Origin of the sequence: Chryseobacterium sp. MYb328 (assembly GCF_037572595.1) — a bacterium.
GTDB lineage: Bacteria > Bacteroidota > Bacteroidia > Flavobacteriales > Weeksellaceae > Chryseobacterium > Chryseobacterium pennae.
The window spans coordinates 1-57671 of sequence record NZ_JBBGZQ010000008.1; the positions used below are offsets into that span (position 1 = coordinate 1).

Annotated in this window: 53 protein-coding genes and 3 tRNA genes (1 of these 56 running past the window's edge); 32 read left to right on the forward strand and 24 right to left on the reverse strand. The window is 35.7% G+C overall.

What is annotated here, in order from left to right; translation table 11 throughout:
- Nucleotides 1-194: 194 nt before the first annotated feature.
- The 4 genes from WH267_RS09800 (at nt 195) to WH267_RS09815 (ending at nt 4601) form a co-directional block, all read left to right on the forward strand.
- Nucleotides 195-1223, forward strand: a complete 1029-nt coding sequence (locus WH267_RS09800) for an aerolysin family beta-barrel pore-forming toxin (RefSeq protein WP_340007814.1) — start codon at nt 195-197, stop codon at nt 1221-1223.
- 396 nt (nt 1224-1619) lie between these two features.
- A complete protein-coding gene (locus WH267_RS09805; protein WP_115971599.1) occupies nt 1620-2171 on the forward strand; it encodes a ferritin in 552 nt (183 codons plus the stop codon).
- Between the two features lie 189 nt (nt 2172-2360).
- Nucleotides 2361-3452: a redox-regulated ATPase YchF gene (gene ychF, locus WH267_RS09810; protein WP_115971600.1), complete on the forward strand. Its 1092-nt coding sequence runs from the start codon at nt 2361-2363 to the stop codon at nt 3450-3452.
- A gap of 87 nt (nt 3453-3539) precedes the next feature.
- On the forward strand, nt 3540-4601 hold the full coding sequence (locus tag WH267_RS09815) for a hypothetical protein (protein WP_340007816.1): 1062 nt from the start codon (nt 3540-3542) through the stop codon (nt 4599-4601).
- A 299-nt stretch (nt 4602-4900) separates the two neighbouring features.
- Here WH267_RS09815 and WH267_RS09820 read toward each other — a convergent pair whose 3' ends face one another.
- Both WH267_RS09820 and WH267_RS09825 read right to left on the reverse strand, forming a co-directional pair.
- On the reverse strand, nt 4901-5062 hold the full coding sequence (locus WH267_RS09820) for a hypothetical protein (protein ID WP_165852235.1): 162 nt from the start codon (nt 5060-5062) through the stop codon (nt 4901-4903).
- A gap of 220 nt (nt 5063-5282) precedes the next feature.
- Entirely contained in the window at nt 5283-5489 is a 207-nt protein-coding gene (locus tag WH267_RS09825; protein WP_340007817.1) for a hypothetical protein, read from the reverse strand.
- Between the two features lie 231 nt (nt 5490-5720).
- Between WH267_RS09825 and WH267_RS09830 the strand changes: the two genes are divergently transcribed.
- The 6 genes from WH267_RS09830 (at nt 5721) to WH267_RS09855 (ending at nt 11194) form a co-directional block, all read left to right on the forward strand.
- The gene (locus WH267_RS09830; protein ID WP_340007819.1) at nt 5721-6707 is read left to right on the forward strand and encodes an SDR family oxidoreductase; all 987 of its coding nucleotides are present in this window, start codon (nt 5721-5723) and stop codon (nt 6705-6707) included.
- A 39-nt stretch (nt 6708-6746) separates the two neighbouring features.
- On the forward strand, nt 6747-7400 hold the full coding sequence (locus WH267_RS09835) for an NAD-dependent epimerase/dehydratase family protein (RefSeq protein ID WP_340007821.1): 654 nt from the start codon (nt 6747-6749) through the stop codon (nt 7398-7400).
- Nucleotides 7397-8527, forward strand: a complete 1131-nt coding sequence (locus tag WH267_RS09840; RefSeq protein ID WP_340007823.1) for an MBL fold metallo-hydrolase — start codon at nt 7397-7399, stop codon at nt 8525-8527. The genes WH267_RS09835 and WH267_RS09840 overlap by 4 nt, the downstream gene beginning before the upstream one ends.
- 6 nt (nt 8528-8533) lie before the next feature.
- The gene (locus WH267_RS09845; protein ID WP_340007825.1) at nt 8534-9313 is read left to right on the forward strand and encodes a helix-turn-helix domain-containing protein; all 780 of its coding nucleotides are present in this window, start codon (nt 8534-8536) and stop codon (nt 9311-9313) included.
- 90 nt (nt 9314-9403) lie between these two features.
- Nucleotides 9404-10342: a helix-turn-helix domain-containing protein gene (locus tag WH267_RS09850; RefSeq protein ID WP_115971606.1), complete on the forward strand. Its 939-nt coding sequence runs from the start codon at nt 9404-9406 to the stop codon at nt 10340-10342.
- Between the two features lie 87 nt (nt 10343-10429).
- Nucleotides 10430-11194, forward strand: coding sequence for an SDR family NAD(P)-dependent oxidoreductase (locus WH267_RS09855; RefSeq protein ID WP_340007829.1), 765 nt, complete (start codon nt 10430-10432; stop codon nt 11192-11194).
- Between the two features lie 37 nt (nt 11195-11231).
- Here WH267_RS09855 and WH267_RS09860 read toward each other — a convergent pair whose 3' ends face one another.
- The 5 genes from WH267_RS09860 to WH267_RS09880 all read right to left on the reverse strand — a co-directional run bounded on the left by WH267_RS09860 (nt 11232) and on the right by WH267_RS09880 (nt 13514).
- On the reverse strand, nt 11232-11423 hold the full coding sequence (locus tag WH267_RS09860) for a hypothetical protein (protein WP_340007831.1): 192 nt from the start codon (nt 11421-11423) through the stop codon (nt 11232-11234).
- A 198-nt stretch (nt 11424-11621) separates the two neighbouring features.
- Nucleotides 11622-11777 (reverse strand): hypothetical protein, encoded by a 156-nt coding sequence (locus tag WH267_RS09865; protein WP_340007833.1) that lies wholly within the window; start codon nt 11775-11777, stop codon nt 11622-11624.
- Nucleotides 11778-11804: 27 nt separating this feature from the next.
- The gene (locus WH267_RS09870; protein WP_340007834.1) at nt 11805-11993 is read right to left on the reverse strand and encodes a bacteriocin; all 189 of its coding nucleotides are present in this window, start codon (nt 11991-11993) and stop codon (nt 11805-11807) included.
- Between the two features lie 37 nt (nt 11994-12030).
- Nucleotides 12031-12201 carry a hypothetical protein gene (locus tag WH267_RS09875; RefSeq protein WP_165852237.1) on the reverse strand — a complete coding sequence of 57 codons (171 nt, stop codon included), beginning with the start codon at nt 12199-12201 and terminating at the stop codon, nt 12031-12033.
- Between the two features lie 164 nt (nt 12202-12365).
- Nucleotides 12366-13514: a methionine aminotransferase gene (locus WH267_RS09880; protein ID WP_340007837.1), complete on the reverse strand. Its 1149-nt coding sequence runs from the start codon at nt 13512-13514 to the stop codon at nt 12366-12368.
- 465 nt (nt 13515-13979) lie between these two features.
- Between WH267_RS09880 and WH267_RS09885 the strand changes: the two genes are divergently transcribed.
- From WH267_RS09885 to WH267_RS09920, 8 genes are all read left to right on the forward strand, one after another.
- Nucleotides 13980-14522 (forward strand): DUF2867 domain-containing protein, encoded by a 543-nt coding sequence (locus WH267_RS09885; protein WP_123319105.1) that lies wholly within the window; start codon nt 13980-13982, stop codon nt 14520-14522.
- 174 nt (nt 14523-14696) lie between these two features.
- A complete protein-coding gene (locus tag WH267_RS09890) occupies nt 14697-16583 on the forward strand; it encodes a DNA topoisomerase IV subunit B (RefSeq protein WP_115971612.1) in 1887 nt (628 codons plus the stop codon).
- 88 nt (nt 16584-16671) lie between these two features.
- Entirely contained in the window at nt 16672-17088 is a 417-nt protein-coding gene (locus WH267_RS09895; RefSeq protein WP_340007841.1) for a hypothetical protein, read from the forward strand.
- A gap of 8 nt (nt 17089-17096) precedes the next feature.
- A complete protein-coding gene (locus tag WH267_RS09900) occupies nt 17097-19688 on the forward strand; it encodes a DNA gyrase/topoisomerase IV subunit A (protein WP_115971614.1) in 2592 nt (863 codons plus the stop codon).
- Between the two features lie 42 nt (nt 19689-19730).
- A complete protein-coding gene (locus WH267_RS09905; RefSeq protein ID WP_340007845.1) occupies nt 19731-20372 on the forward strand; it encodes a rhomboid family intramembrane serine protease in 642 nt (213 codons plus the stop codon).
- Between the two features lie 32 nt (nt 20373-20404).
- On the forward strand, nt 20405-21499 hold the full coding sequence (locus WH267_RS09910) for a helix-turn-helix domain-containing protein (protein ID WP_340007847.1): 1095 nt from the start codon (nt 20405-20407) through the stop codon (nt 21497-21499).
- 153 nt (nt 21500-21652) lie between these two features.
- Complete coding sequence (locus WH267_RS09915; RefSeq protein ID WP_340007849.1) at nt 21653-22438, forward strand: SDR family NAD(P)-dependent oxidoreductase; 786 nt, start codon at nt 21653-21655, stop codon at nt 22436-22438.
- On the forward strand, nt 22435-23409 hold the full coding sequence (locus WH267_RS09920; protein WP_340007851.1) for an NAD-dependent epimerase/dehydratase family protein: 975 nt from the start codon (nt 22435-22437) through the stop codon (nt 23407-23409). The genes WH267_RS09915 and WH267_RS09920 overlap by 4 nt, the downstream gene beginning before the upstream one ends.
- A 122-nt stretch (nt 23410-23531) precedes the next feature.
- Here WH267_RS09920 and WH267_RS09925 read toward each other — a convergent pair whose 3' ends face one another.
- From WH267_RS09925 to WH267_RS09960, 8 genes are all read right to left on the reverse strand, one after another.
- Nucleotides 23532-25091: a hypothetical protein gene (locus tag WH267_RS09925; RefSeq protein WP_340007853.1), complete on the reverse strand. Its 1560-nt coding sequence runs from the start codon at nt 25089-25091 to the stop codon at nt 23532-23534.
- A gap of 7 nt (nt 25092-25098) precedes the next feature.
- Nucleotides 25099-25674 (reverse strand): hypothetical protein, encoded by a 576-nt coding sequence (locus WH267_RS09930; protein ID WP_340007855.1) that lies wholly within the window; start codon nt 25672-25674, stop codon nt 25099-25101.
- Between the two features lie 670 nt (nt 25675-26344).
- A complete protein-coding gene (locus tag WH267_RS09935; RefSeq protein WP_340007857.1) occupies nt 26345-26704 on the reverse strand; it encodes a DUF4180 domain-containing protein in 360 nt (119 codons plus the stop codon).
- 41 nt (nt 26705-26745) lie between these two features.
- Nucleotides 26746-27603 (reverse strand): peptide chain release factor N(5)-glutamine methyltransferase, encoded by an 858-nt coding sequence (gene prmC / locus WH267_RS09940; RefSeq protein ID WP_340007859.1) that lies wholly within the window; start codon nt 27601-27603, stop codon nt 26746-26748.
- 5 nt (nt 27604-27608) lie between these two features.
- Entirely contained in the window at nt 27609-29453 is a 1845-nt protein-coding gene (locus WH267_RS09945) for a hypothetical protein (protein WP_340007861.1), read from the reverse strand.
- Nucleotides 29454-30212, reverse strand: coding sequence for a peroxide stress protein YaaA (gene yaaA, locus WH267_RS09950; RefSeq protein WP_340007863.1), 759 nt, complete (start codon nt 30210-30212; stop codon nt 29454-29456).
- Nucleotides 30213-30216: 4 nt separating this feature from the next.
- Complete coding sequence (locus WH267_RS09955) at nt 30217-30873, reverse strand: CPBP family intramembrane glutamic endopeptidase (RefSeq protein WP_340007865.1); 657 nt, start codon at nt 30871-30873, stop codon at nt 30217-30219.
- A gap of 101 nt (nt 30874-30974) precedes the next feature.
- Nucleotides 30975-31586, reverse strand: a complete 612-nt coding sequence (locus tag WH267_RS09960; RefSeq protein ID WP_115971624.1) for an L-threonylcarbamoyladenylate synthase — start codon at nt 31584-31586, stop codon at nt 30975-30977.
- A 101-nt stretch (nt 31587-31687) separates the two neighbouring features.
- On the opposite strand from WH267_RS09960, the gene WH267_RS09965 reads away from it, so the two are divergent.
- From WH267_RS09965 to WH267_RS09975, 3 genes are all read left to right on the forward strand, one after another.
- Nucleotides 31688-31760, forward strand: a tRNA-Met gene (locus WH267_RS09965).
- Between the two features lie 771 nt (nt 31761-32531).
- Nucleotides 32532-32604, forward strand: a tRNA-Met gene (locus tag WH267_RS09970).
- 38 nt (nt 32605-32642) lie between these two features.
- A tRNA-Met gene (locus tag WH267_RS09975) sits at nt 32643-32715 on the forward strand.
- 79 nt (nt 32716-32794) lie between these two features.
- Here the strand turns inward: WH267_RS09975 and WH267_RS09980 are convergent.
- The 5 genes from WH267_RS09980 to WH267_RS10000 all read right to left on the reverse strand — a co-directional run bounded on the left by WH267_RS09980 (nt 32795) and on the right by WH267_RS10000 (nt 37733).
- Entirely contained in the window at nt 32795-33775 is a 981-nt protein-coding gene (locus WH267_RS09980; RefSeq protein WP_340007869.1) for a terpene synthase family protein, read from the reverse strand.
- A 39-nt stretch (nt 33776-33814) separates the two neighbouring features.
- Entirely contained in the window at nt 33815-34834 is a 1020-nt protein-coding gene (locus WH267_RS09985) for a terpene synthase family protein (protein ID WP_340007870.1), read from the reverse strand.
- Nucleotides 34835-35759: 925 nt separating this feature from the next.
- A complete protein-coding gene (locus WH267_RS09990) occupies nt 35760-36566 on the reverse strand; it encodes a class I SAM-dependent methyltransferase (protein WP_340007872.1) in 807 nt (268 codons plus the stop codon).
- A gap of 47 nt (nt 36567-36613) precedes the next feature.
- Nucleotides 36614-36871, reverse strand: coding sequence for an Ada metal-binding domain-containing protein (locus WH267_RS09995; protein ID WP_340007874.1), 258 nt, complete (start codon nt 36869-36871; stop codon nt 36614-36616).
- A gap of 148 nt (nt 36872-37019) precedes the next feature.
- Complete coding sequence (locus tag WH267_RS10000) at nt 37020-37733, reverse strand: 2OG-Fe(II) oxygenase (RefSeq protein WP_340007876.1); 714 nt, start codon at nt 37731-37733, stop codon at nt 37020-37022.
- A 195-nt stretch (nt 37734-37928) separates the two neighbouring features.
- Here WH267_RS10000 and WH267_RS10005 point away from each other — a divergent pair, with 195 nt between their 5' ends.
- On the forward strand, nt 37929-38375 hold the full coding sequence (locus WH267_RS10005; protein WP_115971631.1) for a GNAT family N-acetyltransferase: 447 nt from the start codon (nt 37929-37931) through the stop codon (nt 38373-38375).
- 339 nt (nt 38376-38714) lie between these two features.
- On the opposite strand, the gene WH267_RS10010 is transcribed toward WH267_RS10005, so the two are convergent.
- Entirely contained in the window at nt 38715-39296 is a 582-nt protein-coding gene (locus WH267_RS10010; protein ID WP_340007879.1) for a hypothetical protein, read from the reverse strand.
- A 467-nt stretch (nt 39297-39763) separates the two neighbouring features.
- Between WH267_RS10010 and WH267_RS10015 the strand changes: the two genes are divergently transcribed.
- The gene (locus WH267_RS10015) at nt 39764-40972 is read left to right on the forward strand and encodes a PepSY-associated TM helix domain-containing protein (RefSeq protein ID WP_340007881.1); all 1209 of its coding nucleotides are present in this window, start codon (nt 39764-39766) and stop codon (nt 40970-40972) included.
- Between the two features lie 11 nt (nt 40973-40983).
- A complete protein-coding gene (locus tag WH267_RS10020) occupies nt 40984-43107 on the forward strand; it encodes a TonB-dependent receptor domain-containing protein (protein WP_123318903.1) in 2124 nt (707 codons plus the stop codon).
- Nucleotides 43108-43281: 174 nt separating this feature from the next.
- On the opposite strand, the gene WH267_RS10025 is transcribed toward WH267_RS10020, so the two are convergent.
- Nucleotides 43282-44484: a hypothetical protein gene (locus WH267_RS10025; protein WP_340007883.1), complete on the reverse strand. Its 1203-nt coding sequence runs from the start codon at nt 44482-44484 to the stop codon at nt 43282-43284.
- Nucleotides 44485-44490: 6 nt separating this feature from the next.
- Nucleotides 44491-46851 carry a TonB-dependent receptor gene (locus tag WH267_RS10030; protein ID WP_340007885.1) on the reverse strand — a complete coding sequence of 787 codons (2361 nt, stop codon included), beginning with the start codon at nt 46849-46851 and terminating at the stop codon, nt 44491-44493.
- A 628-nt stretch (nt 46852-47479) separates the two neighbouring features.
- Here WH267_RS10030 and WH267_RS10035 point away from each other — a divergent pair.
- From WH267_RS10035 to WH267_RS10070, 8 genes are all read left to right on the forward strand, one after another.
- Nucleotides 47480-49576 (forward strand): type VI secretion system Vgr family protein, encoded by a 2097-nt coding sequence (locus tag WH267_RS10035; protein WP_445223269.1) that lies wholly within the window; start codon nt 47480-47482, stop codon nt 49574-49576.
- Nucleotides 49577-49624: 48 nt separating this feature from the next.
- Nucleotides 49625-50686: a LysM peptidoglycan-binding domain-containing protein gene (locus tag WH267_RS10040; protein WP_340007887.1), complete on the forward strand. Its 1062-nt coding sequence runs from the start codon at nt 49625-49627 to the stop codon at nt 50684-50686.
- 4 nt (nt 50687-50690) lie between these two features.
- Nucleotides 50691-51917, forward strand: a complete 1227-nt coding sequence (locus WH267_RS10045; RefSeq protein WP_115971639.1) for a PAAR-like protein — start codon at nt 50691-50693, stop codon at nt 51915-51917.
- A gap of 86 nt (nt 51918-52003) precedes the next feature.
- Nucleotides 52004-52873: an ankyrin repeat domain-containing protein gene (locus WH267_RS10050; protein WP_340007890.1), complete on the forward strand. Its 870-nt coding sequence runs from the start codon at nt 52004-52006 to the stop codon at nt 52871-52873.
- A 462-nt stretch (nt 52874-53335) separates the two neighbouring features.
- A complete protein-coding gene (locus WH267_RS10055) occupies nt 53336-53704 on the forward strand; it encodes a BlaI/MecI/CopY family transcriptional regulator (protein WP_115971641.1) in 369 nt (122 codons plus the stop codon).
- Nucleotides 53705-53706: 2 nt separating this feature from the next.
- Entirely contained in the window at nt 53707-55413 is a 1707-nt protein-coding gene (locus WH267_RS10060; RefSeq protein WP_340007892.1) for a M56 family metallopeptidase, read from the forward strand.
- A 56-nt stretch (nt 55414-55469) separates the two neighbouring features.
- A complete protein-coding gene (locus WH267_RS10065) occupies nt 55470-56375 on the forward strand; it encodes a GLPGLI family protein (RefSeq protein ID WP_340007894.1) in 906 nt (301 codons plus the stop codon).
- A gap of 108 nt (nt 56376-56483) precedes the next feature.
- Nucleotides 56484-57050 (forward strand): sugar O-acetyltransferase, encoded by a 567-nt coding sequence (locus WH267_RS10070; protein WP_340007896.1) that lies wholly within the window; start codon nt 56484-56486, stop codon nt 57048-57050.
- Between the two features lie 56 nt (nt 57051-57106).
- On the opposite strand, the gene fsa is transcribed toward WH267_RS10070, so the two are convergent.
- Nucleotides 57107-57671: the 3' portion of a fructose-6-phosphate aldolase gene (fsa, locus tag WH267_RS10075; protein ID WP_115971645.1), read on the reverse strand. 89 nt of this gene lie beyond the right edge of the window; only the last 565 of its 654 coding nucleotides appear in the window; its start codon lies off the right edge, out of view; the stop codon is at nt 57107-57109.

Consider the following 57671-nt stretch of genomic DNA (forward strand, 5'->3'; position numbering starts at 1 on the left):
TTATAAAAAAATGCAATACTATTATAAATAAATGATTTAAATTAATATTTAATCAAAATTATGTGAATTATATTGTATATTTGATATTGTAAAAATAATGACTGCAAAATTAAAAATCACTAATTAGAACACAATCAATATTTCTACACTTTTTTTTTAATTAAAAAGGGTTGCCACCTTATAGCTAAAATACAATGAAAAAAAAATATTTAAAATTCCTATATGTTGGGATTACAGTACTATCTATTGTTTCTTGTTCGCGAGCCGACAGCACGAGCATATTAGAAAATGAGAAATCAGCTACCCCCAACAACAGTATAACAGAAAAGGAATTATTAGCACAAGGTTGGACAATAGTAAAAGAAATCAACTTGATTCCAGAGCTAAAGAATAGAGCTAAAACATCTGCGAGATCAATGGAGCAATCGGATATCAAAGTTCCTTTTACGGAAAAATATTTATCTCAAATGGGATGGGATCTGAGTGATACTGACAATGGCAGAAAGGAGCAACAAGAGGTTATAAAACAGCTGAAATCTCTAACCCCAGGGGGTAGTTATCCTGATCCTAATGGAGTACTTTTTACTCGTGATTTTGCTTTAGGTCGTAAAAATATTAAAGAAGAGAAAAACTGGTGGAAAGCAGATACTTATGTTCTTTTGGGAAAACCAGAACTTGTAGCTAAACCCAATCAATTAGAATTACCTGATGAAGTGTTCTCAACAGAGGTGACTAATGCAAGTAATGAAGATAGTGAAATTACAGTAACCTATTCTTATAAAACAGGTTACAAATACACTTGGAATACGAAATATTCAGGTAGTCTGAAAATTAATTCAACCTTATCATTCGGTATTCCGCTCACTGTGGAAGGGAAAACGACTATAGAAATAATGGTAGGTGGGGAAAAATCTTGGGGAGAAGATACTACAAACGAAAAGACCTTAACTAGTTCTTATAAAACTAAGGTGCCTGCTAATAGTAAAAAAAGCATTAAAGTATTTACAAAAGTGCAAGGTTCAGAAGTGAATTATACCGTTCCAATAACTATAAATGGTACCTATGTTTTATGCACACCGGGCTATAGATACGAAATCAATAATATGGATATAACTAAAGGTTTACTAAGAGATAGTTCTATCCCTATGAATGAGCAAGGAGTCGTAAAATCTGTCGCCAGTTCAACTGTTAAAATACTTGAATCTCCTGCAGTAAAATTATAAATTAGAAATAAGTTTATTTCTAACCAATAATGTAAATATTTCTGAAATATAAAATCCCTGAGTGAAAATTTAGGGATTTTTCATGATTAATTATTCATTAAATTTGGGTAACTCCGGTGGATATACTTTGTAATTATTTAGACTTTTTCAAATTGCAGCCTTTCATTAAAAAAGAAATTCACTACGAAGATGTTTTTGTAACTCGTATGTAGTATAGTTTGTTGATTTTTAATGTATTGTGTTTTTATTGTGTATTGTGAATATTTATAAATTATTAATTTAAAATAATGAAAATCAAAATATTATAAATTGAATTTGTTTATTTTAATGTAAAGTCAAAGCCTTCTCGGAATCATTTTTGCATGAATAATCACATAATCACCAAAATATAACATTATGAATACTAACAGACTTTCCGCAAAGGTGGAAAAAGCACTTAGTGACCAAATGAACAAGGAGATTCATGCATCACACATTTTTCTGTCGTATGGAATTTGGGCCGATGATAAAGGTTATCAGGGAATTGCCAATTTTCTTTACCGTCATTCTCAGGAAGAAAGAAACCATTCGATCAAATTTATGGAGTATATTTTAAACAGAGGCGGAAAACCAAAAGTAAATGCCATACCGGCTCCTCCGGCAGATCCGGAAAGCCTTACAGCCTGTTTTGAAGGTGTTTTCAAACATGAAGTAGACAATACAACCGCCATCTACAAAATCGTAGATCTTTCTATGGCCGAAAAAGACTGGGCAACCTGGAATTTTATGCAGTGGTTTGTACAGGAACAGATTGAAGAAGAAACATTAGCTCAGAACCTTATCGATAAATTAAAAATTGCAGGCGGTGACAGAGCTACGGATGAATCTTTATTTACTTTAGATAAAACTTTACAGGAAGCCCCGAATGATGTTCCTCTGGCCCAGGAAGCCACAGGAAATAATCCCTAAAAATCACCGGTGAAGTAAAAACTGCTTGAAAATCTGTCAGAATGCTGGCAGATTTTTTTATTATGAAACTCCCTTAAAATTCACTATCTTTGCACGCTGAAAGTTCAGGAATCAATAATCAGAGTGAAAACTTTGAATCTGAAAACTTAGAACTTCCAACCTTAAACCTTAAACTTTGAATTTTACAATATGAAATGTGGAATCGTAGGCCTGCCGAATGTAGGTAAATCAACACTTTTTAACTGTCTGAGCAATGCAAAAGCTCAATCAGCAAACTATCCTTTCTGTACTATTGAACCGAACCTGGGAACAGTTTCAGTGCCGGATCAGAGATTGTTTGAATTGGAGAAAATCGTAAAACCTGAAAGAGTTTTACCGGCTGTTGTTGAAATCGTTGATATTGCAGGTCTTGTAAAAGGTGCCAGCAAAGGAGAAGGATTGGGGAATCAGTTCTTGGCAAATATCCGTGAGTGTGAAGCAATTATCCATGTTTTAAGATGTTTTGATAATGGAAATATCATTCACGTAGAAGGTTCAGTAGATCCGTTAAGAGATAAAGAAATTATTGATATTGAACTTCAACTGAAAGACCTTGAAACAGTAGGGAAAGCAGTTGAAAAAGCTAAAAAATTCATCAAATCCGGTAAGAAAGAAGATCTTCTTACTTACGAAACCCTTCAGAATTTACAGAAATTCTTAGAAGATGGGAAAAACGCAAGAGAATTTGCGATGGATGATTTTGCAAAGTCAATCATTGCTGAAGTTCAGCTTTTAACGAATAAGCCGGTACTTTACGTTTGTAACGTAGATGAAAATTCTATCAAAAACGGAAACGATTGGATTGCAAAGATCGAAGAGATGGCTAAAAATGAAGGGGCTGAAGTAGTTGTATTAGCTGCTCAGATTGAAGCTGACATCAATGAATTAGAGACTTTCGAAGAAAGAGAAATTTTCCTTGACGAGCTAGGTCTTACAGAACCGGGAGTAAACCGTTTGATCAGAAAAGCTTACGATCTTTTAAAACTTCAGACGTATTTCACTGCTGGAGTAAAAGAAGTAAGAGCATGGACTATCGGACAGGGATGGACGGCTCCTCAGGCAGCTGGAGTAATCCACACAGACTTTGAAAAAGGATTCATCCGTGCAGAAGTAATCAAATATAACGATTATATGACGTACGGTTCAGAAGTAAAGGTGAAAGAAGCCGGAAAACTTTCTGTAGAAGGTAAAGAATATATTGTACAGGATGGTGACATCATGCACTTTAGATTCAACGTATAAGAAAAATATTAAAGTTAGTTTATAAAAAAAACGCTTCCATAATATAATTTGGGAGCGTTTTTTGCATTGATGAGAAAAACTGTCCCCATGAAAGTATTCTATTTAACGATTTCTCTTTTTCTTTTTTCGTGTTCAAAACGTGTTGAAGATAAATGTTTTGTAGATAAGATGAATACTGAAGATGTTGTAATATGGGAGGATGTTCCCCAATCTTATACACTGAACCAAATTCTTGCAGAAAAACCCAATTACCTTGAAATTACCAATCTTACTGCATACCGGGACTTTGAGACAGATAAAGAGGAGTTTCTTCTTCGAAAAAGAGGTGGAATAACAGAAATTAGCTTTTCAGTGTTCGATGAAAAGTTTTCTGATCAGTTTGTATGTTTTGGCAAACAAAAGTCTGGAAATACCATATATGGACTCGGGATGAACAGACTTGGATACTGGTTGCTGAAAATTGAAAATAACAGGCCTTCTGCCCATTTTTTAGGGCTTAGTTCAAACCTGTATTATTTCAATAAAATTCAGCAGAATCCGATTGTTCAGGGAGATAAGATTCATATTGAAGGAAGCCTTGTGGAAATGGAGAATCCTATTGATCGTGGTGGATATAAAAACTATGCCGTAATTGAAGATGGCAAATTATTTACAGTTAAAATGGAAGACTTGGTGCAGGATTCCGATCACGATGGTTACAATGATATTTTTGAGAATAGTTTTGGGCTAAATCCCCATAAGAAAGATACAGACGGTGATGGAATCAATGATTTTGAGGATAAAAATCCTATGTTCAGATCATTAGACAACAAATTCACCCGTCTTTACGATCAACTGTTGTCTGATACTTTTGTAGGTGCTGAAAATTTGAATTATGAATTTCAGGTGTATAAAACCGACTGTGAATATTTTCATCAGGTTAATCCTTCTCAAAAGGTATTATTTGTATCTGAAGATAAAAAGAAGCAGACCTATTATACCAGAGTCTCAGATATTATTGAAGAAACTATTTCCCCGATACAGAAAAATAAAAAGAATCCGGACAGTTTTTATATTTATAAAGCAGGAACTTTCTATAAAAAAGATTATTCTGCGGATTATGAAAATGGCAAGTGGGTGCTTAAAGTGGTTGGTGGATACGTTATTTAAAGAATCTGAGATTTCATTGATAAAAGACAAAAGCACTTCCAAATTCATGGAAATGCTCAAATTATAAAAATTACATGAGGTTCCTGTTTAATCCAATGGTGGGTGGGTGATGATTTGACATCTTCTTTCGAAGCATTTTGGGCCAATAGTCGTACAGAAACCTGTTGCAGGATCAATGCATCGCAGTAGTCCTAAGTTCTTTTTTGTTCAGTTTTTTTCCGTTGCTTAGGTTTTGATTTTTCATAATTCTCTATTTTAAAAATGGATTTATAGTATTAATCAACTGGGGGTATATCTCTCTATGGTTCCAATACGGGTCTGCATTGTTCCTCAGCACATCCCCAACCGAAAACCCTGCATCTGCCAGTCGTAGGATCTATACACTGTCTTAATCCTCCGGTAATACTTCTTAGCTCTTTTTTATTTAATTTATTTCCGTTGTTCAGGTTTTTATTTTTCATGGTTTGAGTTTTAAAAATGTTTAAAATTTTATCTTTTAAAATGGAAATGGAGGCTCAGGTACATATCTGCACTCTCTTTCCGCGCATCGTATTCCAGTATCTATGCATCGTCTTGTTTCAGGATCAAGACACATCTGTAATCCACCTTTGATGGATTTTAATTCTTTTTTGTTCAATTTTTTGCCGTTATTCATAGTATTAATTTTAAGAGATTTGAGAATTATTCTATAGTGATGGGTGCTGGTCTGCACTCTTTTTGTCCGCAGACAGGTGAAATAATGGTACAGCCATTAGGATATGGAGATTCACATGGTTCATATGGAGTGGGGCAGAGTACCGATTCCATACAGTTCAGTAATCCTCCTCTAATCGTTGTAAGTTCTTTTTTATTAAGCTTTTTCCCGAATTGTAAAAATTGATTTTTCATTGATTTGATTTTTAGTGAGTTAGTTATAACGAATGTAATGAAAATAATTGAATATAAATCACTGTTTATAGATAAAATAATAATTATTTTAATAAAATGCATTTAAATTAGTAATTGAGGCTAAATTGATCTTCTTCAATATGATGAACCTTTCAACACATAAAAAAGAACTTTTCAACAAACTCTATTTGTGTTTTAATCAGGAAATTTGCTTTATAAATACGTGAGAAAATGGAAAAAAAAGAAACGGTTCTGGTAACTGGTGGTTCAGGATTTATTGCCTGTTATTGTATAATCACTTTGCTTAATAACGGGTATAAAGTGAAAGCTACACTCCGTTCCCTTAAAAAAGCAGAATTGGTAAAGGAAATGCTTAAAGAGGGTGGAATCACTTCTTTTGAAGATATATCTTTTACCGAAGCTGATTTACAAAATGAAGCTAGTTGGGATAAAGCTGCTGAAGGTTGTCAGTATGTTATGCATACAGCATCACCTACTCCCAATACAGATGCAAAAACAGAAGATGATTTTGTTATTCCTGCTAAGAATGGAGTTTTATTTGTATTGCGGGCAGCAAAGAAAGCGGGAGTGAAAAGAGTTGTATTGACATCTGCTTTTGGTGCAGTAAGCTACGGAACTCTGAAAGATACACCTTATACAGAAGAAGACTGGACAGTTCTTAATGATACAGTCTTTCCTTATCAGCGTTCTAAAACCATTTCTGAGAAAGCAGCCTGGGAATTTATACAAAGTGAAGGGGAGAGCATGGAATTATCTGTAGTTAATCCAACAACTGTTATGGGGCCTGTTTTATCAACTGACTATGCCCATTCTATCCAGATTATAAGACAAATGATGAACGGAGAAATGAAAGGTTGTCCTAAACTCATTACAGGATATGTGGATGTCCGGGATGTAGCAGATCTTCATTTTAGAGCCCTAACAATGCCTGAAGCAAACGGGCAGCGTTTCATAGCTGTTGCCGGGGAAGCACTGTCGATGCTGGAAGTTGCAAAAATCTTAAGAAGAAACCTAGGGGATGTTGCCCATAAAGTTCCAACAAAGGAGTTGCCAAGCTGGGTAATACGATTGCTGTCAGTTTTCAATCCGAAGATTAAAATGATTGTTCCACATTTAGGTCTGGTAAAAAAGCAAGTAATGAAAAAGCGAAAACATTGTTACATTGGAAACCCAGAAGTGCCGAAGAAGCCATTGTGACTGCTGCAGAAAGTTTAATTAAATTTAACCAGATTTAAAATGAAAGTAATCATCACAGGAGCAACAGGATTGGTGGGAGAAGGAGTTTTACTGGTGTGTCTTAATAATCCGGAAGTCACGGAAGTATTAACTGTCAGCAGAAAATCTTCAGAACGTAAGAATAATAAGCTTAAAGAGCTTATTATAAAAGATTTTTCTGAAATTAACAATTACAGTACAGAACTTAAGGAATATGATGCCTGCTTCTTTTGTGCAGGAGTAAGTTCTGTAGGAGAAACTGAAGAAAGTTTTACCCGGAAGACTTATGATTTTGTGTTACCTTTCGCAGAAATATTATCTCAAATAAACAAAACTATGACTTTTATTTATGTCTCCGGAAATCGTACAGACAGTACAGAGAAAGGAAAAGTAATGTGGGCAAGAGTAAAAGGACGGACAGAAAATGCCCTGCTGAAACTCCCTTTTAAAGCAGTTTATAACTTTCGCCCCGGATTTATGAAACCGGTAAAAGGACAGAAAAATGTTCGTTTTATTTATCGTTTTTTTGAGGCCTTGTCTCCCGTATGGTATTTCCTATTTCCTGATTGGATCTGTACTATGGAAGAAGTAGGGCTGTCAATGATTCATTGTGCTGAAAATGGATATAAAAGTGCTGTACTGGAAGTAAAGGATATAAAAGAAGCTACCCGATGAAAAAATTTTTAACAATAATCAAAACTGTAGGCGCTGTTTTACTGTGTCTCATTTTAATCGTGACGGTTACCGTTTATTTTTATATGAAACAGCCTCAGTTCGGAGCACTTCCTGAAGGTGAAAGACTGGCATCCATAAAAGAATCAGTTCACTACAAAAACGGAAAATTCAGGAATCTTGAAGAAAAGCCTGTTATTACTCCGGGATACAGTTTTATAGAAGAAATTTGGAAATCTCTGGTTGAAACTTATCCGAATACCGAACCTGAAGGCGTTTTACCCTCCGTGAAAACAAATTTAAAGGCAATTCCCTCTCATGAGAATATATTGGTTTGGTTTGGGCATTCATCTTTCTTTTTACAGGTAGATGGAATTAAAATTTTGGTGGATCCTGTTTTCAGTGGTAAAGCATCTCCTTTGCCATGGGGGGTAAAAGCTTATAAAGGAAGTGATGTATATACCGTAGCCGATATGCCTGAAATTGATTATATGCTACTTTCCCATGATCACTATGATCATCTGGATTATGAGACTGTAAAAGCACTACAATCTAAAGTGAAATTTGTGGTTTGTGGCTTGGGAGCAGGAGCACATTATGAAAAATGGGGGTATAAACCTAAGCAAATTATCGAAAATGATTGGGGAGATAAGCTGGAAGTAAAACAGGGCTTTACAATATATACCGAGAATACTCATCATGCAGGAGGTAGGGGATTTAAAGATTCACAGGCATTGTGGCTGTCTTTTTTCATTCAGTCTCCAGCGATGAATATTTATTATAGCGGGGATGGCGGATATAGTAACCGTTTTAAGAAAATAGCTGCAGATCATCCTGCTATAGACTGGGCAATCATGGAGTGTGGACAGTATAACAAAGCCTGGCAATCCGTACATGAACTGCCTGAAGAAGTGGCATTGGCAACTGCTGAATTAAAAGCGAAAAACCTATTGCCCGTTCATCACTCTAAGTTTACCCTGGCAAGGCATCCATGGAATGAACCTCTTAACCGAATTTATGCCTTGTCCCAATCAAAAAACTACCGTCTGGCTACTCCAATAATAGGTGAGGTGGTGAGATTGGATGATGGAGCTCAAACTTTTAAACAATGGTGGAAAAACGTAAAATAATGCAAAATGAAGATTACTGAAATAAAATCCTGCTTTGTGGGACCTCTTATTTCTCCTGAGCAGTTTATAACAGAACATTTCTTCCTTTTTCTGGCAAAGGGAACAATGAATGGTTATGATGGAAATAAACACTACACCCTTAAGCCGGGGAATAGCTGTATCGTAAGGAAAAATAGACTGGCACGTTATAATAAACAGAAAGACAATGATGAATTTGAAAAGGTGGTTTTTATCTTTGACGAATTGTTTTTGAAAGAATTTCTGAAAAAACATACCTTGTCTTTTCAGAAATTTAATTCAAAAGATGCATTTATTTCCATAAAAAAAGACAAACTAATAGATCATTTTTTAATTTCATTAGAACCCTATTATACAGATTCAGGGAATATCAGCAGTGCTTTTTCTGATGTAAAAAGAGAAGAGCTTTTACTCATTCTCCTGCAAATACATCCTGAATTAGCAGATGTCCTTTTTGATTTTGGAATTCCGGGGCGTTTGGATCTTGAGCAGTTTATGCAAAAAAACTATAAATTCAATGTGAATGTAGAGAGGTTGGCTTTTCTTACAGGACGAAGTTTATCAGCATTTAAAAGAGATTTTAAAAAGATCTTTAATGAAACACCCAATCGCTGGTTAGTAAAAAGACGATTACAGGAAGCTCGTTTTCTTATTGAAGAGAAAAAACTAAGACCTGGCGATATTTATCTTGATCTTGGTTTTGAAGATTTTTCACACTTTTCTTTTGCTTTCAAAAAAGAGTTTGGAATATCAGCCAAGAATCTTTAACAGGAATAAGCAGATTCTTAATATTGAAAAACAACAGATAAAAAAGAGACCTCATAACTTTGTATATTTGAATTTTACAAGTTATCTGTTATGGAAAAATTAGCCCATGCTTCACTAGAAGATTTTTACAGGGAAATGACTGCCAAGCTGGGAAAAAGCTTGGAAGATATTTTTCCTAAAGGCCTCCACAAAGATATTGGTCACTTTAATGTATTCGACATTGCTCAAACCCTTGAAAGAGTACGGAATACTTCAGAAATGCCCTATAACAGACGGAAATATTACAAAATAAGTTTGATCAGAGGGAAAAACAGAGCTGAGTATGCCGATAAGACCGTTTCCATAGAAAGAAATGCATTGCTGTTTGCCACTCCTAAGGTTCCTTACCATTGGATTCCGGAGAATGCTCAGCAATCAGGAAGTTTTTGTGTATTTACGGAAGACTTTTTTATGAAAGAAGCCTCTTACAATACCTTGGAAAATCTGCCTATTTTTCAGCCTGGGGCGGTTCCTATATTTGAAATTGATGATGACTGGGCAGATGAAATAGAACTTCTCTTTAAAAAAATAAAAAAAGAAATAGATTCGGATTATATATTTAAATATGATCTGATCAGAAATTACGTCTGGGAGCTTATTCATTATGGACAAAAACTGCAGCCTGCTACAAAAATTTCAGTTTCAAAAGATGCGTCCATAAGAGTAGTATCTCTATTTATAGAATTGTTGGAAAGGCAGTTTCCCATTGAATCAAGGGAGCAACGGTTACAGTTGAGAGCTGCCAATGACTACGCTGAAAGATTATCAGTGCATGTTAATTATCTCAATAAAAGATTAAAAGAAAGCACCGGGAAAACCACTACGGAATTTATTGGTGACCGCATTATCCAGGAAGCAAAGATCCTTTTGAGACAAACCCAATGGAATATATCTGAAATCTCTTATACTCTTGGCTTTGAAGAAATAGCCCACTTTTCAAACTTTTTCAAGAGAAAAACATCGTTTACTCCTTTAGAATTCCGTGCATGATTTGAATTTTGCAAATTTCGGATTGATTCGGGTAAATGCTTTTTGCTGTAAATATTTCAACTTTGTATCACTAAAACAACCCAAAATATGGAAACAAAGACAAAAATAGCATTGGTAACCGGAGGAAACAGAGGTTTAGGTAAAAACTCGGCACTTAAGATTGCGCAAAAAGGACTTGATGTGATCATTACATATAGAAACAATGAGGAAGAAGCAGAAGCTGTTGTGGATGAAATAAAAGCTATAGGAAGGAATGCAGCAGCATTTCAGCTAGATACAAAAGACCGTAAAAGCTTTGATAATTTTATTAAAAATGTTACCCGTCACCTAGAAGAAACCACCGGAAATTCTCATATTGATTACCTGGTTAATAATGCTGGAACAGCTTTATATTCACCTATTACAGAAGTTACGGAAGACCAGATGGATGATATGGTAGACATTCATTTCAAAGGAGTGTTCTTCTTAACTCAGAAACTACTGCCTTTCATCAATGATGGCGGAGGAATTATTAATATTTCTTCAGGGCTGGCAAGGTTTGCAACACCAGGCTCTTCTGTCTATGGTTCTATAAAAGCAGGAGTGGAAATGCTTACAAAATATATGGCCAAAGAATTGGGGGCCAGAAAAATAAAAGCAAATGTAATAGCTCCGGGAGCTATTGAAACGGATTTCGGTGGCGGAAGAGTAAGAGATAATAAAGAAATCAATGATATGGTAGCCGGTTCTACAGCTTTGGGTAGAGTAGGTCTTCCAGATGATATCGGTGGGGTAGTGGCTTTTCTATGTACAGATGACGCTGGCTGGATTAACGGACAAAGAATTGAAGTTTCAGGAGGAATGTTTCTTTAATAACAATAAGAACCGGTAAAGTATACCGGTTCTTATTTTATATAATTATTGGGTAATCGTCAATCGGATCAACAGGAACGGGTGGCTGACATTCTTTTTCCCTGCATCCCGGGCCATAATAATAACATCGGTCCCCATAGATTTTACATCTTACCTCTCCTCCTCCTGTAATCATTTCCAACTCTTTCTTGGCTAGTTTTTTTCCTCTGTTTAAATTTTGTTTGTTCATGGTTTGATATTTAGTAAGTTATGTATAACGAATATACGGAAAATACCAATTGTAAATCCCGTATGAGAGAAAAATAAGTTTTGTGATTGTATCAAATTAATAGAGGTGTTGTTGTATTGCCTGTAAATAGTAACATACAAAAACAAAAGTCTATCCCTATTGGAGATAGACTTTTTTATGATGTAGAGTCTTGTTGAACTATAAAGGAGCTTTACATTCCGGTTCACCACAGAATTTCCCATATTCTTTACATTCTGTAAAGCCTTCCGGTCTGCAGATTTTCAGCCCGCCTTTGATGGTGATCAGTTGTTTCTTGTTCAATTTTCTTCCGTTAAGTTGAATTTTGTTTTCCATAGCTTAGATTTTAATCAATGGTTGTTATTAAGGTCTGCATATTTTTTGTCCGCAATAAGGCGAAATCATGGCGCAGCCATTTTCATCAACATGCGACTGGCAGGGCTCCATATGTGGCAGGCAGATTTCCTGAGCAGGCATACAGTCCAGCATACCTCCTGCAATTGTTTTCAATTCTTTTTTACTAAGTCTCTTCAGTAGAATATGTGCTTTCATAATCGTGATATTTGAGATGTTACGTATTGTTCAGGAATTAATCCCAAGGCTGTTGTGGCTGTCCCGGCTTACATTGATCTTCTGCACACTTAGGATGATACTGTCTGCATCTTAATGAAGCATCAAGACACATTAAAAGTCCTCCATTGATCGTGCGCAGCTCTTTTTTATTCAAATGCTTTGCTTTTGCTAATGTTTTGTTTTTCATGATTCTGATTTTTAATAAGTTAGTTATTACGAATATATGAAAAGTTTTAACATTAAATCACCTGTTGAAGAAAAAATATAAATATCGTAATTTATTACTTACTTCTGATAATGAATAAGTTCCTTGATGCCGGGCTTACAATACTTCCGGTGAACCTTACATCATTATAGTTTTGAAAGATTTTCTAAAGCTCTTTCCAGTGTTTCCTGTTTCTTGGCAAAACATAGCCGGATTACATTTTCATTCAGCTTATTTTTATAAAAAGAAGAAAATGGAACAGTGGCCACTTTATGATTAATTGTCAGTTCGCTGGCAAAATCAAAATCATTTTTATCCGAAATTTTAGAATATTTTACAGCTTGGAAGTAAGTTCCCTCACAATCCAAAAGTTCAAAAGAAGTCCCGGAAAGCCCTTTTCTCAGAAAATCTCTTTTCTCCTGAAAGAACTGATTAAGATGGATATAATGCTCTTCATTTTTCATATACTCTGCCAAAGCAAGCTGAATAGGAGTGTTTACACAGAAAACATTGAACTGGTGTACCTTTCTGAATTCATCGGTTAAAGCTTTTGGAGCCGCACAGTATCCTACCTTCCATCCCGTAACGTGAAAAAGTTTTCCGAATGAAGCCACAAGAAGACTTCTTTCTTTTAATTCAGGATATTTACAGATACTTAAATGCTGTTTTCCATCAAAAACAATATTCTCATATACTTCATCGCTCAAAATAAGAATAGAAGTTCCCTTTACCAATTGAATTAGTGCTTTAATATCCTCTTCTTGTAAGATTTTTCCGGAAGGATTGTTAGGATTATTCAGGATGATCATTTTAGTTTTGTCGCTGATCAGGTTTTTTACAGCAATCCAGTCGATTTTATAATCCGGAGCTTTCATTTCGAATCTTTTTACAAGGCCTCCGAAAAGCTCAACGGTAGGTTCGTAACAATCATAAGCCGGTTCAAAAATAATCACTTCATCATCTTTCTTAATAAAAGTAGCAATAGCGGTAAATATAGCTTGAGTTCCCCCTGCAGTAACGGTAATTTCCGAATCCGGGTGATAAGCAGCCTGATGGCTGTTTTCTATTTTCCTTGCTATCTCTTCCTTTAAAGCAATCATTCCTCCCAATGGTGCATACTGGTTGAAGCCTTTTTTAATAAAGTGATCTACATTGTTCAGCAATTCAGGATCCGGCATGAAATCAGGAAACCCCTGAGAAAGGTTAATCGCTTCATTTTCATTGGCCAGCTGCGTCATCTGACTGAAAATGGTGGTTCCTACATTGGAAAGCTTAGATAAAGGAAGGTGTATCATAAAAAACAAATTTTGTTGATACCGAATTTAATGAATTATTTAAATAAGTCATTAAAATAGTTTTAGGTTGGGAAACCCAATGGTGCAAAGAATTTATAAGAGGAACCGTTTTTAAGGTGCAAGAGAATCAAAGATTCTCAGGTATACACTTTACTTTTGCCACGAATGCGCTAATGAACTGATTAGTGTATTCGTGGCTATTAAAAAATATTCATCTTTAAGATTCTGGTGTAACCTGTATAAGGTCTACCTGTAATCAATTTTATCGGAGATAAAATCATCGCATCTTACAACCGCATGAATCCAAAAAAATTGCGTCATCGCATTTTTCAACAAATTCCCTTAGAATTTTCAGCAGTAAAAAATAACTTTAAACAATTGTTTAAAAAATATAACTTTTTACTTTTAGATATGTTCGATGATGTTTACATTTGTTATGCTAAAAATAATTTTAAACCAATGATCATGAAAATTAAGAAGATTGAGTTTCCGGCAAAATCCATTTTGGCTCAAGGAAAAGATGAGTTTGATTATGCTGACAGTTTTGTAGGTGGGCTGGTTGGTAATGGGCAGAATTTTAATATTACACAAATTGGAAAAGCCTTTTTTACAAGTGGGCCTAAATGGGGAAAAAAGATGTTTGCCTTCAGAAACAAGGTGGTGAAATTATTCGGTCTCAAAACCGGAGCAGAGACTGTTCCGGTAAAAGATTCTGATTCCTTTACCTGTGAAGTAGGGGAACGGGTAGGGATTTTCAAGGTGTTCGATAAGACCAGTAATGAGATTATTCTTGGGGAAGATGATAAACATCTGGACTTCAGAGTCTCTCTTTTGTTCGATAAAAATCAAGGAGGACAGGATGAAAATTCTTTAACGATTTCCACTACCGTAAAATTTCATAACTGGCTGGGAGTGCTATATTTTCTGCCGGTTCGTCCATTTCATAAATTAATTGTTCCGGTTATGCTTAAAAATATAATTGGCCAGCTGGAGAGTACTAAACAATAATTGTAAAGGGTAATTGTCGGAATATAGACACTTGCCCTTTATTCTTTATCCCTTTAAGTCTACTTTTTATGATATGAATACTGATTTCAGGAAGAATGTTGATAAAAAAATGAAGACTAAAATTCGGATAATTTTGGACAATTTCGTATTTTTGTATGTTTGCTGAAATCATATATGTCACAAGAAATAAATCCAACCTACTCCGAAGAGAATATCAGAACCCTCGATTGGCAGGAACATATCCGTCTGCGCCCCGGCATGTACATCGGGAAGCTCGGTGACGGTTCATCTGCCGATGACGGTATTTACATTTTACTTAAAGAAATCCTGGATAACTCCATTGATGAGTTCAGGATGAGATCCGGTAAAAGAATTGAAATAAAGCTGGATGACGGCAAGGTTACCATTCGTGACTTTGGTCGTGGAATTCCGCTGGGAAAAATGGTAGATGCCGTTTCCAAAATGAATACCGGAGGTAAATACGACAGTAAAGCCTTCAAAAAATCGGTCGGGCTGAACGGAGTCGGAACGAAAGCGGTAAATGCCCTTTCAGAATATTTCAAAGTACGTTCTTTCCGTGACGGGAAAATGAAAATGGCGGAATTTTCCCGCGGAATAATCACGGAAAACTTTGATGAAAAAGAAACCTCAGACAGAAATGGAACTGAAATTTCATTTATTCCGGATGGGGATATTTTCCTGCATTTCAAATATAGAAAAGAGTATATCGAAAGAATGCTCCGCAATTATGCATATCTGAATCCCGGACTGAAAATATTATTCAACGGGGAAACTTATTTTTCTGAAAACGGTCTGAAGGATCTTTTGGAAGAAGAACTGGAAAGCGATACTTTATATCCGATCGTTCATTTAAAAGGGGACGATATTGAATTGGCGATTACCCATTCCGATAAATCACAAATGGAAACCTATTTTTCATTTGTTAACGGACAGAATACAACGCAAGGGGGAACTCACCTTAATGCTTTTCGTGAAGCCTATGTGAAAACGATCCGTGAATTCTTTAATAAAAACTTTGATGCTTCCGATATCAGAAAATCAATCATTGCAGCGATTTCTATCAATGTGGAAGAACCTGTTTTTGAATCTCAGACCAAAACAAAGCTGGGATCTAATGATATGGGACCGAATGGCCCTACTGTAAGGACTTTTATTATTGATTTTCTGAAAAGCAAACTGGATAATTTCTTACACAAGAATCCTGAAATTGCAGAAGCAATCCAGAGAAAAATTCTGATCTCTGAAAGAGAGAGAAAAGAACTTTCCGGAATCCAGAAACTGGCAAGAGAAAGAGCTAAAAAAGTTTCTCTTCACAATAAAAAACTTCGTGACTGCAGACAGCATTACAACGACCAGAAAGCTGAAAGAAAAGGAGATACACAGATCTTTATCACCGAGGGAGATTCTGCATCCGGATCGATCACGAAATCGAGAGACGTAGAAACTCAGGCGGTATTCTCACTAAAAGGGAAGCCTCTGAATTGCTATGGACTAACGAAGAAAGTGGTGTATGAGAATGAAGAATTCAATCTTCTTCAGGCTGCTTTAAATATTGAAGAAAGTTTGGAAGACCTGAGATACAATCAGGTAATTATTGCAACTGATGCCGATGTCGATGGAATGCACATCCGTCTGTTGATGATTACATTCTTCCTGCAGTTTTTTCCAGATCTGATTAAAAATAACCACCTCTATATTCTTCAGACCCCATTATTCAGGGTTAGAAATAAAAAAGAGACAAGATACTGCTATTCAGAAGCAGAAAGAGTAAAAGCATTGAATGATCTTGGAAAAAATCCTGAAATTACCCGATTCAAAGGGTTGGGAGAGATTTCTCCGGATGAATTTAAGCATTTCATAGGTAAAGATATCCGTTTAGAACCGGTGGTGATTGGAAAAGACCAGACCATAGACCAGCTACTGGAGTTTTATATGGGTAAAAATACACCGGACAGACAGACTTTCATTCTTGAGAACCTGGTAGTGGAAGACGATTCGGATATTGATAAAAAAACCATTCTTGATGAAGTAAATAGCTAAAGCTAATGAACACCGCATAAGAATCACAATGAGATTAAGTAACCGTAGTAAAACATCATTTTATAACTTTATAAATACACTGCTAATTATGATGGTGGTGTTTGGAATAATAGGATTTTTAGCCAATGATTATAGGTTTCATGCATTAGGTAATGAAAGTTATCTGATGGTTATCATTCCTGTATTGTTGCTGATATTTTTTTTTCTGAATGGAAGACAGATTTTTGAATATGACAGTGACGGAGAAGCATTGCATTTTAAGAACAGGAATATCATTCCCTTTTTAAGCAAGGCTCTTCATGATGAATTTCCAAAGTATAAACTGATAAAATATGACGTAGTAAGTATTTTCTTCATCAAAAGACTATACATTACCGTCTCAAGTAAGAATAATGGATCTACTATTCTGAAGTACCAGATCTCTTATTTGACCAGAAAAGAAGTAAACGATTTAAAACTCTCTCTGAATAAAGTGGTAAAAGCCAATAAAGAGAAAAAAGATTAATATAACAGATGACGACAGAAGAATATTCGCATGAGGGTGAAAGCTTAAAGAAGGTTTCCGGTCTTTACAAAGACTGGTTTCTGGATTATGCTTCCTATGTAATTTTGGATAGGGCCATTCCTTCGATATTTGACGGGCTTAAGCCTGTTCAGCGAAGAATTATGCACTCTATGCGGGAACTGGAAGATGGCCGTTACAATAAGGTGGCCAACATCGTGGGAAATACCATGAAATATCACCCTCACGGTGATGCTTCCATTACAGATGCCATGGTGCAGGTTGGGCAGAAAGAACTACTGATTGATACTCAGGGAAACTGGGGGAACATCTATACTGGAGATTCTGCAGCAGCAGCGAGGTATATTGAAGCCAGGCTGACCCCTTTTGCCCTGGAAGTAGTCTTTAACCCTAAAACTACGGAATGGACAAAATCCTATGATGGTAGAAATAACGAGCCAATAGACCTTCCTGTAAAATTTCCTTTGCTTCTTGCTCAGGGAGTGGAAGGAATTGGAGTTGGACTTTCCACCAAGATCCTTCCGCATAACTTCAACGAACTTATCAATGCATCTGTTGCCCATTTAAAAGGTAAGAAATTTGAGATTTACCCAGATTTTTTAACCGCTGGTTATCTTGATGTATCAGAATATAATGACGGTCACCGAGGAGGAAAAGTAAGAGCCAGAGCTAAAATCACCCAGACGGATAAACATATGCTGGTGATCTCTGAACTTCCTTATTCCAAAACAACGAGTGACCTGATCGATTCTATCTTAAAAGCCAATGAGAAAGGAAAGATCAAGATTAAGAAAATTGAAGACAATACATCCGATAAAGTTGAAATCCTGATTCATATTCATAATGATGTGTCTCCGGATAAGACAATTGATGCGCTGTATGCCTTTACAGACTGTCAGGTAACGATTTCTCCGAATGCCTGTGTGATTGTAGGTGATAAACCAATGTTCATGAATGTTTCCGATATTCTGAAAACGAATACCGATCATACGGTTTCATTGCTTAAAAAAGAGCTTGAAATAGAACTTCATGAGCTTCAGGAAAGCTGGCATTTCTCCTCACTGGAAAGAATCTTCATCGAAAACAGGATTTACCACGATATTGAAGAGGTGAAGAGCTGGGAAGATGTTTTAAAAACTATTGATATAGGATTAAAACCTCATACCAAACATCTTTTAAGAGCGGTAACGGAAGAAGATATTTTAAAATTAACAGAGATCAGGATCAAGAGAATTTCAAGATTCGATTTAGATAAATTTAAAGAAAATATAGCTGCTCTGGAAGGTAAAATTGAGCAGGTAAAACACCACCTTGCCAACCTGATTACATATGCTATCGATTACTATCTGAATATCCAGAAGAAATACGGAAAAGATAAGCAGAGAAAAACAGAACTTAGAATCTTTGATACCATTGATGCAACGAAAGTAGCTGTAGCCAATGAGAAGTTCTATGCCAATTTTGAAGAAGGTTTCATCGGAACCTCACTGAAGAAAGATCAGTACCTTTTTGATTGTTCGGATATAGATGATATCATTATTTTCAGAAAAGACGGTAGCATGAAAGTTGTAAAAGTGGAGGCTAAAACCTTTGTTGGAAAAGACATTCTTCATGTTGCCATATGGAAGAAAAATGATAAGAGAACAGTCTACAACATGATCTATCGTGAAGGTAGGGAAGGACCTTATTATATGAAACGTTTTTCTGTGACGGGAGTAACCCGAAATACAGATTATCCGCTGGCTTCAGACAAAAAAGGTTCAGAAACATTATATTTTTCAGCAAATCCTAATGGTGAAGCGGAAACCGTTACTGTTCTTTTAAAACCAAATCCGAGAATCAGAAAGAATAAAATGGAGATCAATTTCTCTGATCTGGCAATTAAAGGACGTGATTCCAAAGGAAATCTGGTAACCAAATATGCAGTGAAGAAAGTAGATCTTAAAGAAGAAGGTGTTTCTACACTGGCCCCAAGAAGAATCTGGTTTGATGATACAGTAAGAAGACTGAATGCTGATGCAAGAGGTAGTTTGCTGGGGAGTTTCAAAGGTGATGATAAAATTTTAACCATCAATACCAATGGAGAAGTAAAGCTTGTTTCGTTTGATCTTGGGAACCGTTTCGATGACGAATATCTGGTATTGGAAAAATGGAGACCTGCACAGCCAATTACGTGTATCTACTATGATGGGGAAAAGGACATTTATTTCATCAAGAGATTCTTACTGGAAAATACTGTTAACGTACAGACCTTTATGCCATCTGAACATCCTAAGTCATTTATAGAGAATGTAATTGTGGCTAATGATGCAACAGCAGAAATTATTTTCACAAAAGATAAAGGCAAAGAACGTGATGCGGAAACCATTAATATTGATGAATTCATTACCGTAAAAGGAATAAAAGCAATTGGTAACCAGTTTACTAAATTTAAAGTGAAAGCAATCAATATCACTATTCCTGAACCTGTAGAAGAAGAACCGGAAATCTATGAAGAACCGGAATCCATGGGAGATATGGATGAAGATGGCGGTATTATAGGAGATCTGTTTGAGGCAGATGGAGAAATAGAAACAGAATAGGCCCTATAAAGCTTATAATAAAGAATATAATAAAAACATCAGATGGATATAGTTGTTTTGATCATTATTGCAGTTACCTGTATATTTAGTTATATGGGATTCAATAATACAGGGCTATTTGAAAAATATAAATTCAATGTTGGAGCGATTGCCAACCGTAAAGAATATATAAGGCTGATCAGTTCTGCATTTTTGCATGCAGACTTTATGCACCTGTTTTTCAATATGCTTTCCCTATACTTCTTTCAGGGAGTGGTAGTTCATTTCTTTGGAGAAATAGGATTTTTGATTATCTATTTCGGGTCGATGATTCTTGGAAACTTATTCAGTTTACAGATTTATCAGAAACAGCCTTGGTATTCCGCGATCGGAGCTTCTGGAGCTGTTTCGGGAATCATTTTTGCTTCCATAGCTATGGCCCCAAATGAGATCAGCGTGAATTTCTTACCAGGATGGCTGTTCGGAACACTGTATTTCGGATATTCCGTATACATGATGCTGAATCCTAAGCAATGGGATAACCTGGGGCACGCAGCTCACCTTGGAGGTGCTTTCTTCGGACTTGTTTATTCTATTGTACTGCATCCGCAGCTGGCGATGAGTAACATACTTTTCCTGGGAGTGATGTCACTTCCGCTGATTTATCTGGGCTATCAGATTTTTGTCAGGAAGCGAATAGGATAAAAGATTATTTTTAATTTAAAATATCAAAACCAATGAACACATCAGAATTCAATAGTTTCATCGTGATACTTATCTATGGTTCATTGGTTTTGCTTTCTCTGCTGAAGATTGCAAACCCTTTAAAAGTTAACCGGAAAGCCAATTTCTGTTTCGGAATCTTTCTTTTTCTCTGGTCTACCTTCTGGATGGATGAAGTGCTTTTCCTGATAACCGGCTCAGCAATAGAGTTCCATTCCCTTTTTTTGGTGAGGTTTGTACAATATCTGACGCCTGTCTTTTTTTACTTTAGTGTATTATTTTATACCAATCCTTCTTTTACATTTAGAATAACAGATTTAAAATTTCTGTTGTTTCCGGCGGCATTCATGATGTGTCTTGTACTGACAGGTCTGGGATATACCAAGCCTTTCGAGTTTCTGAGCATTATCCTGATTATGGTTCAGGCATTGTTTTATACTGTAATCTCTTATATCACCATCAGAAAACATCAGCGGAAAATCCAGCAGTTTTCTTCCAATACAGAAGGAATCAATCTGAACTGGCTGGAATATATTATCCTGGTGATACTTGTTGTAAACATCATCTATGTGGTTTACAATCTGTTTTATGATCCCAAGTCATTAAATTTCTTTATCAATGCCATATTTCTGGTGGTTATTTATTGTGTAGGTTACTATTCTTTAAAACAGAAAGAGATCTATCCTCTGGAAGAAAAACAACGTGAAGAATTGATCTCGATAGATGATAATCCTGATTCAGAAGAAGTGAAAAAGAAGCTGATCTCTGATGAAGAGCTGGTAAGGATCAAAACGAAGCTTGGAAATATTATGGAAACCCGGAAACCTTATCTGGATAGTGAACTGAATCTCATTAAGCTGGCAGAGATCTTATCCGTTTCTACCCATCAGTTGTCATATGTGATTAATACAGGTTTTCAAAAGAATTTTTTCCAGTACGTGAATGAGTTCAGGGTTGAGTATGCCCAAAGCCTTCTTAAAGATTCGAACAGCAAGTTATCCATTCTGGGAATTGCTTATGAATCAGGTTTCAATTCCAAGACTTCTTTTAATACCACCTTTAAAAAAATAACAGGTCAGACTCCTTCTGAGTTTAAAAATAGGTTCTAGTTTATAAACTTTTACCTTGTGTTTGAGTTTAATTATTTGACTTTTAATTGTTTGTAAATATTTTATCTTTTCATTAAAAATAGGTTCGTTCAGATAATCCTGAACATTAAAAGACCACTTCTGTGATAGTTTTGTATCATAAAATTTAATCTTATGGATACCAAAGAATCATACGCTGTGGTTACAGGAGCAAGTCAGGGATTGGGAAAAGCTTTTGCAGAACATCTGGCCAGGAAAAAGATCAATGTCATTCTGGTGAGCCTACCCAATCAGAATTTAAAGGAACTTGCCCTTACTCTTGAAGAAAAGTACTCTATAAAGGCTTATTATTACGAAGTGGACCTGTCTGTCAATGAAAATGTAATGAAGCTTACAGAATGGCTTAATTCATCTTTTAATATTCATATTCTGATCAATAATGCTGGATTTGGCGGTACCAGAAAGTTTACCGAAGCAACTTCTGAGTATATCAATACCATTTTGCAGGTGAATGTAACGGCAACATCCCTTATTACCCATCAGCTGCTTCCTAATCTATTGAAGCAGCCCAATGCCTATATTCTGAATGTTTCAAGCATGGCCGCATTTTCTCCGATAGGCTTTAAAACAGTATATCCTGCCTCCAAAAGTTTTATCCATTCCTTTTCCAGAGGATTGCATGAAGAACTAAAAGATACCAATGTTTTTGTAAGTGTAGTGAATCCCGGTGCTATGAAAACCAATGCTGATGTCTGTAAAAGAATAGAAAAACAAGGTTTCTTTGGCAGGCTGACGCTTTTAAATCCGGATAAAGTAGCAGCCAGGTGCATTCAGCAGCTATTAAAAAAAGACTCCGTAATTATGGTCAACCCAATCAGCTGGCTGATGATGAAGATTCTTCCGATTTGGATAAAACTCCCCCTGATGACCCAGGCGATTAAAAGAGAGATTGAAGCATGAAAAAAGTTTTTGTAACCGGAGCTACCGGGCTTCTGGGAACCAATGTTATCATTAAATTATTACAAAATGGTTATTCTGTTATTGCTCTGGTGCGCCAGAAAAGCAAATATCTGGGTGAAAAAACTGAAAACCTGAAACTGGTTGAAGGAGAACTTTCATCTGATCTTTCCTCGTTCCTTAAAGATGTTGACTGCATCATTCACATCGCTGCAGAAACGAATCAGAACCTGATCCGTTACGAAAATTATAAAAAAATAAACTATGATATTACTATAAATCTCTTCTCTCAGGCGGAAACCTGTGGCGTACAGAGGTTCCTGTTTGTAAGTTCAGCCAATACAATCGGATATGGAAGCAAGGAAAAGCCGGGAAGTGAAGATGAAAATCAGAAATACCCTTTTACAGATTCTTTCTATGCTCAAAGTAAATTAAATGCTGAAAATTATATTTTAGAGAATCGTAGAAATACAGAAGTTGTCATTCTGAATCCTGCTTTCATGATCGGAGCTTATGATGTAAAACCAAGTTCAGGGAAATTAATTTTCTGGGCCTGGAAAAAGAAGTTGATTTTTTATCCGAAAGGAGGTAAGAATTTTGTGCACGCTGAAGATGCAGCCGATGGGGTTATTTTAGCTATTGAAAAGGGAAAAAATAAGGAAAGATATCTTTTAGCGAATGAAAACCTGAGCTATAAAGATTTTTTTAGAAAGATCAATAGAATAACGGAGCAAAAACCCATGATGATCCCTATTCCTAATATCATTTTATCTATTTTAGGATGGATAGGAGATAGGTTGCGGATGTTTAATGTGAGCACAGCGCTAAGCACTTACAATATGAAAGCTTTGCAAATCAAGAATTATTATTCCAATCAAAAATCAGTAAAAGATCTGGAAATTCAATATCAGCCGATAGATAAAGCGATAGAAGATGCTGTTGACTATTTTAAATCTAAAGAAATGAAGAGTTGATTTCATACAGCCTATTCCTACTGAGTATATCTTTTGTGATGATGCCATAGGTTTCAAACTATTCATCCATAAATATAAAAAAACCGACAAAAGTCGGTTTTTAAATTTTAGGGTATTGTCTGCTATGGATTGATTTGTATTTTTTGAGTGACATTCTTATTGGAAATGACACAAGCTTTACTACAATTGTTAGTATTGGAAATATTAACTTGTATTAATCCTGGCATGGATCGATAGTCTTCCTGATTATAGGGGACTTCAGAGCCATTCCTTCCACCGCCTTTGATGTCATATCTTATTTTGGCTACTCCGGTAAATCCGTTAGCCGGTTTAAATGCTAATTTTCCGGTTGCCGGATAATAGGTCCATGTTCCTTCGTTATTGGTATAGATACCTCCGTTTATATTAGGAATAACGGCACCATTGATATCTAAAAACCGGAATGAATTGAAGTCAATATTATCATAAGAAGCAACAGGTGGATTTTGACCCGTTCTTGAAGTATAAGCTGCATCGTTCAGCAGGGGTGAATAGGTAGACTTTATTCCCGGACATCCTGCAAACAGATCATCGGTAACTTCAGCGGCATAAGGCTTGGTAACTCCCAGATTTTTTAGCAAATGTATATTTTTGGCATCACCGGTAGAAGCCGCAAATCCAATTCTGAAAGTGGAAGGAGGTGAAGTATCCAGCGTTCTTACCTGATTGTTTTGCATCGCATTCTCTGTATATTTTAAAGATGTAGGATAATAGTAGCTGTCAATAACCTTTTCCTTGACGTTGCCATGCTGAATCTCTAACGTAATATTATAGCCTCCTGCAGGATTAGGAATTAGAGTGACATATACCTTACGGAATCTGGCATCAGAATCATTCTGGGGAATTGAATTTCCCCCGTTTTCCATAGTAAACTGGCTAAAAGTTGAGTTTTTAATAGCAATATGCTTTCCGGTCTGAGTATTTAGGGATACTGAACGGTTGCTGCTTGAAGGAGAAGCGTTGGTTGCCGTACTGTAAAGGAGCGGATAGCCATTGTATCCGGCAGGTTCAGAAGATGAAAGATACTGATTCCCACGTTTGCCTCTTAAAGTTACATTATTCCGGCCATCAGCTATAGATACATCGGTAAGTCCGTTTCTGGTTCTGTCCCCTTGACGAAATCTGGTTTTAAAGTTTCCGAATTCATCGAGACCAATTCCCAGATATGCGCCTCTCAAACCTTCCAGATTTCCTCCTTGTCTTGGATTTCTCATCACAAAAGTATAGCCTAATCCTCCACCAAAATAGCCGAGATTAAGCTGATCTTTGGGAATGGATCCATCTACCAAAAATATGGAGATTCCGTCACCTCCGTTGGAATTTCCACCATAGATAACATATTCAAATTCGAATTTAATTCCCTGATCACTGGTAAATTTTTTGTCCGCAAGGATAACGCCACCGGATATATTAGTCACATTCCGGGTTAGCCTTAGCCCTTCCGTAGTAAAAGTTGCATCATTTTGAACTCCGCTTGTTGCTACCTTATAGGCTTCCTGAGGTTGTAGCCCCTGGGTGAAATTAACAAAATAAGGATAGCCTGTGCCTTGTTGATTTTGAGCTGTAATGTGTTGTGAAAAAATAAACAAGGACGCAATAAACAGAATTTTTTGAAAATGTAAGATTAAATTATTTCTGTTCATAACTCCATTATTTTACAACAAAAACAATATTAATAAATGAACAGTCTGTAGCCGCAGCTCTCACATCATATGTCATAACTCCGGAATCAGAAATAGAAATATTTCTGAATACATTAGGGTCAGCATCCGTTACATAATAATAAAGATCTTTACTTGACGGGAAGAATGGAATAGAAGCAGGAGCACTTGTGCTTTTTGCTTTTGGAGTACCAAATTGATTCTTATATAAGGTATATAAATCTTTGGTTTGAGCAGTAGCATTTTGAGCAGTATCAAAAGATACGCTAGGCATATAAAACATTTTTACAGCATTCCCACTTATGCATAGCCAATCTGGGCTGGAAGGAGTTCCGATATTTTGACTTAAGCACTTTTTATCAGTGTCATAGATAAGAAGAGAATTGGCAGGATTGGGGATTGCATCCCTTTTAGCTGTCGTAAGCCTTGGAATCAGCATTCCTTTATTTTGACTGGAAATATCTAAGGCTGCGCTTGCATCCGGATTGGATATGTTAATCCCAATCTGTGCATAAGCAAATGAACTCATTAAAAATAAAATAATTGATACGAAATAATTTTTCATGTAAGTGTATTTATGATACGTTAATTTGTTTGTTTTTAGCGTTAATACTCTCTTTAAATGTGTTTTTATGGTTGTGTTTTTGTAAAAGACAATGGTATTAGACTTTTTAGATAGTTTCGGCTATAGCAGAAAAATATGTATCACAATCCTGTTGGATTGATACTTCATTGAATAAACCAGTATATGGAAACTTCTTCCAATAAGATCAATAACAGACATAGTAAATACATACCTCATAGCTGAGGATGATCTTCTATTCTGCAAAGAGAATTCAAAAATAAGATGAGTTAAATAGCCGTGATATGTTTAATGGCTACTAAAAAAGTATAATTCATAATCCCTTTGTGTTTAGTGCAAATATATAAATAATTCATTTTATTTGCCTATTTTATGGTGATTAAATTTTCTTTTGTTTAATTTTTAAATTAGAATTTAATTTTTAGTTATTAATTTTACGTATAAAACAATTTTTATAGATTATTTTTGTACAGCTTGGTTTAGGGAATTGATTGATTTTCAATGGATGGGGTGAAAACAAACCCCGTAAGTAGTCTTACAGGGAATCTTATAGTGTAATAGAAGTGTTATTACTCAATTAATTGTTTAACAGGGTTTTCGGTGAAAATAAGAGCTTTTTATTCCTATTAATAAGTGTTTTTCCTAATTTTTGTTATTTTGAAAAATTTTCAAAAGCTTCTTCAAGTTTTGAAACAAAGTTGATGTGCTGGGTCTTATTACTTTCAAAGATAAAATCTTGCAGACTTTTGCTTTCATACTTACTAAAATCCCCAACAATAGCCAATGCGATCCGGTAATTGGAGAATTTTTGTAGAATTTCTCCTGCAATTTTGGTTTTCAGGTCAAAAAAATCTGGAGTGATGTCCTTTTCGTAAATAATTACTTTATCAAATCCCTGATAGTAAATGTTTCCCATAAGATCCAATCCGTCTTCTGCAGACTGAATGATCATCTGGTCTGAAGTTACTTCTGCAATTTGGATGTTTCCGATATTGTGTGGCTTGATGACCATGATTTCTGTGATGTATGGTTATGTTTTATGGTATAAAATTACTATTTTCTTCCATAAATGAACCTGTCATTTTCTGATAAGTCTTTTAATAACTGTGTATCAGAGAAGTCTTTATATAATTCCAGGGTTTCAGGTCCCAGCTTTTGATTGATCTCCAGAAACAGGAGACCATTATTTTTCAGATGCTCTTTTGCATCCTCAGCAATCTTTCTGTAAAAGATCAGGGCATCAGAAGTGGGAGAGAACAGGGCCATTACAGGTTCAAAACCTTTCACCGAATCAGCAATCTCAGTTTCTTCTTCAATACCTATATAGGGAGGGTTTGAAATTATAATATCATATTCTTCAGTCAGCTGAATATTCAGATAATCTGCATGAATGAATGTAACATCCAGCTGATGATAGGCTGCATTCCGCTTTGCTGTTTCCAGGGCTTTTTCAGAAAAATCCATTGAAGATACTTCAGTTTCAGGGAAATGCTTTTTTAAAACCAAAGGAATTATGCCGCTTCCGGTTCCGATATCCAGAATCTTTACAACATGGGCTGCAGATGGTAAGTTTTGATACTTTTTAATCTCCCGTATTGCTATTTCAAGCAATTCTTCTGTTTCTGGGCGGGGAATCAGTACATTTTCATCTACAAAGAATTTCATTCCGTAAAATTCCGTTTCCCCTAAAATCTGCAAATAAGGCTTTCCTGTTTTTAATTCTGAAATAATATGACCGAATTTTTCTTCATTCTCTGAAGATATTTCCTGATCTGCTGACTGGCGTTGCTGAATTGCATTTAATCCTAAGAGATGTTCTGCAAAAATCTGAAAGATAAATGCATTTTCCGATTCTGTATAAGTTTCTGAAAGATATGTTGAAAAACTTTTTTTAAGTTCTGCTAATGTCATGGTATTTAATAAAACATTTCTGTTTTCTTACTTTTTAATTCAATTCTATTCTCGCCTACCTGAAATTCATCCATTAAAGGAGAAGGTATTTTTTTATTGATTTTTTCTTTCCAGCTTTTGGTTTGTACCGCATTGTTTTTACTGCAGGTTTCAGAATAATAATCAAATATTGCATCCCCTGTAGATATATTATAATCCAACGACTGGAAATAATCACATGGTGAACCGAAATTAACGGAAGCTCCAATCAGGTACCAGGCATTGTTCTGGAATCTGTATCTATGGGTGTAATGCCATTTCTGCCGGCTTCCCCCAAAATGATTAACGATAATAGTTTTATTTTTAATACTGATACCTTCATAAGGATTTCCCATCATTCCGCCGTGCTCAGTAGAAAGAATAGGGTTGGTTGACTGATGCCATAATACCCAGTTTTCTCCCTCTTTTTTATAAATAGCAAGACTTTGAGCGAAGCCTAGATCTCCTTCTATTGGGGTTTCATAAATACAAACCGCTTCATCTTCAGGGCTGTTATCTAAATTTCCAAAATTCTGGTCTTTTAAATTCCAGAATTTTGGAGTAAATTCTTCAAGAGTTTTTGCTTTTTTCAGGGTAATTTCAGTATCGAAATTTCCACTTTTCACAGCCTCTTGAAAGGCATTTATCTGACTCTGTTTTTCGTTGGATATCTTTGGAATTTTGATCCTGATATCCTCCGCAGCTTTCGGAAATTCAGGGAGAGAAAAACTTTTTGGTTCAGAATTCGGGTCATAATATTTTATTTCACGATATTCATAATCAATAAGTTTCTTTTTACTGTTGGCTCCTTCATCAGGATCTTGCCTGTAATGTTTTTTTGAGATCCAGTTTCCCTGTTCATCATAAACATATTCGAAAGATTCTGCATATTGAAGATGTCCCGTATATTCTGTACTCTGCTCAAAAACAAGATTATTGTGATCATCATATCTTCGGGTGGTCTTTGTCGATTTTTCTGTTCCTAGCATATGATATTGCTGCTCAGTACGCTCCAGATAATCTTTAGAATAATAATATTCCGTCTTATTTTCCAGAGAATGATGATTGGCAAACCATGTTTCTGAAAGCAGATAGCCGCTTTTATCATAACGGAAAGCTACATCCCGGTTTTCAATGATATAATCTTTAGTGTCAATAGGCTTATAGGTTCCGTTCATCCATTGATAACGATGAATTTTAGACTGGTACAAAGGTGTTTTTTTGGTGAGAAAAGGAAATTCAAAAATATATTCCTTTTCGGGATCTGCTATAGAATCATAACCGTAATCAAGGATTTTAACCGTTGTTTTTTTTGCTTCTGAAGAATAGCTGTACTGTGTATATCCTTCATAAATAAACGATTGGCTGTCATCTTTTTTATACTCAATTTCTTCCTGAAGGTTATTCTCTTTATTGTAAAAAAGCCAGTTATACCGGGATCTGTTTTTATTCTCAACAGATTCTTTAAGAACGAGAAGGTTATTTTTATAATGAAATTTTTCTACAACAGCATTCGTATCGTAATTATATTTTTGATACAGTTTCCGGCCATCCCGAAGATACTCTGTATAAGATTCCTGATTGTAATAAAGTCCGTCACGATTGATGGAACTGCTGTTTTTTTGTTCAGCCTTTTTAAACTTTATAACAGAAAAAATATTTGTGGTCGCAAAGTTTACCGAATCACTATACGCACTGTTAAAAGTGTGATTGTCAAGAGATCCATTTATGGATGCATTTTTTTCCTGGGCATAGCTGACCATAAAACTTATTGAGAAAACAAGTTTCAAAACCTTTGGAACAGCTATATTTCGGACCTCTGCAGTGTTCATTTATCTAGTGAAGACCAGTTTGGTATCGGTAGATTTCTCTTCGCTAATTCTGTATCCTTCATAGTTGAAAGCTTTTACATCATCAAGGGTCTGAGCCTTGGTTTCTGCACAGAATCTTACTACAAGACCTCTTGCATGTTTTGTATACACTACAATGGTTTTCAGTTTACCGTCTTTCAGTTCATAAAAATCAAAATCAACCACTTGATGGTTCAGTTTTTTTCTGTCGATTACTTTTCCGTATTCATTACTGGCCAGATGAAGCAGAATTTCACCTTTTTTCATTTCAGTATTCAGCTGTTCTGTGATCTTTTCTCTCCAGAATTCATACAGGTTTTTGTACTGGTCGAATTCAAAATGACGTCCCATTTCAAGCCTATACAGCATTACCTTATCAGAAGGCTTCAAAAGACCATAAAGCCCGGAAAGCATTCTGTAATTTTTCTGCAGATAGTCTACTGCATCTTTGTCGAGAGTTTTAGCATCCAAGCCTCTGTATACTTCACCGGTAAAGGCAAACATGGCAGGGGCAGACTCTTTAGCTGTAGGTTTAGACTTCCATTTTTGATTTCTTTCCCAGTTTTCATCAGCCAGTTTTGGTGAGATTTCCATGAGTTCGGAAAGATATTTTGGTGATTTTTCTTTTAAATAAGTTTGTATAAAAGCTGCGTCTTCAATGAATTTAGGAGTCGTGGATTTCAACAGGTCCGTTGAATTTTCTACGTTCATTAATTTGGCAGGTGATGTTACAATTTTCATAATGTTAAAATACAGATAAATGTTTAAAATCAATAAAATTCATGGCCATCAGTGAGATCAGATCGATCATAAAATGACAGGCAATCAGAATTTTAATATTTGAATATTTTTTATAAAACAAAGCAAAAATAATCCCAATAAAGAAAGGTATTATAACCTGACCAATGGTTCCGTAAGTGCTGTGCAGAATTCCGAATAAAGCAGCAGAAACTAAAATTCCGGCATATGGACTATTATATATTTTCTCAATCCTGGGTTGTATATAGCCTCGCATCAGAAGCTCTTCAACAGTACCTGCTGTAAAGCATGTAAAAATAATTAAAAAATAATTATTCTTAAAAATTGAAGCGAATTGCAGAATTTTACTACTCTCTTCTTTATGGATGAAGTTCTGGATCAACAGATTGATCACAGCTCCTCCAAAAACACAGAACAGATATAAGCAGATTACAGCTTTTATACTGAACGAAACGGAATATTTTTTCTCTTTCTGAACTAAAAAAGACTCTTTCTCAATATAATGACTGTACAGAAGTATAACTAGGAAAACGGCCCAGATAGCAAGCCTGCTGATAAAAAAAGTATCTCCCGTAATGCTTCTTACTCCTGTAACCATACTGATAACAGGAAAAACATACAGCATCACTATGCCTAGAAGCATAAATGTGAGCAGAATTCCTACAGAATATTTTCCATTAAGCCCCATACAACCTATCAACTGCTCTTATACTAATCAGAATCTTAAACGTCAAAAATCTCGAACTAAATAATTCCTTTCCCCTGACGGATAATTTCAGGTTCCCCGGAAGTAAGGTCTACAATAGTTGAAGCCACATTATCTCCATACCCTGAATCAATAACAATATCCACCAGATGATCATATTTTTCAGCGATCAGCTCAGGATCTGTAGAATATTCAATAATCTCATCATCATCTTTGATGGAGGTGGAAGCAATAGGGTGTCCCAGTTTTTCAACAATAAGCTGCGGAATCGGATGGTCCGGAACACGGATACCAATTGTTTTGTGGCCTTTATAGGCTAAAGGTAAACTTTTGTTAGCTTCAAGAATAAAAGTAAATGGTCCCGGAAGGTGACTTTTCAGAAACCTGAAAACCGAAGTGTCAATAGGTCTTGTAAAATCGGAAAGATGACTCAGATCATTACAGATGATTGAGAATTTTGACTTTTCAAGTTTCAGTTTTTTCAGTTGGGCTAACTTTTCCATGGCTTTTATATCAAAAATATTACAGCCAAGCGCATAAATCGTATCTGAAGGATAGATAATCAATCCGCCATTATTTAATGTTTTAATGACTTCATTCACAAGGTTTTCCTGTGGATTGTCGGGATAAATTTTTAATATCTTTGCCATAAAACAAAGATACAAATAATAAAATAGTTTTCATAAAAGTCCTTTATTTAAAAGAAAAATTAGGATTTTTTAAAAAAAATCGTACCTTTGCAATCTAATATCGCGGGATGGAGCAGTAGGTAGCTCGTCGGGCTCATAACCCGAAGGTCATCGGTTCGAGTCCGGTTCCCGCTACTCAATGAGAGAAGTAATACATATTGCTTCTCTTTTTTTATTGTTTAATCATGAGCAAATCCCCAGAAGTTTTTTTCATCTGTTCCTGTATCAGCACATGCAAAAGAATGCTGTAATGTTTTAGAGGTGATAATAATACTGTCCTTTTTAAAGAGAATTCCCTGTAAGCCTTTGCCACAAATTTTAGGCTTATCCTGCTTCTCTATATTTCCCAGAATAATTAAAGTATGATCTACTTTAATGTCCGGATAAGAAAAGCTCTCTGATTTCTTATTTCCATCTCTTAGAAAATAACAAGGTGGACTTATTTTTATATTTCCAGATAATGTATAGGTTTTTGAATTAACCCTTAACTCTGCTTTTCCATTAGCTCCAATAATACGCCATTTATTGATGTTGTATCTGTGACTTTTGCAATATGAGTTTTTGTATCTGGTAGATCATACTTATCCTTATTTTTTTACATGAAAAAAGGAAAAATGAAAGAGTAAGTATAAGTGCTATATTTTTCATGGTAAGATTTATTGTTCAAATCTGATCATCTCGAAATAGTTTTATCTAGGTTAATGAATATTTTGTAATCATTACTTGATAGATTTAATGTTAGAAGAATGAGTTTTAAAGTCTAAAATGGGGAAAGTATAAAGAGAAAAGGCTGGTTTCAGACAAAATTTTTCTCACTGATTATCCGGCTACTAAAAGGATTTAGAGACGAAAAGAGGGTGAATATTTTTAGTTTACGAAAAAAGTCGTACATTTGCAATCCAATATCGCGGGATGGAGCAGTAGGTAGCTCGTCGGGCTCATAACCCGAAGGTCATCGGTTCGAGTCCGGTTCCCGCTACTAAGCAAGTGCTTTCGGTAAGCACTCTAAAAATACACCGCGGGATGGAGCAGTAGGTAGCTCGTCGGGCTCATAACCCGAAGGTCATCGGTTCGAGTCCGGTTCCCGCTACTAAACCAAAAGCGATGCAACAAAAAGTTGCATCGCTTTTTTATTGATAAAATTTATTTGAATTATATTTCAGGTATGATTATATTGAAATTCCATATTCAGGTTTTGGGAATTCACCGGGAGTTTTGTATCGGGTAGAGCTTCCCTTGTGGTACCATGCACCTAGTCCGGAGATCATTAAGGCCATATAATGCACAAAACGTTCTATATTTTTTTGTTCCATACCAAAATCAGGTAAGTTGTTTTGTAATTCTACAAACTCATTTATATATGAATCATGGATATGTATAGCTTCAGTAATAGCTTCTTCTGTTGAAACTTTGTATTGATTTTTTATGACAAGTATAATATTGAGAACTTCTGTATCTACTGCCAATTCTTTTTCTATTGAAGCGAAATCATTCTGAATGGCCATGATACGACACATCAACATTTTCAATCGCTTGATTACCGGATGTTCAGATATAGAGTTTGGAACAATATAATGCATAGAGGGCTCAACCGGGTCTCCATAAGGATACATGGAAATTGAGTATTCACGGATAAGCAAAAGGTTGTTTAAAGTAGGAAATTCCTTTTTTAGCTTATATGGTGTTTCTTCCATAATTCCATAGGTTGTATAATCATAAAAATTTTTTGTCCAACGTTCGAACCAATCGTCATTAGCATAAGGAAGAAATTCTTGTCTGCTTAAGGCTACTTGTCTCATAAGTCCAATATCATCTGCTTTGGGTTTTGCGCCCATCATGATGTCCATAATATGATTTCTGATGTCGGAAAGCTTATTAACTGGACACACTTCATAATAATCATCATATAATGTGAGCCATACCATAAATCTTGCTATGGGTTTAAGTTGTTCCTTAGTGCTGGCAGCTGGAAACATATAGGATGCTGCTTCTACTAAGCCATGTTTTTTATATTTTTTTCTTGTAGCTTCAGACATAAACTGATAATCGGTATCAATCCAGTTGTTCTGTTCTTCGTAAAATGATTGTGAGAAAGGGCCAATTTCATATGGCCAAGGGTATTGTAAAACGGGAACATCTTCTTGTTTCATGATTTAAATATTTAATAAGTGATTATGTATTCTTTTTTATTAAGATTGTTTTTGGTTGAGCTTTTCTTTTAATTCAACAGCACTTGGAAATTCAGCCTGGTTATAACGATCCAGCTTGGTAGAAATGTTCTTCCATCCGCTAAGGACCATACTCATATAATGTACCCAATTGACAACCGCATCATGCCATATCCCGAAATCCGGAAGAGAGGCTTGCAGTTCTAAAAATTCTTTTAAGTCTTCATTGTGGAGGCGAAGGTCTTCAAGACAGGCCTCTTTCAGGGACATCTGGTTTTGGTGTTGAATTACTTTTACAATATTGTAATAGATACTGTCTGTAGCTTCATCTTTTATTACCGACTGTACTTCGTTGAAAAAAGTAACCAAATGACAGGCTAATGCCTGCAGACGCTGAATCACCGGATGTTCATGTATTTCAGGAGGAAGAACAACACCCGTTTCCACTTCTGTCAGCTGTAGGAAAGGGTAGAGGCATATAGAGTCTTCTCGTAAAGTAATGCATTCTTTCACAGAGGGATACATCTTATTTTTTTTGTACTTAAGCTCGGTTTCAAGTCCATTAAAATATCTGCTGATCATTTGTGTAAAACGAGATAGCGATTCTTTTGGAATAAATTGCAGTAATTCTTCTCTAAGGGAAGCAAGCATAGCTCCTAAAGGTATTCCTGATTCTTCGGCGGTTATCTCACCATTTAATATGGCAACTGATTGGGCGTGTACATATCCTATTTCATTGGGATCGCTCTCCTCATAAAGATCGTCATTGTATAGCGTCCATAGCATTAACCTGCAGATAGGTTTGAATCTTTCAGGTGATGCAGTTGGAAACCATTGAGCAGCAATATGGGCGGTTTTAGTCTTTTTGTACTTTTTGCGGAGATCAGGATTCTGCGCATAAAGCCATAAGTATTCTCCATCGATCCATTGGCTCTCAGTAATCTCTTGCAGTTGTTCTGCGTTAGGGTTTTTTAATGTAGGGAATGGGTACCTAAACTGCTTACGAAGCAGCTCAAGTGTGCTGAAATTTTCATGGTTCATGACTAATGTTTTTGATTTGGTATTGAAGTAAATATATTATTTTTTTTCAAAAACAAGTATATTGTTTTAAATTATTCAATAATAAATGATTATATGATTAATATTATTTTATTTATTTCATATATAACTAATTTGTGAAATAATTTAAAATGCTCTTCAATACAGAATAATTTTTTTTTTATTTCACTTTTGATCTCAATTAAACTGGATAAGTTCACGAAGTAAAAAGAGGAATATATTTTTACTTTTTTAGGCTTATTTCCACTTATGAAGAATTTTTTTTCACCCTTTTTTTACCCTTTTTGTTTATATGTAATGTGGTAAATCATAGAATGTTAGTTTTATTTATATAATTCTAAACTTTATTTAAATTATGAAACTTATGAACGGTTTTATACTTTATTATTGACTAGTACATTTTGAACGATCTTGGAAAATGATAGGATGCTAAGAATTCTTTGAATAGCCACTGCTTGTAAGACACGATGATTTTATCGGAGATATTCTCGTAGATTATGCAGATATCCGGAAGAATATTTAGCTGCTACGAATGCACGAATAATTCTATTTATGTTAAAAATTATACCTAGTTATGGGTAAAAATAATTAGTTTAACCGCATAGGGGTATAGAATATTGTAATGAAAAGATAATTGTAACTATGTTTTCATGTGGAGAATCTTGGATTCTTCTGTGCTTTAAAAAGAATGAATGTAATAAGGCTTTTGGGCTTTTTGCGTTTTCAGACTTTAAAAGCTCATAGATTTTGTTGACTACACAGATTCTTTTAAAGAGATGAACTCAATCTTTGACATTTTATAATTGCCACGAATACGATAATGATGTTATTCGTGAATCCGTGGCATTTGTTTCTGGCTCTAAAAATTCTAATGAGATCTTTATAGGACTCTAAAAATCAGAAGATATTAATGACCTTTCTTTGTAGCCATTACCGAATAAACCATAGGGATTTTATCTTCCAAATGTTCTATCCTATACTTTTTAGGTTCAAATTCAACTGTTTTATTGAAACAATTGTAAGGGGAATAGTCAAATTCATCAAGGTTGTTGATCTCAAGTCCGTTTTTGATCAGACTGTTTATGACTTCACTTAATCCATGATTCCACATCACATAAGTTTGGGTAATATCTGCCTCTCTGTCTGCATACGTTCCGTTTTCCGTTTCTACAATTGCTCCGGAATTAAAATATCGGTACCCTACCGTTTCAAAGTTATCATCAAACATCCAGACTACAGGATGGAACTCAACAAACACAAATTTTCCGTTAGGTTTTAAAAAGTGGGTAATCACTTTTGCCCATTGATCCAAGTCCGGTAACCATCCAATGGTTCCATAGCTGGTAAAAACAATGTCAAACTGTTTATCCAAATGGTTAGGCAGATCATAGATGTCACTACAAACAAAAGTAGTATTTGTATGTACATCACTTGCCAGTTTCCGGGCGCTTTCAATTGCTTTATCCGATAGATCCACTCCTGTAACTTCTGCACCTAATCTGCTTAGTGATATGGAATCCTGTCCGAAATGGCATTGTAAATGTAGAATTGATTTTCCCTGCAGATCACCCAACAGGTTAAGTTCAATATCATTTAATGAGCTTTTTCCATTCAAAAAACTATCAAGATCATAGAATTCAGAATTTAAATGGGTTTCGGTTCTGTTATTCCAGGAATTTTTGTTGATTTCTATATAATTATTCTCTGGGTTCATTTTGTATTAGTTTATTAAAAGAGAAGAGCCTAAATTACACAAAATATTTATTTTAAATGATGTAGTTGTTGGTATTTCCATTGTTGATACTTTTCTTTCATGCAATGACCACAAGGCCGGAATCCATTTTGCCAGGCTTCCTCTTCATTCGTAAAGAAAATTCTGTTTTCTCTTTTCATTCTTTTTCCTGAAGCACAACTTAACAAACCGTAGATTTTCAGTTTTTTATTTCCACCTAGACGGATTTCCTGTTTTCTGATTTTGCTTCTCAGTTCAGAAGCAGAGAATTGGGGATGTAGTATCATATTTTAGTAAGAAAGTTAGAGGCTTAAAGAGGGGAGTTCTTGAAGCCGTGGATTATAACATCTTTTTATTATTTTAATACATTTACAATTAAGGGTAATTATTACTTTGTGGTTTAAAAGTTTCTCTATCTGCCCATTTTTTATCCGGTCACTTCTCTGCGTCATGAAAAATAATCCCCAGTGCATAACGTTTTCCCGTTTTCACTTCACTCACGCCATGTTTCATATTAACTCTGTAATATCCTTTTGTTCCTTTTTCAGGCTTGAAATTCGTGGTGAAAATAAGAATGTCTCCTTTTTTAGGCTTTAAAACAATCGCTTTAGACTGTGCTCTCGGAATTTGCTGGGTTAGGACAAATTCTCCCCCTGTAAAATCATGGTCAGGTTCGCTCAGCATTAATACAACCTGAATGGGAAAGTAAAGATCACCATATAAGTCCTGATGTAAAGTATTAAAACCTCCTTCACCATATTTAAGAATCAAAACAGTAGCCTTTTGCTGGGCATTGGAATGGCATTGCTGTAAAAAAACCTTGTGCTCCACAGGAAAATAGGTAGGGATATTCAAGGCTTTAAACCAAGTGTTGGCAATAGGAGCGAGATGCGGATAGATATAGGTACGTAAATTCTGAATTAATTCGGGCAATGGATAATTAAAATATTTATATTCACCCAGTCCAAAACGGTGTCTGGCCATTACAACAGTCTTACGATATAGTTCAGTCTGAGCATAACCGGAAGCCAGTGTATTGCATTCATCATCTGATAATACATTGGGAACAGCAGCATATCCATTCTGATGCATCGATTCTGTAACAGATTGCCAGTCTATATCTTTAATTCTTTGAAGTATATCTGTCATTGTTTTGTTTTTACAGAACAAAGATCTGAACTTGAGGTCAGGTATAAAATCCGGAACATGCGATATTTCGCTTATTGTAATAGTGTTAAAAATCTTATTTTAAACTTTCTGGACTATCTTTCTAACTTAAATCTGGATGGTAGATACAGTCCTGTTTAGATATACTTTTGCCATGTTAATAAAATACATATAACAATGAATTACACAATTAAAAAAGCAAGTCTTGAGGACCTTAATGAAACAGCCGAATTATTTAATCTTTACCGTATTTTTTACAGACAGGCATCAGATTTGGAAAAAGGGAAAGCATTTCTTAAGGAAAGATTTCTGAACAGTGAGTCTGATATTTTCCTTGCCTGGGCAGACGGTAAAGCTGTAGGTTTTGTACAGCTTTACAAATTATTTCATTATACCAAACTCCAAAAGCAATGGCTGTTGAGTGACTTATTTGTTCATCCTGATTATAGAGGAAAAGGGCTTTCTGTGGCATTAATTGATCGCAGTAAGCAATGGTGTGAGGAAACAGGAGCCTGTGGACTGATGCTTGAAACCGAAAAAACAAATGAAATTGGCAATATCCTGTATCCCCGTTGCGGATTTGAATATGACGGACTGCATAATTACTACTACTGGTGGAAATAGATTAAAACAACATAAACATGAAATGATGATTCCCTCTGTTATTAGTTATTTATACGGAATATTGAGTAGTATTATTTCTACAATTACCAACATTTAATTCTACAGTTATTCTTTTACGGGTAGGGTGCATAGCCCTATTTTTGTACAGCTCTTATAGGTCAAGGGTAGGACAGTTGATTCTATTAGAGCTTATGCAAATTATCTCCGCCTTATTTCTACTTTTTCCCCAAGTTTTATGATTAGTACCACAAAACTGCTTTTTGGCGGGGATTTTTTGCTCTACAAAAAAAGAGAACTGTTTTACAGTTCTCTTTTGATATTATTAAGGTATGATTTCTATTATTGAGCTAACTGAGTGTAAGGAGTAAGTTTATTATCATCACTCATAGTTGTTCCCAGAAATTCTCTCTTTTGGTCAGCTTTCATTCTTCCTGCAGCATCATTAGCATTGAAGTAAGCTTCGTTAAGTTTGGTTGCAATCTCAGCTGGTTTGAAATCGAATTTTGTATCTCCTTCTACTCCTAAATATCCGTTCTTTCTGGTAAGATTAGAAATATAGTTGGCGTAATTGATGAATGTATTTCTAAGGTATTGCGTATGATATTCCATACATTTTTTAGCTTTCTTGGAAGAATTGTTCATGATACAGTTTTTCATATTGTTTCTGTATAAAAACCATTCAGATTCTAAGATGCCATACTCTTTTCCCAGTGCTGTTTTTCCGTTGATCACAATATTATTGTCACCTTCTTTTGTCGCAATGGCCTGAAGATGTTGAATGACCAATGGAACTGTAGCTTCAATTTTAGATTTAGTATCCTTTAGTATGCTAAGATCAGCAGCAGGAGATTTTTTCTTTTGAGCTGTAGTAACGTTAAAAATCAGCAGCAGTAGTACAATCAATAAATTATATCTTTTCATGAGAAATTTTTAAGGCACTAAAATAAATATAATTTCCCGGTTTTAACAAATTCATTTTAATAAAATTTAACAATTCTACAATGTAATTTGTTCATTATTGTATAAATGATGGTTTTCAATGGTTTATTGAGATGATTTTTTTATAAAATTTCTTAATAATAAATAAATTTCATGTTCATTAAGGTTGTTCGCGTTTTAAATTGTTAAAGTTTATATGAGAACTTTTAATCTGGTTCAATATTGAAGAAATATTCAATGATGTAATTTAAACCAATATAAATTAACTGTTTACTGTACATTTTCTGATCTTTGGAGGCTGTTTTCCATTCTGTTTTAACATGAATTCTTATAAATACTAATAAAAATCAGGTTTTCGGGGCGAAATAAAGTGTTTTATTGTTTAGAATTATTATAAATAAAATTATATTTGCGGTTAATTATTTTTAATAAGACTAAATAATCATAAAATGCAGCAGACTGGTAATAAAAAATCCAAGGGTACCTTTAAAAAATATATTCTGAAAGCTCATTTATGGCTCGGGTTGCTTTCCGGTATCATTGTATTAATTGTTTCTTTGTCAGGTGCATTTTTTGTTTTCAATGAAGATATTACTGCTGCATTGCGTAAGGAACAAACCTTTCATGGTGAGAAGGATATTCAGCATAAGAAGCCAATTCCTTTGCGAGAGTTAAAAAAACTGGTTAATGCACAATTAAAAAATGAAATTGTAAAAGCAGATGAAGTTACCATTCCTGTAGATCCTGCCCGTTCCTATCAATTTGGACTGATTAAAGGTAATCCTGAAGGCTGGAATCATTTCAACAGCATTATTGTCTATAAAAACGTTTATGTAAACCAATATACCGGAAAGATCATTGCAATATATGATGTAAAAAATAATCCTTTCTTTATCTGTATGGCATTGCACCGCTCTTTACTGTTGAGTGACAAAGTTGGGGGTACTATTGTAGGTGTATCTACAATTATCTTTGTAGTAATGCTGATTACCGGGATTGTCCTATGGTGGCCGAAGAATAAAAAAATGCGAAAACAACGCCTGTGGTTCCAATGGGAGAAAGTAAAAGGCTGGCGACGAAAGAACTATGATATGCACAATATCCTTGGTTTTTACGTTTCCTTCTTGGCCCTTATCGTTGCTGTTACAGGGATTATGTATTCGTTCCGTATTACTCAAATGTGGGTATATGTATTGCTTAATGGTTTTTCCTCAGCGACAGCGGATTTCAGCCAGTACAAAACAACAGCTCCGGAATCTGTAGAAACAGCAACAACCATAGACCGAATTATAGAACAGGTAAAAATTCATTATCCAACGGCTCATTCTTTTGGAGTTGATCTGGAAGATCATACAGAAGCAGATCACAAACACGATAATCTGAGCATATGGATCAAGGAAAAAGAGTTCACTTATGCTGAGTCTTCCATGATGATTTTTGACGAACATTCAGGAAAACTGTTATTTAACCGTCCACATGAAGACAAGGTTATGGCTGAAAGAGCTACAGATGCTACCTATGATTTACATGTGGGAGCCTTCTTTGGAATGCCCGGTAAAATATTAGCTTTTATCATGAGCTTATTCTGTGCTTCATTGCCTGTAACCGGGTTTATGATCTGGTGGGGCAGGAAAAATAAAAAGAAAACAACAACCTAAACTCATTATTCATGAAGAAACACTATATATGGCTACCTTTAATGGCGAGCCTGAATGGCTACGGACAAACAGAAAGCCAGAACGACTCTCTGCAGACGGAAAAAATTTCAGAGATTAGTGGCATTGTAGTAAAAGGTAACAAAGCGGTTTTTCAGCAGAAAGCTGATAAAATGATTTTTAATGTTGAAAACAGTGTACTGTCTGATGGAACTACTGTATTGGAAGTACTGGGCAAAACACCGGGGGTAGTGGTTTCGCAGGAAGGTGAGCTATCCTTACGCGGTAAGAAAGGGGTAAGTGTAATGATTAACGGTAAGCTGAGTTCACTGTCAACTAAGGAGCTGGCCAATTTGTTACGTTCTACCAATTCTACATTGGTAAAGAATATTGAAATTATTGCCAATCCTTCTTCCAAATATGATGCAGCCGGAAATGCAGGGATCATTAATATTGTTCTTAAAAAGAGCTCACTGGAAGGGCTTAGCGGTAACTACTATATAAATGGCGGAAGAGGCCGTAAAAACAGGGTAAATACCGGATTAAGTCTGAACTATACCCATAAGAAACTGTCTTTACACGGAGATTATAGTTACACATTCCGTGGTGAGGAAGAAAGACGGGAATTTAGTCAGGTTTTCTTTGATGAAAAGCAGCCACAGCAGATGACGAGAAGAACGGATCAGAACTCAACAACAAATGAGCCTTTAACGTCCAACAATTTTAAAGTAGGAGCAGACTATGCTTTCAGTGATAAAACAAGTATTGGCGCTTTATTCGATGCTAAAATAGGGCGGTATGAAGACTTCTCGAAGGGCGAAAACAGGATATTTCAGCCTGTAGATAATCTATTTGCTCATGTGCTTTCTGATAACCAAAGTAAAGAAAACTGGTACGATTATACCTATAATCTAAAAGGGACACACATTTTCAACGAAAAAGACTATAAAGTAGATGTAGATCTGGAATACGAAACTTCGCGTTTCTCTTCCCGTCAGAATCAGCTTTCGGATGCATTAGTGAATCAGGGGACAGAGAAGTTTAACAATAGGAGAGGGAGTATTGCTTCCCGTCTGAAGGTTTTCAATGCTAAAGTAGATTTTACGCTTCCTTTTAGTGAAAAGCATAGTCTGGAAACAGGGCTGAAGTCTACTGTAAAGTCAAATAAGAATCCTTCGGAATATTTTATACAACAGGGCGAAGAATGGATCAATGATGATAAAGCAAGTAATGAATATGTATACAAAGAACAGATTCATGCGCTGTATGCCAACTATAAGCTAAATCTTACGAAGTGGACCTTCCAGCTGGGGTTGAGAACGGAAATGACCCATACAGACATCAATCAGAAAACGTCTCAGGAACAACGGAAAAGAGATTATACAAACCTGTTTCCCAGTGCATCTATCAAATATCAGATGAATGATCAGCATGGATTCTATGCTTCATACAGTAAAAGAATCAACAGACCAAGCCACTTCGACCTGAATCCGTTCCGTTTTTACGATGATCCGTTCAACTATTGGCAGGGAAATCCTAATCTGAATCCCGAGTTTACCCATGCAACAGAAGTGGGCTATACCTTCGGGAAATACATCATAGCATCTGCTTATTTTAGTGTAACAAATGATGTAATGACAGAGGTATATAATTATCAGCCGGACACTGGAATTTTGGTTAAAACCCAGGACAACCTGAACAAATCTTATGTGTATGGTGCCAATATAACGGCTACTACAAAGCTTTTCAGCTTCTGGTCGCTTACTTCCATGTTTAATATATTCAACAATGAGTATAAAGGCAATTATCAGAATTATTCGGTGAACAGTTCACAGCTTGCATTTACGGTTAATGCACAAAACAGTTTTAATATTGCAAAAGGATTGAAAGCAGAAGCTAATGCACAGTATTTCTCGAAATCAAACATTGGCTTGTTTATCCGTGATGCTTACTTTGATCTGACATTAGGAGTTTCAAAAACATTATTGAAAGATAAAGCAACCGTAAAATTTGCAGTAACTGACTTGTTAAAAACAAATAATTACCGTGTAACAGGAGATAACTTCAGTTCTACTATTCGACAGAAATATAATCTGGATAGCCGGGTAGTAACATTATCGTTCAATTACAAACTTTAATATGCAAAGCCTTGTCAAGGTTTCAAACCTTGACAAGGCTCTTTAACTACCAATCTCTTTAGCTTCCTACAGCACTTGAAATAGAAACTAAAAAAAGCTGTTCTCAAAATTATTGAGAACAGCTTTTTTTATCAATTAAATATCTATATTTTCTACAGAATTAAAAGGCTTTGATTAGTCATAGAATTTATCAAAACGGGCAAACCCTGAAATATTATCAGGAAGCTTCATACCTTTCGTTATTTTGTCAGTCTGAGGATCATAGATCCATACATAGTTACCCCCTTTACTGGCATTTACAGCAATGTATAGCTTTTTATCCTGAACAAATAGACCTTGTTCATAGGGTTCATCTCCTGGCAGTTCATCCAATACTCTAACCAATTGTTTGGTTTCAGTGTCTATTATAGCATAGCGGCCATTATAGGTATTACCCAATGCAGGATCACGGTATAAAATCACCATCTTATTATTACCAATATAATCAATCATTGTTTCCAGAGTTTTACCTCCTACAAGATCTGTAAGGTTGATCTGATAACCCATATCAGGAGATGTACCTCCTTTAAGAGTCCTGAAAAGATGAATCTTACTGGTACCAGCTCCTACACGAGGAAAACAGGCATAATAAAAGGCTTCATTATCCTTTTTGAAAGCGGTTTTAAAATAGGGTGAGCCGTTAGCTACACCAGAACTCCGGTTATCAGCTGCTGAGTGCGTTACTTTAAAGGTTTTATAATCTATAACAGCAAAATTGTAAAATTCCGGAGTAATCCATTTTCCATTGCGGTAGCTGTATTGTAAATAGATATGCCCATCCATATAGGTCATAGAGCCTATTGTATAAAATTTATAAGCATCGGGAAAAGGCTCAAATCCTTCAATTTCACCCTGGCGGATAATACTAAGATCTACCGCATTGAAAACTGTATAACGGATATGCTGGCCATCACCTGTTTCTCCCACCAGTACCAAAGTATTATCATCTATCCATACATAACTGGAAATGTCACTGATGTAAGTATAAGGAACTTCTTTTGCAGTAGTGAGCCTATCCTGTGTGTATTTAAACTTTTTAAAGACTCCCTGATCGGTTTTGTAGTTATAAATAAAACCATTTTTTACGATGTAAGAATAGGTTCCCTTAGAATTGATTTCGTCTCCTTCTTTGGTAATATCCATTTCACCTGTTGTAACATCATTGGTGGCCGTCATATAATGTACGGTATTGGGCCAGCTTCCCAAAGCGGAAAGCAGAAAGTATTTGTAGTCTTTTTCACCGCTTCCGGAAGTACCGGAGTCAGGTTCGCGTTCACAGCCAATGATGGTTAAACATGCAAGTATTAAAAGTATGCTGTTTCTGAAATAGTGTGTCATGGTTTTTTACTTAAGTAGATATCTGAATTTTACATAGAAAGCACGTCCCTGCTTCTGAAGTTTGAAGTTGTCATAAGCCAGGGCATCGCTAAGATTGGTTACATCAAATGCTAAGTTATATCTTCCGTTTTTCATAGAATAGCTTATACCTATGTTGTGAAGCGTTTGTCTTGGGATTACCGGAATATTTCTTGGATTTCCGTAGGTTTTCCAGTTTTTGTAGAACCAGTCGGTCATCTGCAGTCCGTAGTAAAGCTCTATACGGCTGTCTTTCTGAAACCAGTCATCTTTACCGATGCTTACATTTGCATTCCCAAATAACCAGGGCTGGTTAGGAACATCTTTTTTGTAAGTAGCTGAAATTACGTCTTCACTGTTGTTGGCAAATTTTGTATTGTCATAAGCTTTGTTGTAGCTCACATTCATTAATACATTCAGGAGTCTTTTGTATTGGTAGCTCAGTTCCCCTTCCAGTCCGCGGGTAAAGATATTAGACAGGTTTTCATATTTGAAAGTACTGTTGTATAAATTTGGAACAGTAAAGATAAAATCCTTTGTATCACGGATGTATCCGGCGCCTTCTATACGAAAAGCATGTTGTCCCCATTGGTGATTGAAGTAGAAACCTACATTTACATTATCACTGGTTTCAGGTTTCAGATTCATATTACTGGTTACAGCCACACCATCTCCGAAAATTTCCTGAGGCTCTACCAAACGGTAAGAACGTTCAAAAGATCCTTTAAGTCCAAGTTCTCTGGTGATTTTTACAGTGGTTGCAAAACCGTAGCCCCAGTTACTGAAATTATCTTTTACCGGATTATCAGTTCTGGTTACCTGATCAAAAACCATCTTCTGAAGTCCTACCTGATAGTATTTTGCAAAAAACACGTTCGTCCAATGTCTATTGAAAAATTCCTGTTGATAAGCCATAGATAAGATCTGCTTGGTCATCTTAGCCGGAGATACATCATCCTTTTCCTCCTCCAGTTGATTGAAGGTAGTATTCTTAAGATAATCGAGTACATAATTGAAGATAAGCTTGTGATGGTCAACAATTTTATAAGTAGCCCCCAACTGAGAATACAGACGGTCTTCGTGCTGCATGATGATACTTCTGCCTCCTTTTTCACTTGTAGCAGAAGGCACAAAAGTACCATCCCAGCTATATTTACGCATTAGGGTATCAGTTGCCTTCTGAACACTTTTAGAAAAACCGGCATAAAGATTTACATCTAAATGATCATTAAAAAGGTTAGTTTTTTTATACTTCATGAAGTAATTATGAGCCTCTCCGCTTTGTTTTACTCCACCATACACTACATCCTGGTTGGAACCTGTCTGGATCTGTTTATCGAAAACCGATTGCGATGCTCCTACAAAGAAAGAATCTGCCCAGCTTTTATTTTCTAATCCGAATTCAGCCATTCCGAAAACGGATTGATATCTGTCATTAAAACGCTTCAGGTTTCTCGGCTCATACTCATTTTTGGCAGCATTCCATATTTTCATATCCTTCATCAGATAGTTGTTATCTGAATGGTTATAAAAACTGTTGATACGCAGGATAATTCCTGTTTTATCATCTTTAAACTGTCCGTTCAGATTGATACGCTGTGTATTAAAAGACCCTACGCTTATACCTGCATCCAGATAGTTTTTGCTGTTTCCGGGAGTAATAATATTTACCGCCCCACCCATAGCATCAGTACTTAGATGAATAGGAACAACCCCTTTATAAATCTCCACGCGGTCAGCCATATTTACTGGCAGCGTGCTCAGGTCTACACCTTTTCCAAGCATTTCTAAAGGAACGCCATCTATAAAGAACTTCACGGCTTTACCGGACATTCCGTTAATAGAGAAATTATAATCAGAACCTACACCTCCCTGCTGACGAACTTTAATTCCGGTGGTCCTGTTCAGAACCTGATTAAGATCCGCTGTAGTATTGGCTAATTTAGCAACATCTATGGCATTAACAGTAAAAGCACCGTCTTGCAGTGCCTTCACTTTACCTTTTCCATGTACAATAACTTCTTTTACAACCGCATGATCTTCTGCTAACTGAATATTTATCGGAGATCCTTCGCTGCCAAAGTTCATCTTCTTTTTGAACTTTTTATAGCCATCCAGGCTGAAAAGCAGTATTGCATCTCCTTTTTTGTAACTAATTCTGAAATTTCCGTTTTGATCGGTTTGTGTTTTAATTTTTGTGTTTTCAACAAAAATGGTTACTCCGCTTAACCCCTGTTTTGTGTGGTCCTGTACAACTCCCTGAACTGAATAATCACTGTCCTGTGCTTTGATTTGGGATATTGAAAGAGTAAAAATAAGAAAGATAAAAATTCGTTGATATAATTTCATTATTTATAATTATTATAAACAACAAAACTAAATCATCCTTATGAAACCTCAAAGAAAATGACTTATTTATTTTTAATTATTCTAATTAGTATTAATCTGAATGAAAAAATAAAATTGAACAAAAAATGTAAATAGTTTACAACCAAACAGTAACATTAAAAAATCTAATTATTGTTTTTTATTAGTATGAAAAAAATCATCTCAAAAGCAAAACTTAATAAATTACCTTGTTTTATCCTCTTTATGGAGTATGAGCATTCGTTTTTTTGTGAGCAGTATTTCAGAATTTTTTAAAATTTTATTATTATGTTAATCGTAATACTACTACAATTATTAAAAAAACAGTTAATTCATTTTGAAGAGAATATTTATCGTAATATCTTAGTAATACCAATCATAGAAAATAATTAGAAAAAAATTAAAATCACAGGAAAAACTAACACAGAAATTACATAGATAGAGGGCCCTGTTTTTGGCAGGCCCTTCCGAACTTCTCCTTCAAAAAAGCCATTGTGGTATACTTGCGATGTAAGACCGATGCGGGCTATCTGGTTTTTTTTGAAACGAATCGGTCTTTTCCCACGGAATTAATTCCGTAGTAAGTCAAGACAACTGAAAAAAAAATCTCATGTTTCAAGAAGATAAGAATCTGCATAAACCAGGAATAGATTCGCCTAAAACAGATATAGTAAATCAAGTAACGAAACAAGCTGATATTGCTGATCCTGCAAAATTTATTTCACAGACAAATAATATAACGGAGGCCCAAAAGAATTTTATGAATCAAGTGCAGCTACCCAACGATTCCAGTATCATACAGGAAAAAGTTTGGGCAAAGCAGCCTACATCCAAAATTTTTAATGCCCAGGGAATCTCAGAAAATGCGATGGTTGGCATAAATAGAGTTGTAAAACTGGAAATCTTTGTAGAAGGACAGGCCATCAAATTTTTTAAACATTTTAAATTAAAACAAAGTGCCGTAAAACACCATTCATTTGAGATTACATTAGCTCATGATACCCTTGGGAATGCAGAAAACCATAATCTTGAAGCAGCACAAAGTTTTTTAGGAAAACGTATTACCGTTGTATTCAAGTATAAAGATGTGGGAACTAGTCCTGAAAGAAACTTCGTGGGGGTAATTACCGAAGTAGGTTTCAGCCAGGAGAAAGGAAGCCTTGGAAATCTTGTACTGGAAGGCTTTAGCCCTACCATATTATTAGATGCGGCCCCGCATATTCAAAGTTTTGGCGGAAAGCAGGAAATGAGTCTCAACAGCATTGCCAGCCAGGTGCTGGAAGAAGGATTGGGACAGGGTAAGTTTGATTTTAGAGTAGATGCACGCCACGGAAACGTGTCATACAGCTCACAGTATGAAGAAACGCATTACAATTATCTGGCAAGAATAGCAGAAGCTTACGGCGAACAGTTTTTCTATGATGGTGAAGTATTGCATTTTGGCAAACTGCCACCACAGGAACAGTCCGTAAAACTGGTCTATGGCAGTAACCTGAATGATGTGAAGATTAAAATGAAGGCTCAGCATGTAAACCCTACTTTCTATGGGTATAATAGCAGCAAGAATGAGAAACTGACAACAGGAAGCTCAAAGATTAGCCACACTTCTGACATTGCTAAGCGTGCTTATGAAATCTCAGAAAAGACATTCAAAACACCTTCCTTAAGAATAGCGCCTATTAAAGCAACTTCTTTTATGGATGTGGACGCTTCACAAAAAGGAACTGCCGGAAGTAAGGCTTCGGAAGTATTTGTAACCTCGGGTACTACTACGGTCCCTTTTCTTTATCCTGGCTGTATCGTAGATATTGAAATGCGTAAAACGGATAGTAATGACACTTCCTATTTTACCAAACTTATGTTGATTGAAGTAACTCATGAAGTAGATGCCCGTGGCTATTATGACGGAACCTTTGAAGCTATTGCCTCTGATACAGGATTTATTCCCCGTCCGGAATTTATTTTACCAAAAGCTGAACCCCAGTTTGGAAAAGTAATTTCTAATACAGACCCACAGAATCAGGGACGTGTTCAGATTCAGCTGGATTGGCAAAAAGGACCTGATACCACAGAGTTTATCCGAGTAATGTCTCCTGATGCAGGAAGCAGTGACAAGGTAAATAAAAACCGGGGATTTATGTCTATTCCTGAAGTAGGAGATCAGGTAATTGTGAATTTTGTACATCAGCATCCCGACAGACCTTTTGTAATGGGCGGAATGTTCCACGGAGGTATTGGTGGGGGAGGCGGAAAAGGGAATAATATTAAAAGCCTGAGCAGTAAAAGCGGGAATATTGTAGAACTGAATGATGGTGGCGGTATTACGGTAAGAGATAAAGCACAGAATCAGATTCATGTGGATGGTAGTGGAAATATCAGCTCTTCTTCTTCAACAACAAATACCAGCACTGTTGGAGGTACGAAAGAAAGCCCGGAAGGACAGGCCTCTATGAAAATGGATAATAGCGGAGCTATAGATATTATGGCAAAAACTAATTTTAAAATTGCAGTAGGAGAAGGAAACTCCTTTGAAATTACAAGCGGTGGTAGTGGAACATTAAATTTAACAGCAGATCTTACCATCAATATTGGAGGCAGTATCGTTACACTCTGTAAGGATGGAACCATTAATATCCTTGGTAAAAAAATTACGGTTAACGGAAGTTCGAATGTAACCATTGAAGGTGGTGAGGTAGATGTAAATTAAAACCGGGTGAAAAAATAATAAAAACATTGAAGCATAGTTTAAATAGTAATGGAATATATACAATACGAAATCCAAAAAGGAGATACTTTGGAATCTATTGCCAGCATGCATAATACCACAGTAAGAGAACTGATCCGTTTTCATAATACCCACTGTGGAACAACCCAGATGATAAGGAGTGATGTATGGCCGCCTTATTTTCCCAGCATCTATATGATCAATCCGGAAGCAGATATACATACAGCCAGTTCACTGCCGGAAGTATCACCCTATGCCAATAGTTTTGTATATAGCAGACAGGATAGTCATTCGTATGACATACATATTAAAACCAACGTGGTCTTTTTAGGAAAAGAAATATCTGAAAATGAGACGGCAATGCAATGGAATCTGGATTTTAATACACCGAAGCATGGTTATCTTAATAAAAAAGAAACCGGCAGAAAGTCTACAGGATCATTTCCGGAGATCAAATTGGTAAGCACAGTAATGAATGCTCTTAATGAAGCTTCAGATCATCTCTTTTTCCGTCTGGATCCAGCTGGAGAAATTGATGCAGTAATGAATAATCATGAGGTACAGAAACGATGGAAAACAATAAAAGCTGAACGGCTTACAAACGAAGCATTTAATATTCCGGAACTTAAGGAGATGTTCAAAATATGTGATGAAGAATTTGCAGATTTACTTACAAGCCTGAAGAATAATCTGTTGTATACTCTTTTTTTTATACCTACTGGTAAAATGAATCTATCCGGGAATGAAACATTTGCCGATTTATCGGAAAATAAGGTGCTTTCCCAGTTTTTTCAGCCTGCATTCATCCCTTACTCTCTTCAGTATCATGCGGCAGAGGAAGATGGAAGCATTAAAGTTCACCTTGCTGGTGGTACAGATAAAGAAGGGCTGTCTCCACAGTTTGAAAATTCTTTCAAGGAAAAATATGCAGAAATAAGCCAGATCCCTCTGGATTTTGACTATAATATTGAAGGATACTACCTATACAGTATTGAAGGACTGCTTCAGCAGGGCAGGATTTTTGTAAGGGAACAGGTAAACCTCAATTGCTTTTATACGGCAACGTATGAGTTTAAAATAATAAATACATAAGCATATGGGACAATTGTATGTACCCGATGGCACATGGACATTGTGCAGCAACGGTAAAAAGATATTAAAGATACAGGTGACCTCACAGGCTACTATAAAAATAGAAGGAGGTAAGCTTGGCGCTACAGAAAAAGACAGATTCGACGGTAATTTTGTCTGTCCACCCATGATGGCAGCTGGTGCGCTTGTAGGAGCTGTGCTTGCAGGAGCCCTGGTAGCATCCGGGCCCGCTCTGGTAGTATTTGCTGCAGGATTTGCAGGTGCGGTAGCTGGTGGTACTGTATTGGCCAACCACCTACCCAGCGTATGTAGTTTGCTGTGCCGGAGTAATGAATGGACCGCATTGCATCCTAAAGTAAAGCTTGAGAAAAAAAGAGCTCTTTTGGAGAAAGCTACTTTAACCTGTATGTTTGGCGGACTGGTGACTCTAAAGATGCCGAATTATCAGGAGAATATAGATATGGGACTGTTGGGAGGAAATGCGGTGTATGGTGATATAAGTAGTCTTACCGATGAAGAGAAAAATAGAGTGGGGCTTTACCATAATTTAAGTGATAAAGAGATAGCAGATCTAGGCTTAGATCCAAAATTATTTAGAGATCCAAAAGAATCACACTATTATGCAGATTTATATAAAAAAGATGGTAAATATGTGTTGGCATTCAGAGGTACTGACCCTACAAATATGGAAGATATTGGACAGGATCTTACACAAGGTGTTGGAATTAAATCTGATTATTATGACAAATCTGTTAATCTGGTTAATAAAATGAAACAAGCTCGAGATGAAAATGGAAATCTTATTTTTGATGCCAATAATACTGCTATCACAGGACACTCCCTAGGAGGAGGTATGGCAGCAGCAGCAGGTGGTGCTTCAGGTTTTCCTACTTATACTTATAATGCTGCTGGTGTACATAATGCCACATTGAAAAGAAATAAAGTTCATCGTGAAGATATGAACCATGTACAAGCTTATAATGGAAGCAGTGATCCATTAAATGCAGTACAGGATAGCCGGGAAGGTGTGCTGAAAACATTAGGATTTGTTGGCAAGCTCGTTAATAAAACAAAAGGACTACCTCGGGCGGCAGGAGAACGTATGGAAGTAGATACGGGATTGCCGTTACAAGGCGCTGGAGGGGGGCACTCTGCTATTAATGTAGTCCGTGCGTTAGAAAAAGAGGCAGCTAATGCAGCAAGCCGTACTGTAATTGCTAAAACCCAATAACAATGACTCTACTAAAAACAATACCGTTAATTTTATTCACATTAATAATGCTAAGCTGTATGGATAGCAATATAAAACAGAACAACATGAAAAAAGAAAATCCACCGGAGAAATTTTTCAAAGGTAATGATCTTAAAATGGCTACAGCCATATATAACAACGATACGGTTGCTATTGAAAACCTTGTGAAAAAAGAAAATTTTGATGTAAATGGAAGAGGTGCTGTGATTATACCTGATTATTCAACAACCGATACAGTCCGTTATACTTATCTGAATTATGCAGTTGTGGTAGGAGCCCTACCAGCAAGTCGAACCTTGTTGAGATTGGGGGCAGATATTGATCAACCTTGTATCAATGGAGGTGGATACGATGCGAATATAAATTCAGCCTGCAGCAGCCGCAACAAAGAAATGATACAGTTGTTAATAGAAAATAAAGCCAATCTTAATCCTAAATTTGGTGAATCTCCTATTAACGATTTACTTATAGGAGATGTTGATAAAGAGTTGATCGATTTATTACTCACAAACGGAGCGAATATCAACTATCAAGCTTACATTGGAGGGGGAACAGTCGTTTCTACTGCGCTAGGCCTTGGAAAGTTTGATTATGTTAATTATTTTTTGGACAAAGGAGCAGACCCCTTGCTCTTAGATGCTAATGGAAATAATTTGGCATCTCTGATCCAAGACGAAATAAATGAGGGACGTTTAAGCGGTTATGGTTTACAAGAGTATAATAAGTTGAAAGAAAGACTGACTGATAAATTTCATATACAATTTCCATTAAAAATCAACAAAAAAACAGAATGGCAAAAAGGGAGAGCCATGGCCATTGCCCGTTACGAAAATCTATCACAAGCAGATAAAGATTTTTTAGGTAAAGATGAAGCCGACAGAAAGAAGAAATGGAAAGATGGTTTAGAAAAATCACTGCAAGAAAGTACTCATTAAATGTAAAACTTAAGATCTTTCTGTCTTAAATTGTAGCCTTTCAATAATTAAAACTGATATTATAAATCTAAACTTGATAGGTTACTGTATGGGAATAAATAAAAATAATAAAAGACTGCCACTAAAGTACCCTAGTGGCAGTCTTTTATTATAAATAACATTCCTGATTATCTTTAATAAAAACAATCATAGCATTGTATTTTAGCTAAAAAAATTCAATATCCTATAATTGAAACCCCTTTTTTCTGTATATCAAACAAGGAAAAGATTATTTCATAGAAAATTTAATATATTTGTATGTTAAATTATTTTACTGATTGTCAGCGAGTTAATTATTTAGTTCTTTTTATCACTAAAAAAATAGTTGTATGAATCAGTTTTATTTCTACATTTGTATAACTAATTTCTTAGTGATATGAGAATCGCTATTTATATATCACTTTAATAATAAATGAAAAGGATATGAAAAACCAGACTTTAACAAAGGCAGAGGAACAGGTAATGCAGTATCTGTGGAAGCTTGAAAAAGGATTTCTTAAAGATGTTCTTGATCTTTTTCCGGAACCGAAACCGCATACCAATACCGTTTCCACTATTTTAAAAGTATTAAAGGACAAGGAATTCGTAGACTATAACGTACACGGAAGGCAGCATGAGTATTTTCCATTGGTCACAAAAGAACAGTACTCTGGAAAGACGATGAAAAGCCTTGTGAAAAATTATTTCAAAGGATCCTATAAAAGTGCTGTTTCATTTCTGGTAGAAAAGAATGAAATGACCGTAGAAGATCTTGAAATGCTGCTCAATGAACTTAAAAACAAAGACGAATAATCATGGAAACTCTACTTCTATACTTTGGAAAAGTAATTTTATGTTCTGGTGTAATGTTTTTGTATTATAAGTTGTCTTTAAAAGACAAGACATTTCATCATTATAACAGGTTCTATCTTTTATTGGCAATTGGGATATCACTGTTGCTGCCACTTATCAAAGTGGATGATTTTACGATAGAGGTTAATAGTGATGTGTATTTGTTGCTTGATAAAATTCAGAATTTTAACACAGAAAAAAACTTAAACAATGGTAACCTTTATTTTAGCATTATTTTTTCAGCTCTGGGACTGGTTTCTCTCTACTTTTTAGGGAAGCTTATCTACGGAATCTTCAGGATTCAGCAGTTTAAGGAACAGTTTCAGAAAGAGAGTTTTGACGGGATCAACTTTTACCGTACAGACTTAACCGAAGCTCCGTTTTCATATTTTAAAAATCTTTTCTGGAAGAATACCATTACTCTGGATTCTGACATTGGAAAGCAGATTTTAAAGCATGAGATGGTTCACATTGAACAGAAACATTCATTCGATAAGATTCTTATTGAAGTGGTTACAGCCGTTTTCTGGTTCAATCCGTTTTTTCATATCATTAAAAGAGAAATTAGTTTAATCCATGAATATCTGGCTGATAAAAAAGCCGTGAAGCATTCGGACACCAAAGCATTTGCGCAGATGCTTTTAGCAAGCCACTTTTCCGGAACACAGTTGCCTGCTGCCAGTCCGTTTCTAAGTTCAAACCTTAAAAAAAGACTTAAGATGTTACAAAAACCAAAAACAAAATTCGGGTATGCGCGTAGAATTCTTGCCTTACCAGTGTTATTTACAGTAGCTTTTGCCTATGTGGTAAACGCTAAGAACAAAGAAATTCAAGAAGCCAATCTTTCTATTAAACAAGCTGTTTCTCAAATCAAGAAAGATACTGTCAATCCTGAAAAATCTGAACAGAAAAAAAGTAAAGAACTTACAGTGAATTCTCCGGAAGATGAAGCAAAATTGGCCGAACTTCAGAAAAAGATCAGTGAAAAGGAAAAAGAATTGAATACATTGGATCCTAGCAGTGCTGCTTTTGAAAACAAAGTTGAAGAAATAAGCAATCTGGCTTCAGAAATAGGAAGTATTACAGCAAACATTGAAACTGAACAATATTTCAACTCTCCTGAATGGAAAAAACAGATGGAAGAGCTTGAAAATATGGACCCTCTGGATAAAAAAGAAATTCGAAAAATTCAAAAAGAAGCTCAAAAAGCAGCTAAGGAAGCTCAAAAAACAGGAAAAGAAGCAGCTAAAATCGGCAGAAAAGCCGCAGAGCTGGCCAAAACAGAAATGGCAAAAGCCAAAATTGATATGGAAGCTGCAAAAAAGGTAGCTGAACAGGCCAAAATAATAAGTGAAAAAGCCAGACAGGATGCAGAAAATGCAACGAGAAATTTAAATATTAATTTTACAGCATTAAGCAATTCGCCTAAAGTTATAGTTATGCAGGCAGATTTCATCAAAAAAGATGGAAACGGAAATATTACCATGAATGGAGTGAAGAAATATGATTTGAAAGAGTGGGATAATGTTAAATACTTCGTTGATGGAGTTGAAGTTTCCAAAGAAACGGCTAACACTATAAAACCTGAAAATATTGCAATGATCAATATTATTAAGGAAAATGTAGTACGCGGTACACAGAATGAAATAAGAATTCAGACAAAGAAATAAAGTTCAACCAGGCTTTGTCAATGCAATATTGACAAAGCTTTTTTTTATCACTCATTATGAAAACTAAAGTTCTATTTTTTATGTTCCTGGGAATTCTGACCAATGCACAGATCAACAGGTTCTTTTATGAATACAAATTTATTTCCGATTCTAATAATAAAGAAGATGTGAAGAAGGAAATGATGTTGCTGGATATTGATAAAAATGGATCCAATTATTACAGTCACGATAAATTTGTGGCAGATTCCACCGGGCGTGCAGAACTTGAAAAGCAGCTGAAAGCCGGAGGCGGAATTATAAGTGTGAATAGAAGAGAAAAGCCAGGAATGGTTTCCTACAGAGTAACAAAACAATATCCTGATTTTAAAACCTATCTTTTCAGAAGTATTTCCATGGATAAATACAAAATTAAGGAAGATAAAAAACCGGAATGGAAGATTTTACCTGAGAAACAAAAAATAGGAGAATACAACGCTCAGAAAGCAACCACTAGTTTTGGCGGAAGAGACTGGACAGCATGGTTTACAACAGATATTCCTATTCAGGATGGGCCATATGTTTTTTATGGACTTCCGGGGCTTATTGTAAAAATAGAAGATGCCACAGGATCTCACAGCATGAAGCTCATTGGTAATAAAAGCTTACAGTCTCCAGAGAAAGAGGCAGAGCTTCAGCTTCCGGGAAATGTGAAAATATTGGGATTGGATGGTAAGGATATTGAAGTCACGAAAGACCAGTTTAAAAAAGCCTGGAAAGCTTATGTAAATGATCCCACAAAGAATATGAGAGAAATGATGATGAGAAATGGTGGTGAAGCCGGAGGAAAAGTAGCTTTTAAAGTAAAGACAGCAGATGGAAAGGAGTTTTCTGACCCCAACCAGATTATAAAGGAAATGGAGAAGCGAACGAAAGATATGCTTCAAAAAGATAACAATCCGATAGAACCGGATCTGGTGAATTAAAATTATCATTTCTTACTACAACTAAACAGGATAACTCGAGAGATTATCCTGTTTTTGTTTTTACCGACTAATATTTCTATTTTTAAATAACTTTAAACTTAAACCTGTATGACAGAAAAAGAAAAATGTGAAGCCGGACTTCTGTATGATGCCAATTATGATCCGGAGCTGATTCAGGAACGTATAACCTGTAAGGATTTGTGTTTAGAATATAACGGGTTAAAAAACTCTGATACTGAAGGTAGAAAGCAGCTGATCAAAAAAATTTTGGGCAGTACAAAGGAAAGTTTATGCATAGAACCCTCTTTTTGGTGTGATTACGGATATAATATTGAAGTAGGGGAGAACTTTTATTCAAACCATAACCTTGTTATTTTAGATTGTGCTAAAGTAAAATTTGGAGATAATGTCTTTATTGGTCCCAACTGCAGTTTTTATACAGCAGGGCATCCACTTGATGTAAAACAGAGAAATGCCGGATTAGAATACGCTTACCCGATTACTGTAGGTGATAATGTATGGTTCGGTGGGAATGTAGTAGTTTTACCAGGAGTTACCATTGGAAATAATGCTGTAATAGGAGCAGGAAGTGTAGTCACTAAAGATATTCCGGAGAATATGGTTGCCGTAGGAAATCCTTGCAGGGTTGTAAAAAATATTGAAGGAAATGAATAAAAAAAAATCCCGGAACGAAGTTCCGGGATTTTTATATCTGAAATAACAGGCTGTAATTAAGATAATTTCTGAGAATCAGCAATAAACTGTGCCAATCCACTGTCTGTTAATGGGTGCTTTAATAAGCTCAAGATCGGAGGAAGTGGAGAGGTAATAACATCAGCTCCGATTTTAGCACAGTCAATGATATGCATTGAGTGACGGATAGAAGCTGCTAAGATTTCAGTTTCGAACATATAGTTATCGAAAATTAATCTGATCTCCTGGATAAGGTTTAACCCGTCTGTAGAGATATCATCTAATCTTCCAAGGAACGGAGAAACATAAGTTGCTCCTGCTTTAGCTGCTAAAAGAGCTTGCCCAGAAGAGAAGATCAATGTACAGTTAGTTCTGATTCCTTTATCAGAAAAATATTTTAAAGCTTTGATACCATCCTTAATCATTGGGATTTTTACAACGATATTGGGGTGGATTGCAGCCAATTCGTCTCCTTCTTTAATCATTTCTTCATAGGTTGTAGAAAGTACTTCAGCAGAAATATCTCCGTCTACAATCTCGCAGATCGCTTTATAATGATTTTTGATCGCTTCAGTTCCCTGAATACCTTCTTTAGCCATTAAT

What these genes read in the sequence shown, in the direction of transcription:
- WH267_RS09910 (WP_340007847.1), top strand. Translation starts at nt 20,405, where the DNA reads ATGAACACATCAGAATTCAATAGTTTCATCGTGATACTTATCTATGGT.
- WH267_RS09840 (WP_340007823.1), top strand. Translation starts at nt 7,397, where the DNA reads ATGAAAAAATTTTTAACAATAATCAAAACTGTAGGCGCTGTTTTACTG.
- WH267_RS09980 (WP_340007869.1), bottom strand. Translation starts at nt 33,775, where the DNA reads ATGAAACAAGAAGATGTTCCCGTTTTACAATACCCTTGGCCATATGAA.
- WH267_RS10020 (WP_123318903.1), top strand. Translation starts at nt 40,984, where the DNA reads ATGAAGAAACACTATATATGGCTACCTTTAATGGCGAGCCTGAATGGC.
- ychF (WP_115971600.1), top strand. Translation starts at nt 2,361, where the DNA reads ATGAAATGTGGAATCGTAGGCCTGCCGAATGTAGGTAAATCAACACTT.
- WH267_RS09945 (WP_340007861.1), bottom strand. Translation starts at nt 29,453, where the DNA reads ATGAACACTGCAGAGGTCCGAAATATAGCTGTTCCAAAGGTTTTGAAA.
- WH267_RS09885 (WP_123319105.1), top strand. Translation starts at nt 13,980, where the DNA reads ATGAAAATTAAGAAGATTGAGTTTCCGGCAAAATCCATTTTGGCTCAA.
- WH267_RS10005 (WP_115971631.1), top strand. Translation starts at nt 37,929, where the DNA reads ATGAATTACACAATTAAAAAAGCAAGTCTTGAGGACCTTAATGAAACA.
- WH267_RS10040 (WP_340007887.1), top strand. Translation starts at nt 49,625, where the DNA reads ATGGAATATATACAATACGAAATCCAAAAAGGAGATACTTTGGAATCT.
- WH267_RS09800 (WP_340007814.1), top strand. Translation starts at nt 195, where the DNA reads ATGAAAAAAAAATATTTAAAATTCCTATATGTTGGGATTACAGTACTA.
- WH267_RS09875 (WP_165852237.1), bottom strand. Translation starts at nt 12,201, where the DNA reads ATGAAAAACAAAACATTAGCAAAAGCAAAGCATTTGAATAAAAAAGAG.
- WH267_RS09915 (WP_340007849.1), top strand. Translation starts at nt 21,653, where the DNA reads ATGGATACCAAAGAATCATACGCTGTGGTTACAGGAGCAAGTCAGGGA.
- WH267_RS10030 (WP_340007885.1), bottom strand. Translation starts at nt 46,851, where the DNA reads ATGAAATTATATCAACGAATTTTTATCTTTCTTATTTTTACTCTTTCA.
- WH267_RS09805 (WP_115971599.1), top strand. Translation starts at nt 1,620, where the DNA reads ATGAATACTAACAGACTTTCCGCAAAGGTGGAAAAAGCACTTAGTGAC.
- WH267_RS10060 (WP_340007892.1), top strand. Translation starts at nt 53,707, where the DNA reads ATGGAAACTCTACTTCTATACTTTGGAAAAGTAATTTTATGTTCTGGT.
- WH267_RS09815 (WP_340007816.1), top strand. Translation starts at nt 3,540, where the DNA reads ATGAAAGTATTCTATTTAACGATTTCTCTTTTTCTTTTTTCGTGTTCA.
- WH267_RS10015 (WP_340007881.1), top strand. Translation starts at nt 39,764, where the DNA reads ATGCAGCAGACTGGTAATAAAAAATCCAAGGGTACCTTTAAAAAATAT.
- WH267_RS09900 (WP_115971614.1), top strand. Translation starts at nt 17,097, where the DNA reads ATGACGACAGAAGAATATTCGCATGAGGGTGAAAGCTTAAAGAAGGTT.
- WH267_RS09930 (WP_340007855.1), bottom strand. Translation starts at nt 25,674, where the DNA reads ATGAAAAATTATTTCGTATCAATTATTTTATTTTTAATGAGTTCATTT.
- WH267_RS09830 (WP_340007819.1), top strand. Translation starts at nt 5,721, where the DNA reads ATGGAAAAAAAAGAAACGGTTCTGGTAACTGGTGGTTCAGGATTTATT.
- WH267_RS09905 (WP_340007845.1), top strand. Translation starts at nt 19,731, where the DNA reads ATGGATATAGTTGTTTTGATCATTATTGCAGTTACCTGTATATTTAGT.
- WH267_RS09850 (WP_115971606.1), top strand. Translation starts at nt 9,404, where the DNA reads ATGGAAAAATTAGCCCATGCTTCACTAGAAGATTTTTACAGGGAAATG.
- WH267_RS09860 (WP_340007831.1), bottom strand. Translation starts at nt 11,423, where the DNA reads ATGAACAAACAAAATTTAAACAGAGGAAAAAAACTAGCCAAGAAAGAG.
- WH267_RS09990 (WP_340007872.1), bottom strand. Translation starts at nt 36,566, where the DNA reads ATGAACCCAGAGAATAATTATATAGAAATCAACAAAAATTCCTGGAAT.
- WH267_RS09825 (WP_340007817.1), bottom strand. Translation starts at nt 5,489, where the DNA reads ATGAAAAATCAATTTTTACAATTCGGGAAAAAGCTTAATAAAAAAGAA.
- WH267_RS10045 (WP_115971639.1), top strand. Translation starts at nt 50,691, where the DNA reads ATGGGACAATTGTATGTACCCGATGGCACATGGACATTGTGCAGCAAC.
- yaaA (WP_340007863.1), bottom strand. Translation starts at nt 30,212, where the DNA reads ATGAAAATTGTAACATCACCTGCCAAATTAATGAACGTAGAAAATTCA.
- WH267_RS09935 (WP_340007857.1), bottom strand. Translation starts at nt 26,704, where the DNA reads ATGGTCATCAAGCCACACAATATCGGAAACATCCAAATTGCAGAAGTA.
- WH267_RS10010 (WP_340007879.1), bottom strand. Translation starts at nt 39,296, where the DNA reads ATGAAAAGATATAATTTATTGATTGTACTACTGCTGCTGATTTTTAAC.
- WH267_RS09880 (WP_340007837.1), bottom strand. Translation starts at nt 13,514, where the DNA reads ATGATACACCTTCCTTTATCTAAGCTTTCCAATGTAGGAACCACCATT.
- WH267_RS10065 (WP_340007894.1), top strand. Translation starts at nt 55,470, where the DNA reads ATGAAAACTAAAGTTCTATTTTTTATGTTCCTGGGAATTCTGACCAAT.
- WH267_RS09890 (WP_115971612.1), top strand. Translation starts at nt 14,697, where the DNA reads ATGTCACAAGAAATAAATCCAACCTACTCCGAAGAGAATATCAGAACC.
- WH267_RS10035 (WP_445223269.1), top strand. Translation starts at nt 47,480, where the DNA reads ATGTTTCAAGAAGATAAGAATCTGCATAAACCAGGAATAGATTCGCCT.
- WH267_RS09925 (WP_340007853.1), bottom strand. Translation starts at nt 25,091, where the DNA reads ATGAACAGAAATAATTTAATCTTACATTTTCAAAAAATTCTGTTTATT.
- WH267_RS10055 (WP_115971641.1), top strand. Translation starts at nt 53,336, where the DNA reads ATGAAAAACCAGACTTTAACAAAGGCAGAGGAACAGGTAATGCAGTAT.
- WH267_RS10000 (WP_340007876.1), bottom strand. Translation starts at nt 37,733, where the DNA reads ATGACAGATATACTTCAAAGAATTAAAGATATAGACTGGCAATCTGTT.
- WH267_RS09960 (WP_115971624.1), bottom strand. Translation starts at nt 31,586, where the DNA reads ATGGCAAAGATATTAAAAATTTATCCCGACAATCCACAGGAAAACCTT.
- WH267_RS09995 (WP_340007874.1), bottom strand. Translation starts at nt 36,871, where the DNA reads ATGATACTACATCCCCAATTCTCTGCTTCTGAACTGAGAAGCAAAATC.
- WH267_RS09820 (WP_165852235.1), bottom strand. Translation starts at nt 5,062, where the DNA reads ATGAAAAATAAAAACCTGAACAACGGAAATAAATTAAATAAAAAAGAG.
- WH267_RS09985 (WP_340007870.1), bottom strand. Translation starts at nt 34,834, where the DNA reads ATGAACCATGAAAATTTCAGCACACTTGAGCTGCTTCGTAAGCAGTTT.
- WH267_RS09865 (WP_340007833.1), bottom strand. Translation starts at nt 11,777, where the DNA reads ATGGAAAACAAAATTCAACTTAACGGAAGAAAATTGAACAAGAAACAA.
- WH267_RS09870 (WP_340007834.1), bottom strand. Translation starts at nt 11,993, where the DNA reads ATGAAAGCACATATTCTACTGAAGAGACTTAGTAAAAAAGAATTGAAA.
- WH267_RS09835 (WP_340007821.1), top strand. Translation starts at nt 6,747, where the DNA reads ATGAAAGTAATCATCACAGGAGCAACAGGATTGGTGGGAGAAGGAGTT.
- WH267_RS09895 (WP_340007841.1), top strand. Translation starts at nt 16,672, where the DNA reads ATGATGGTGGTGTTTGGAATAATAGGATTTTTAGCCAATGATTATAGG.
- prmC (WP_340007859.1), bottom strand. Translation starts at nt 27,603, where the DNA reads ATGACATTAGCAGAACTTAAAAAAAGTTTTTCAACATATCTTTCAGAA.
- WH267_RS09845 (WP_340007825.1), top strand. Translation starts at nt 8,534, where the DNA reads ATGAAGATTACTGAAATAAAATCCTGCTTTGTGGGACCTCTTATTTCT.
- WH267_RS09955 (WP_340007865.1), bottom strand. Translation starts at nt 30,873, where the DNA reads ATGCTTCTAGGCATAGTGATGCTGTATGTTTTTCCTGTTATCAGTATG.
- WH267_RS09920 (WP_340007851.1), top strand. Translation starts at nt 22,435, where the DNA reads ATGAAAAAAGTTTTTGTAACCGGAGCTACCGGGCTTCTGGGAACCAAT.
- WH267_RS10050 (WP_340007890.1), top strand. Translation starts at nt 52,004, where the DNA reads ATGAAAAAAGAAAATCCACCGGAGAAATTTTTCAAAGGTAATGATCTT.
- WH267_RS10025 (WP_340007883.1), bottom strand. Translation starts at nt 44,484, where the DNA reads ATGACACACTATTTCAGAAACAGCATACTTTTAATACTTGCATGTTTA.
- WH267_RS09855 (WP_340007829.1), top strand. Translation starts at nt 10,430, where the DNA reads ATGGAAACAAAGACAAAAATAGCATTGGTAACCGGAGGAAACAGAGGT.
- WH267_RS10070 (WP_340007896.1), top strand. Translation starts at nt 56,484, where the DNA reads ATGACAGAAAAAGAAAAATGTGAAGCCGGACTTCTGTATGATGCCAAT.